General features: G+C 67.8%; 50 protein-coding genes and 2 pseudogenes (1 of these 52 running past the window's edge). 19 read left to right on the forward strand and 33 right to left on the reverse strand.

The features are described from left to right. The 5 genes and pseudogenes from AC3WLY_RS00005 to AC3WLY_RS00025 all read left to right on the forward strand — a co-directional run. Positions 1 to 260 (forward strand): annotated as a pseudogene (locus AC3WLY_RS00005) (LysR family transcriptional regulator); the annotation flags it as partial. 40 nt (positions 261 to 300) lie between these two features. Next, complete coding sequence (locus AC3WLY_RS00010; protein WP_425131832.1) at positions 301 to 1224, forward strand: DMT family transporter; 924 nt, start codon at positions 301 to 303, stop codon at positions 1222 to 1224. 67 nt (positions 1225 to 1291) lie between these two features. Next, a complete protein-coding gene (locus AC3WLY_RS00015; protein WP_310131897.1) occupies positions 1292 to 2071 on the forward strand; it encodes a sensor histidine kinase in 780 nt (259 codons plus the stop codon). A 76-nt stretch (positions 2072 to 2147) separates the two neighbouring features. Then, entirely contained in the window at positions 2148 to 3491 is a 1344-nt protein-coding gene (locus AC3WLY_RS00020) for a hemolysin family protein (protein ID WP_492308474.1), read from the forward strand. A gap of 28 nt (positions 3492 to 3519) precedes the next feature. Further along, positions 3520 to 4104, forward strand: coding sequence for a thiamine phosphate synthase (locus AC3WLY_RS00025; protein WP_492308473.1), 585 nt, complete (start codon positions 3520 to 3522; stop codon positions 4102 to 4104). 83 nt (positions 4105 to 4187) lie between these two features. Here the strand turns inward: AC3WLY_RS00025 and AC3WLY_RS00030 are convergent, their stop codons facing one another. Further along, positions 4188 to 5840 carry a DUF3459 domain-containing protein gene (locus AC3WLY_RS00030; RefSeq protein ID WP_175959188.1) on the reverse strand — a complete coding sequence of 551 codons (1653 nt, stop codon included), beginning with the start codon at positions 5838 to 5840 and terminating at the stop codon, positions 4188 to 4190. A 304-nt stretch (positions 5841 to 6144) separates the two neighbouring features. Here AC3WLY_RS00030 and AC3WLY_RS00035 point away from each other — a divergent pair, with 304 nt between their 5' ends. Further along, a complete protein-coding gene (locus AC3WLY_RS00035) occupies positions 6145 to 6813 on the forward strand; it encodes a class I SAM-dependent methyltransferase (RefSeq protein ID WP_492308472.1) in 669 nt (222 codons plus the stop codon). 105 nt (positions 6814 to 6918) lie between these two features. Then, positions 6919 to 7587 carry a glutathione S-transferase gene (locus AC3WLY_RS00040; protein WP_492308524.1) on the forward strand — a complete coding sequence of 223 codons (669 nt, stop codon included), beginning with the start codon at positions 6919 to 6921 and terminating at the stop codon, positions 7585 to 7587. 6 nt (positions 7588 to 7593) lie between these two features. Here AC3WLY_RS00040 and AC3WLY_RS00045 read toward each other — a convergent pair whose 3' ends face one another. Next, positions 7594 to 8247 (reverse strand): DUF1345 domain-containing protein, encoded by a 654-nt coding sequence (locus AC3WLY_RS00045; RefSeq protein ID WP_034185170.1) that lies wholly within the window; start codon positions 8245 to 8247, stop codon positions 7594 to 7596. A gap of 139 nt (positions 8248 to 8386) precedes the next feature. Here AC3WLY_RS00045 and AC3WLY_RS00050 point away from each other — a divergent pair, with 139 nt between their 5' ends. Continuing rightward, positions 8387 to 9118: a metallophosphoesterase gene (locus tag AC3WLY_RS00050; RefSeq protein WP_175958648.1), complete on the forward strand. Its 732-nt coding sequence runs from the start codon at positions 8387 to 8389 to the stop codon at positions 9116 to 9118. A gap of 34 nt (positions 9119 to 9152) precedes the next feature. On the opposite strand, the gene AC3WLY_RS00055 is transcribed toward AC3WLY_RS00050, so the two are convergent. Beyond that, on the reverse strand, positions 9153 to 9848 hold the full coding sequence (locus AC3WLY_RS00055) for an RES family NAD+ phosphorylase (RefSeq protein WP_175959186.1): 696 nt from the start codon (positions 9846 to 9848) through the stop codon (positions 9153 to 9155). A 2-nt stretch (positions 9849 to 9850) separates the two neighbouring features. Continuing rightward, a complete protein-coding gene (locus AC3WLY_RS00060) occupies positions 9851 to 10270 on the reverse strand; it encodes an MbcA/ParS/Xre antitoxin family protein (RefSeq protein ID WP_034185167.1) in 420 nt (139 codons plus the stop codon). A 233-nt stretch (positions 10271 to 10503) separates the two neighbouring features. On the opposite strand from AC3WLY_RS00060, the gene AC3WLY_RS00065 reads away from it, so the two are divergent. Continuing rightward, a complete protein-coding gene (locus AC3WLY_RS00065) occupies positions 10504 to 11286 on the forward strand; it encodes an ABC transporter substrate-binding protein (RefSeq protein WP_034185166.1) in 783 nt (260 codons plus the stop codon). 976 nt (positions 11287 to 12262) lie between these two features. Continuing rightward, positions 12263 to 12404, forward strand: a pseudogene (locus AC3WLY_RS00070) (GtrA family protein); the annotation flags it as partial. A 39-nt stretch (positions 12405 to 12443) separates the two neighbouring features. On the opposite strand, the gene AC3WLY_RS00075 reads toward AC3WLY_RS00070, so the two are convergent. Then, positions 12444 to 13907 carry a sigma-54 dependent transcriptional regulator gene (locus AC3WLY_RS00075; protein WP_204422535.1) on the reverse strand — a complete coding sequence of 488 codons (1464 nt, stop codon included), beginning with the start codon at positions 13905 to 13907 and terminating at the stop codon, positions 12444 to 12446. A 470-nt stretch (positions 13908 to 14377) separates the two neighbouring features. Further along, positions 14378 to 15295, reverse strand: coding sequence for a metal-dependent hydrolase (locus AC3WLY_RS00080; protein ID WP_492308471.1), 918 nt, complete (start codon positions 15293 to 15295; stop codon positions 14378 to 14380). A gap of 572 nt (positions 15296 to 15867) precedes the next feature. On the opposite strand from AC3WLY_RS00080, the gene AC3WLY_RS00085 reads away from it, so the two are divergent. Beyond that, positions 15868 to 16209 (forward strand): FKBP-type peptidyl-prolyl cis-trans isomerase, encoded by a 342-nt coding sequence (locus AC3WLY_RS00085; RefSeq protein WP_006479474.1) that lies wholly within the window; start codon positions 15868 to 15870, stop codon positions 16207 to 16209. 25 nt (positions 16210 to 16234) lie between these two features. Further along, positions 16235 to 17008 (forward strand): helix-turn-helix transcriptional regulator, encoded by a 774-nt coding sequence (locus tag AC3WLY_RS00090; RefSeq protein ID WP_492308470.1) that lies wholly within the window; start codon positions 16235 to 16237, stop codon positions 17006 to 17008. Between the two features lie 137 nt (positions 17009 to 17145). On the opposite strand, the gene AC3WLY_RS00095 is transcribed toward AC3WLY_RS00090, so the two are convergent. After that, entirely contained in the window at positions 17146 to 17616 is a 471-nt protein-coding gene (locus AC3WLY_RS00095; RefSeq protein WP_072439364.1) for a winged helix-turn-helix transcriptional regulator, read from the reverse strand. Positions 17617 to 17769: 153 nt separating this feature from the next. On the opposite strand from AC3WLY_RS00095, the gene AC3WLY_RS00100 reads away from it, so the two are divergent. Further along, positions 17770 to 19011, forward strand: coding sequence for an MFS transporter (locus tag AC3WLY_RS00100; protein ID WP_492308469.1), 1242 nt, complete (start codon positions 17770 to 17772; stop codon positions 19009 to 19011). 130 nt (positions 19012 to 19141) lie between these two features. Here AC3WLY_RS00100 and AC3WLY_RS00105 read toward each other — a convergent pair whose 3' ends face one another. The 10 genes from AC3WLY_RS00105 to AC3WLY_RS00150 form a co-directional block, all read right to left on the reverse strand. Further along, the gene (locus tag AC3WLY_RS00105; RefSeq protein WP_175958641.1) at positions 19142 to 20308 is read right to left on the reverse strand and encodes a glycosyltransferase family 4 protein; all 1167 of its coding nucleotides are present in this window, start codon (positions 20306 to 20308) and stop codon (positions 19142 to 19144) included. Next, entirely contained in the window at positions 20308 to 21492 is a 1185-nt protein-coding gene (locus AC3WLY_RS00110) for a glycosyltransferase family 4 protein (protein WP_072439358.1), read from the reverse strand. Before AC3WLY_RS00110 ends, AC3WLY_RS00105 begins: the two co-directional genes overlap by 1 nt. Continuing rightward, a complete protein-coding gene (locus AC3WLY_RS00115; RefSeq protein WP_204422532.1) occupies positions 21489 to 22955 on the reverse strand; it encodes an O-antigen ligase family protein in 1467 nt (488 codons plus the stop codon). The genes AC3WLY_RS00110 and AC3WLY_RS00115 overlap by 4 nt, the downstream gene beginning before the upstream one ends. A gap of 10 nt (positions 22956 to 22965) precedes the next feature. Beyond that, a complete protein-coding gene (locus tag AC3WLY_RS00120) occupies positions 22966 to 24102 on the reverse strand; it encodes a glycosyltransferase family 4 protein (RefSeq protein ID WP_175958639.1) in 1137 nt (378 codons plus the stop codon). A 127-nt stretch (positions 24103 to 24229) separates the two neighbouring features. Beyond that, positions 24230 to 25189 carry a glycosyltransferase family 2 protein gene (locus AC3WLY_RS00125; protein ID WP_072439351.1) on the reverse strand — a complete coding sequence of 320 codons (960 nt, stop codon included), beginning with the start codon at positions 25187 to 25189 and terminating at the stop codon, positions 24230 to 24232. A gap of 62 nt (positions 25190 to 25251) precedes the next feature. After that, the gene (locus AC3WLY_RS00130; RefSeq protein ID WP_175958637.1) at positions 25252 to 27477 is read right to left on the reverse strand and encodes a polysaccharide biosynthesis tyrosine autokinase; all 2226 of its coding nucleotides are present in this window, start codon (positions 27475 to 27477) and stop codon (positions 25252 to 25254) included. Positions 27478 to 27527: 50 nt separating this feature from the next. Continuing rightward, positions 27528 to 28706, reverse strand: a complete 1179-nt coding sequence (locus tag AC3WLY_RS00135) for a polysaccharide biosynthesis/export family protein (RefSeq protein WP_175959185.1) — start codon at positions 28704 to 28706, stop codon at positions 27528 to 27530. Next, positions 28700 to 29143 carry a low molecular weight protein-tyrosine-phosphatase gene (locus AC3WLY_RS00140; protein WP_072439345.1) on the reverse strand — a complete coding sequence of 148 codons (444 nt, stop codon included), beginning with the start codon at positions 29141 to 29143 and terminating at the stop codon, positions 28700 to 28702. The genes AC3WLY_RS00135 and AC3WLY_RS00140 overlap by 7 nt, the downstream gene beginning before the upstream one ends. A 31-nt stretch (positions 29144 to 29174) precedes the next feature. Next, entirely contained in the window at positions 29175 to 30587 is a 1413-nt protein-coding gene (locus AC3WLY_RS00145) for a UDP-glucose dehydrogenase family protein (RefSeq protein WP_034185153.1), read from the reverse strand. 64 nt (positions 30588 to 30651) lie between these two features. Next, positions 30652 to 32025 (reverse strand): undecaprenyl-phosphate glucose phosphotransferase, encoded by a 1374-nt coding sequence (locus tag AC3WLY_RS00150; RefSeq protein ID WP_175958636.1) that lies wholly within the window; start codon positions 32023 to 32025, stop codon positions 30652 to 30654. A 428-nt stretch (positions 32026 to 32453) separates the two neighbouring features. Here AC3WLY_RS00150 and AC3WLY_RS00155 point away from each other — a divergent pair, with 428 nt between their 5' ends. Beyond that, positions 32454 to 33980 (forward strand): mannose-1-phosphate guanylyltransferase/mannose-6-phosphate isomerase, encoded by a 1527-nt coding sequence (locus tag AC3WLY_RS00155; RefSeq protein ID WP_310131835.1) that lies wholly within the window; start codon positions 32454 to 32456, stop codon positions 33978 to 33980. 123 nt (positions 33981 to 34103) lie between these two features. Here AC3WLY_RS00155 and AC3WLY_RS00160 read toward each other — a convergent pair whose 3' ends face one another. The 10 genes from AC3WLY_RS00160 to AC3WLY_RS00205 all read right to left on the reverse strand — a co-directional run bounded on the left by AC3WLY_RS00160 (position 34104) and on the right by AC3WLY_RS00205 (position 46307). Then, a complete protein-coding gene (locus AC3WLY_RS00160) occupies positions 34104 to 35045 on the reverse strand; it encodes a DUF6566 family protein (protein ID WP_072439341.1) in 942 nt (313 codons plus the stop codon). Positions 35046 to 35767: 722 nt separating this feature from the next. Beyond that, positions 35768 to 36349 (reverse strand): DUF3501 family protein, encoded by a 582-nt coding sequence (locus tag AC3WLY_RS00165; protein ID WP_072439339.1) that lies wholly within the window; start codon positions 36347 to 36349, stop codon positions 35768 to 35770. A gap of 31 nt (positions 36350 to 36380) precedes the next feature. Then, positions 36381 to 37718, reverse strand: a complete 1338-nt coding sequence (locus AC3WLY_RS00170; protein WP_175958633.1) for a heterodisulfide reductase-related iron-sulfur binding cluster — start codon at positions 37716 to 37718, stop codon at positions 36381 to 36383. Positions 37719 to 37843: 125 nt separating this feature from the next. Further along, a complete protein-coding gene (locus AC3WLY_RS00175) occupies positions 37844 to 38266 on the reverse strand; it encodes a rubrerythrin family protein (RefSeq protein WP_034185149.1) in 423 nt (140 codons plus the stop codon). A 344-nt stretch (positions 38267 to 38610) separates the two neighbouring features. Beyond that, a complete protein-coding gene (locus tag AC3WLY_RS00180) occupies positions 38611 to 41313 on the reverse strand; it encodes a two-partner secretion domain-containing protein (RefSeq protein WP_492332632.1) in 2703 nt (900 codons plus the stop codon). 151 nt (positions 41314 to 41464) lie between these two features. Next, positions 41465 to 43246, reverse strand: a complete 1782-nt coding sequence (locus tag AC3WLY_RS00185) for a ShlB/FhaC/HecB family hemolysin secretion/activation protein (RefSeq protein WP_492308467.1) — start codon at positions 43244 to 43246, stop codon at positions 41465 to 41467. A gap of 438 nt (positions 43247 to 43684) precedes the next feature. After that, the gene (locus tag AC3WLY_RS00190; protein WP_072439337.1) at positions 43685 to 44953 is read right to left on the reverse strand and encodes an RNA polymerase sigma factor; all 1269 of its coding nucleotides are present in this window, start codon (positions 44951 to 44953) and stop codon (positions 43685 to 43687) included. Next, on the reverse strand, positions 44950 to 45366 hold the full coding sequence (locus AC3WLY_RS00195; RefSeq protein ID WP_492308466.1) for a VOC family protein: 417 nt from the start codon (positions 45364 to 45366) through the stop codon (positions 44950 to 44952). The genes AC3WLY_RS00190 and AC3WLY_RS00195 overlap by 4 nt, the downstream gene beginning before the upstream one ends. Positions 45367 to 45408: 42 nt before the next feature. After that, entirely contained in the window at positions 45409 to 45828 is a 420-nt protein-coding gene (locus AC3WLY_RS00200) for a YciI family protein (protein ID WP_174949126.1), read from the reverse strand. Positions 45829 to 45953: 125 nt separating this feature from the next. Beyond that, positions 45954 to 46307, reverse strand: coding sequence for a YciI family protein (locus tag AC3WLY_RS00205; protein ID WP_034185206.1), 354 nt, complete (start codon positions 46305 to 46307; stop codon positions 45954 to 45956). A 207-nt stretch (positions 46308 to 46514) separates the two neighbouring features. Between AC3WLY_RS00205 and AC3WLY_RS00210 the strand changes: the two genes are divergently transcribed. The 4 genes from AC3WLY_RS00210 (at position 46515) to AC3WLY_RS00225 (ending at position 50970) form a co-directional block, all read left to right on the forward strand. Beyond that, entirely contained in the window at positions 46515 to 48362 is a 1848-nt protein-coding gene (locus AC3WLY_RS00210) for an ExeM/NucH family extracellular endonuclease (protein WP_492308465.1), read from the forward strand. Between the two features lie 284 nt (positions 48363 to 48646). Continuing rightward, positions 48647 to 49033: an ElaB/YgaM/YqjD family protein gene (locus AC3WLY_RS00215; protein WP_072439328.1), complete on the forward strand. Its 387-nt coding sequence runs from the start codon at positions 48647 to 48649 to the stop codon at positions 49031 to 49033. A gap of 64 nt (positions 49034 to 49097) precedes the next feature. Further along, on the forward strand, positions 49098 to 49682 hold the full coding sequence (locus AC3WLY_RS00220) for a BPSL1445 family SYLF domain-containing lipoprotein (protein ID WP_072439326.1): 585 nt from the start codon (positions 49098 to 49100) through the stop codon (positions 49680 to 49682). 235 nt (positions 49683 to 49917) lie between these two features. Continuing rightward, complete coding sequence (locus tag AC3WLY_RS00225; protein ID WP_175958627.1) at positions 49918 to 50970, forward strand: AI-2E family transporter; 1053 nt, start codon at positions 49918 to 49920, stop codon at positions 50968 to 50970. 66 nt (positions 50971 to 51036) lie between these two features. Here the strand turns inward: AC3WLY_RS00225 and AC3WLY_RS00230 are convergent, their stop codons facing one another. From AC3WLY_RS00230 to AC3WLY_RS00255, 6 genes are all read right to left on the reverse strand, one after another. Further along, positions 51037 to 51552, reverse strand: a complete 516-nt coding sequence (locus AC3WLY_RS00230; protein WP_492308464.1) for a thioesterase — start codon at positions 51550 to 51552, stop codon at positions 51037 to 51039. Positions 51553 to 51760: 208 nt separating this feature from the next. Continuing rightward, complete coding sequence (locus tag AC3WLY_RS00235) at positions 51761 to 52777, reverse strand: NADP-dependent oxidoreductase (RefSeq protein ID WP_175958625.1); 1017 nt, start codon at positions 52775 to 52777, stop codon at positions 51761 to 51763. A gap of 44 nt (positions 52778 to 52821) precedes the next feature. Then, entirely contained in the window at positions 52822 to 53610 is a 789-nt protein-coding gene (locus AC3WLY_RS00240; protein ID WP_492308463.1) for an SDR family oxidoreductase, read from the reverse strand. A 459-nt stretch (positions 53611 to 54069) separates the two neighbouring features. Beyond that, complete coding sequence (locus AC3WLY_RS00245) at positions 54070 to 54660, reverse strand: phosphatase PAP2 family protein (RefSeq protein ID WP_034185138.1); 591 nt, start codon at positions 54658 to 54660, stop codon at positions 54070 to 54072. An 81-nt stretch (positions 54661 to 54741) separates the two neighbouring features. Continuing rightward, positions 54742 to 56058, reverse strand: coding sequence for an Nramp family divalent metal transporter (locus tag AC3WLY_RS00250; RefSeq protein ID WP_175958623.1), 1317 nt, complete (start codon positions 56056 to 56058; stop codon positions 54742 to 54744). Next, on the reverse strand, positions 56007 to 57071 hold the full coding sequence (locus AC3WLY_RS00255) for a helix-turn-helix domain-containing protein (RefSeq protein WP_492308462.1): 1065 nt from the start codon (positions 57069 to 57071) through the stop codon (positions 56007 to 56009). Before AC3WLY_RS00255 ends, AC3WLY_RS00250 begins: the two co-directional genes overlap by 52 nt. Positions 57072 to 57568: 497 nt before the next feature. Between AC3WLY_RS00255 and AC3WLY_RS00260 the strand changes: the two genes are divergently transcribed. Next, on the forward strand, positions 57569 to 57671 hold the 5' portion of the coding sequence (locus AC3WLY_RS00260; RefSeq protein WP_175958622.1) for a LysR family transcriptional regulator. 821 nt of this gene lie beyond the right edge of the window; 103 of the gene's 924 nt are visible here — the first part of the coding sequence; it begins with the start codon at positions 57569 to 57571; its stop codon lies off the right edge, out of view.

The raw sequence follows: 57671 nt of genomic DNA on the forward strand, positions 1-57671 counted from the left end.
CGCTCGACCATGCGGGGCGGCCGTGGCGGGAGCGCTTCACGGGCGGCGGTGTCGCGGCGGTCACGGCGGCCGCGGCGGCAGGGCTCGCCGTCTGCCCGCTCGCGCGGCGGGTCGCGCCGCGCACGCTGGTCGACGTCGGCGCGAAATTCGGGCTGCCGCCGCTGCCGCAGTCGCAGGTCGTGCTGTATTCGCGCGTGCGCGACGCACGTGCGGCCGCCGCGCTGCGCAGGTTTGCCGACAGCCTTGCAATCTCGGCGTAAGCTGTGAGGTTTCGCCGCCCGCAATCTTCAGAAGAATCCGATGAAGCCCGAAGCCCGCAAGCACCTCCGCGCCAACCTGCTGATGCTCGCCGCCGCCGCGATCTGGGGCTCGGCGTTCGTCGCGCAGCGACTGAGCCTCGACGTGATCGGGCCGTTCCTGTTCACGGGGCTGCGCTTCCTGCTCGGCGCACTCGTGCTGGTTCCGCTGCTGATGCTGAACGCGGCGTCGCGCGCGCAGCTCGCGGCGATCCGCCGCGAGCCGGCACTGCTGCTGCCGGGCCTCGCGCTCGGCGGGCTGCTCGCGGTGTCGATCTCGCTGCAGCAGTTCGGCCTGCAGTACACGCGAGTCGCGAACGCGGGTTTCATCAGCTCGCTGTACGTCGTGATCGTGCCGCTGATGGGTGTGTTCGCACGCCACAGGATCGGCGCAGGCACGTGGTTCGGCGCGCTGCTCGCGGCGATCGGCCTGTATTTCCTCAGCATCGACGAGCACTTCTCGGTGCTCTACGGCGACTGGTTCCAGCTCGCGGGCGCCGTCATCATCGCCGCGCACGTGATGGCGGTCGGCCATCTCGCGAAGCGTCACGATCCGCTCGTGCTCGCGTTCCTGCAGTTCGTCGTCTGCGGCGTGGCGTGCCTCGCGGTCGGCCTGGCCGTCGAGCCGGTCAGCGTCGCGATGCTGCGCGGCGCGCTGCCGACGCTGCTGTACGGCGGGCTGCTGTCGGTCGGCGTCGGCTATACGCTGCAGGTCGTCGCGCAGCGCGACGCTGCGCCCGCGCACGCGGCCGTGATCTTCAGCATGGAAGGCGTGTTCGCGGCGGTCGCCGGCTGGGCCGCGCTCAACGAAACGCTGACGCTGCGCGCGCTCGTCGGCTGCGCGTTGATGCTGGCCGGCCTGCTCGCGTGCCAGTTGCTGCCGAACGGCGACGCGCGGAAAAAGGACGAAGACGCGCTGCCGGCGTGACACGCACCGTCCCTATAATGACGGTTCGCGTGACTTCCACGCCAACCGCTTCCGACAGGCCTGCTCCGTGACGTCCACTTCCGTCGATCCCGCCGCCGACCTGCTGCGCGAACGCGCAGCGCACTACGCCACCCAGGCGGCGCTGTTCCTGCGCGACCAGGCGCTCTCCACCGCGTCGCACGACCTGCGCAGCCCGCTGAACGCGATGCATAGCTGGGCGTACGTGCTCGAGCGCCAGCTCGCCAATGCCGATCCGAACCTGCAGCGCGCACTCGCGGGCATCCGCACGGGCATCGACCAGCAGGTGACGCTGATCGACGACGTGCTCGATGCGCCGCGCGCGGAAACGCGCACGCTCGCGATCGCGCCGCGGCCGTTCGCGCTGCGCGCGCTGCTCGACGACACGCTCGCGCTCGTCCGTTTTGCGCTCGCCGACGCACGGCAGGTCGCGCTCGACGCGACGCTGCCGGACGACGAACCGTCGCTGTCGGCCGACCGCGAACGCATCGCGCAGGCGCTCTGGACGATGCTGACGGCGGCCGTCGAGGCCAGCGCCGCCGGCAGCCGCGTGACGTTCGCCTGCACGCGCGACGGCGCGCAGTTCGTCGCGCGCACCACTTGCACCGTGAGCGCCGGCGCACTCGCCGATCCTGCACAGCCGCATGCGTTCGAATCGTTCGCGCGACGCGAAATGCTACGCGAGCGCGACGCGAAGCGAATCGCATGGGCGCTCGCGCTGTGCCAGCGCGTCGCGCTCGCGCACGGCGGCACGTTCGCGCATACCGCGTTCGCCGACGGCGCGACCGCCACCATGACGCTCGCCATCCCCCGCGAGGCGCCGGTGTAAGCAATCGGTCGTCCCAAACATTACAAATTCCTTTCCGGCTCTATACTGATGGGCCTGTCATAACCGGAGCGATTCTTTGTTACAGATCTTCGCGCTCATCGGCGCGTTGTTCCTGGTGGCCCTGAACGGGTTCTTCGTTGCGGCCGAATTCGGCCTCGTCAAACTGCGCGCGACGCGCGTCAAGACCCTTGCCCGCAAGCACGGCCTGCGCGGGCGCATCCTCGGCATCGTGCACGGCCGGCTCGATGCGTATCTTTCCGCGTGCCAACTCGGCATCACGCTCGCGTCGCTCGGCCTCGGCTGGGTCGGCGAGCCGGCCTTCGCGGAACTGATCGGCCCGCTGCTCGACCTGATCGGCGTGCACTCCGAACGCGTCGTGCACCTGATCTCGCTCGTGTTCGCGTTCTCGCTGATCTCGTTCCTGCACATCGTCGTCGGCGAGCTTGCGCCGAAATCGATGGCGATCCGCCAGCCCGAGAAGATCGGCCTGTGGGTCGCGCTGCCGCTCTATGCGTTCTACTGGGCGATGTATCCGGCGATCTGGGTGCTCAACAACAGCGCCAACGCGGTGCTGCGGCTCGCGGGGCTGTCGGCCGACCACGGCGGCGACGCACACTACTCGACCGACGAGCTGAAGCTGATCCTGCGCAGCCGCCGCAGCACGGCCGGCAACGCGGCGCAGCCGGCGCGCGGCACGTACAGCAACGACGAGTGGAACACGCTCGCTCATTCGCTCGATTTTTCGTCGATGACCGTGTCGGACCTGATGCGGCCGGCCCATGAAATGATCGGCCTGCGGCGCGACCTGCCGCTGCCCGACAACATGGAGATCGTCGCGCGGCACCGCTTCAGCCGCTATCCGCTGTTCGAGGATGCGTCGCGCGAACAGGTGAGCGGGCTGATCCACCTGAAGGACCTGCTGCTCGCGCGTCACGCGGGCGCGGCGCTCGAAGACCTGTCCGACTACGTGCGCCCCGTGCAGTACGTGAAGCCCGACACCCCGGCGCTCGAACTGTTCCGCCGCTTCCGCAAGGGCGCGCCGCACTTCGCGCTGGTCGGCAACAAGGGCGAGAAGCCGATCGGCTTCCTGACGCTCGACAACCTGCTCGGCGCGCTGGTCGGCCAGATCCACGACGAGTTCCGCCAGGGCGATGCCGACTGGAGCCGCCTCGACGACGGCACGCTGATGGGCAAGGGCAGCCTGCCCGTCGTGTCGCTCGAGCAGGCGCTCGGCATCGATATCGACGAAGGCCGTGCGGAATCGGTCGGCGGCCTCGTGATCCAGGCGCTCAGCGACCTGCCGACCGAAGGGCAGCGCGTGTCGTTCGACCGCTTCGACGTCGTCGTGAAGAAGATGAACGGGCCGCGCATCGTGCTCGTGCGCGTCTATCCGAAGATCGCGAAGGAGGCCGACGAATGACGGCCTCTCGTTGTCGTCGCGACGCGCGATGAACGCAACGCTGCCGAGCTGCTGCGTGATCACGCCGGAACCGGCGTCCGCGTCGGCGGCCGATTGCGATGCGTTCCTCGACCGGCTGTCGGCCGTGCTCGCGCGCGGCGAGACGCTCGTGCAACTGCGCGTGAAATCGCTCGATACGGCCGCGTTCGCGCGGCTCGCCGCCGCGGCGCTCGCGCGCTGCGATGCAGCCGGCGCGCACCTGATGCTGAACGGCCCGATCGATGCGGCCGGCGTGATGCGGCTCGACGGCGCCGGCTGGCATCTCGACGGCGCCGCGTTGCGCGCCGCCGCGCAGCGGCCGTTGCCGGCCGGACGATGGGTGTCCGCCGCCTGCCACACGCACGACGACCTGCGGCTGGCCGCACGCGCCGGCGCGGATTTCGTCACGCTATCGCCCGTGTTGCCGACGCTCAGCCACCCCGGTGCGCCGGCGCTCGGCTGGAGCCGATTCGACGCGCTGGCCGCGCAGGCCGCGATGCCCGTCTACGCGCTCGGCGGGATGACGCGCGCGCATCTCGACAACGCGCGCCGTCACGGCGCGTACGGCATCGCGGGTATTCGCGGGTTCTGGTAACTCGGGGAGCCGGCAGTGCAGCCGCCGGGCGCGGATGCGCCCGGCCGTTCGGACAACCACCTGCTCGCGCACGCAGGCGCGCTTCAGGCGTTCAGGTTCGGTCGCGCTCCACGCCACGAGCCGTCATCGATGCGACGCACGTCGTGCGTGAGCGCGTACCGGTTGACGTCGCCCGTCAGCCACGCAACGAGCGAATACGGCGGCAATTCCCCCTCATCGATCCGGTCGCGCGCGCGCGCCGGCGTCTCGAACACGACCTGCCCTCTCGGCGCATCGAACGGCACCGCATCGGGCGACAGGTTCAGTGCGATCGTCAGCGTCTCGTCGTCGGCAAGACGCCATGACGCGAGCAGCGCGTCGGCATCCCCGTCGCCGTCCGCCTTCAGCGCATGCGCGTCCTGCGGCCGGCAATCGGACAGCCGCGGCGCGATCAGCTTCGCGCGCACCGCGAGCGCAGACTGCACGAAATGCGCGCGATCGGCGTCGCGCGCGGTTTCGTCGAAGATCAGCGGGATCTGCGGCGTGAGCAGCGACAGCGCGAGCCCGGCCAGGCCGGCCTCTTGCCCTCGCTCGCCCTGACCGCAGTCGCGCCACGCGCCATCGGACAGCACCAGCGACGTCAACGACAGCCCGGGTTCGGCGGCCATGCCTTCTGCCGGCGCGGCCGGCTGAAACGCCGCGCCGGCCGCGGTCAGCGCGCGGGCGAGCGTGTGGATCGACTGGTGTGTGGAAATGCCTTCGTGGGCCGACGCGTCGCGCCCCGTCAGCCGGTGTAGCGCGCGTTCGCCGCAACCATTCCACTGCGCATCGAAATGGGTATCGGCGAGATGCGCCGGATGCCGCTCGCTGCCGAGCACGAGATGGATGAACCGGTCGGCCGGCACGGCCGCGCGCACGCGGTCCGCGATCTCGCGCAGCCAAGACACGCCGATCCGGTCGGCCTCGCGCAGGCGCAGCCCGTCGCAACGGTATTCGTCGATCCAGTACAGCGCGTTGTCGCAGAAGAAATCGCAGACGTCCGGATGATCGAGCGCCAGCGGCGGCGCCTGCAGCGGATCGTCGCGCATATGGAAGAACGGCTCCGCGAAGTGGCGCAGCGCGTCGGTGCCGCTGCCGAAGCGCGCGTAGTCGAGTTCCAGCAGCACCGCGAAGCCGTAGCCGTGCGCGTCGTCGATCAGCGCCTTCAGCGCATCGGGGCCGCCTTCGGCCGCAAGCGGCGCGAACGGCAGGCTGTCGTGCGGCGATGCGAGCAGTTCCAGCGCGGTCACGCCCAGGCGCGCGAGCTGCGGCAGGCGGCGACGCACGCCGGCGAAGCCGCCCACCGCGTGCGGGCGAATCGCGTAGAGCGCCATGTCTTCCCACGCGCGCCCGCGCCAGAACGTGTTGCGCCACGTGAACGCGCGCGGATCGACAACCTCGCTCGGGCCGTTGAGCCCTTCGGGTTGCGAACGCGACGCGGGATCGGGAATCGACACGGCATCGTCGAGGCGATAGCGGTAACGCGCACCCGCGCCGCAATCGGCGAACACTTCGAACCAGTTCGGGCCGGCGGCCTTCATCGGGACGAGCGTCGGGCCGTAGCCGGTATCGAGTTCGAGCTGGACCTGCGTACTGCCCGGCGCCCACACGCGAAAATGCGTGCGCGGTGTCGTGCCGAGCGCGCCACAGGGCTGCGCGCCAAACGGCAAACAATGAATATAGTGCTGCGCGTACGGATCGTGCGGACAATCGGACATCATGCGCTCCTCGTGCGTGCCGAGCGGCATGGCCGCGCCACTGGCGCGGCGCATCGGGGCCCGGCATGCGACGGCCAGGCGGGGGGAGAGAATCGAGTATGCGCCGGATTCGCCACCGCGATGCATCATGGTCAGACATTTTTAAATGCGAATCGACCCCCGGAAAATCGGCAGCCCGACGCTTGCCGAATCGGGTAGTCGGCATACCGGAATGACCGCTCGCCTTGTTGCGTCGGCCACGCACGCTTACGCTCTGCGCCATGCTCGCGGACACGTCGTCCGCGCCCGACCCGAGGAACCCGCCATGTCGCTTCCCGCCAGCGCCGCGAAATTCGATCCGGCACGCGCACACGAATACGCCGAGCAATCGCGCATCGCGCTCGCCGGCTACGATGCCTGCCACGAACTCGCCGCGTGCATGCTCGCGTCGGCGATCGGCGTGCCCGATGCGCGGATACTCGTCGCGGGCGCGGGCGGCACGGGGCAGGAAATCTGCGTGGCGGCCGCGCTCGAGCCGGGCTGGCAATTCACGGCCGTCGACCCGTCCGCGCCGATGCTCGCGCTCGCGCGCACGAACGTCGAAACCGCCGGCTTCGGTGCGCGCACGGCGTTCGTCGAGGACGATGTCGATGCGCTGCCCGACGCCCCCGAGTTCGACGGCGCAATGCTGATCGGCGTGCTGCACGCGATCGCGCGACGCCTGACGCCCGGCGCGCCGCTCGTGCTCGCCGGCAATCATCGCCGCTACGCGGACCACCCTCGCCTGCTCGACGCGTGGCAGCAGCGCTGGCGCATGAAGGGCGCCACGCCCGACGCCGTGCGCGCGCAACTCGCGAAGATCCTGCAAGGCGCCGATCCGCCCGCATCCGAGGAAGCCGTGTTCAGCCTGCTGCGCGATGCGGGCTTCGATGCACCGCTGCGCTTTTTCGCGAGCCTGTTCTGGGGTGCGTGGATCGCGGTGCGGCGCGCATAACGGATCGAAGCGGTTCGAAGCAGTTCGAAACGGCCGGCGGCGCGATTCGCGTACACGCCGCGCGCGCTGGGTATGATGTCGTTCCCGCCCCCTTCCGGCCTCGACATGCTCACCGTCCATCACCTGAACAACTCGCGCTCGCAGCGCGTGCTCTGGCTGCTCGAAGAACTGGATGTGCCGTACGAGATCGTGCGCTACGAGCGCGATCCGAAAACGATGCTCGCGCCGCCCGCGCTGCGCGCGATCCATCCGCTCGGCAAGTCGCCCGTCGTCACCGACGAAGGCCGCACGTTCGCCGAATCGGGCGCGATCATCGAGTACCTGGTCGAACGCTACGGCAACGGGCGCCTCGCGCCGCCGCCCGGCACGCCCGAGCGGCACGACTTCACGTACTGGCTCCACTACGCGGAAGGGTCGGTGATGCCGCCGCTGCTGCTCAAGCTCGTCGCGCTGCGGATCGCGCATGCGCCGATGCCGTTCTTCGCGCGGCCGATCGCGCGCAAGATCGCCGCCACGCTGCAGTCGGGCTTCGTCGATCCGCAGATCGCGCTGCATCTCGGCCATATCGACGGCGCGCTGAATCGCACCGGCTGGTTCGTCGGCGACGGCTTCAGCGCGGCCGACATCCAGATGAGTTTCCCGCTCGAAGCCGCGACCGCGCGCGGCGGCGGCAGCCAGTATCCCGCGATCGCGCGCTTTCTCGACACGATCCACGCGCGGCCGGCGTACCGGCGGGCACTGGAACGCGGCGGTCCGTACGACCTGCTCAAGTAGCCGGCGTCAACTCAGCAACCCCGCCGCGACGTTGATCGACAGCCCGAGCACGGCCATGTTGAAGTAGAACGACAGGATCGACTGCGCGAGCACCGCGCGCCGCGCGGAGCGGTTTGCCAGCGATATGTCGGCGGTCTGCGATGCGACCGCGAGCGTGAACGCGAAATACAGGAAATCCCAGTAATCGGGTTCGGGGTTCCGGTCCGGGAAACGCAGCGCGCGGTCGCTGCTCGGCGAGCCGTAATAGAGCCGCGCATAGTGCAGCGTGAAGATCGTCGGAATCAGGAACCACGCGCCGAACAGCGTCGCGCCCGTGATCGCGTAATGGCTGAGCCCCGCGCGGAAGCCGACGCTCTTGGCGGTCGCGAGCTCGATCGCGATCGCGGCCACGCTCGCGACGGTCGCGAGGCATACGACGGTCAGCACGGTCGTCGCGTTTTCGTCCTCGCGGATCGCGACTTCGCGCACCTTGTGATGATGCGCGGTGACCATGCGCACCCACATCAGCACGAGATACAGCCAGACCGCGCAATCCCAGCCGATCAGCGTACGCGCGGTCAGACGCAGCGGAAACGGCAGCAGCACCGCGCACAGCAAGCCCGCGACGAACGCCGCGACCATGCGCGGCCGGTTGCGTAATACCTGCGGATAAAACGTCATCGTGTGATTCCGAAAGCGGATGGAAAGGGTTCGAACGGTACGCGGGGCGGCCGGCTGCGCCGCGCCGGCGGGTACCGCGCCCCGATTATCGCCATTCCATCGCGACGTGGCGACGGGCACGAGCGCCTAAGATAGTGGGATGACTGCCACCGCCTCCCTCTGCCGCCACCCCGCGAACACGGCCGGCCGCGACTTCGTCGTCGGCGACCTGCACGGCTGCGTGGACGTGCTGCGCGCGCTGCTGCACGACATCCGCTTCGATCCGGCCCGCGACCGCCTGTTCTCGGTCGGCGATCTCGTCGACCGCGGCCCCGCGTCCGAAACCGCGCTCGACCTGCTCGACCGCCCGTGGTGCCACGTCGTGCGCGGCAATCACGAGGAAGTGCTGAGCCTCGTGTCGCGCGGCAAGCTGTCGCCCGACGCGTGGCGCGGGATCGGCGGCGACTGGGGCGCCGACCTGCCGCCGGAGCGGCTGCACGCGCATGCGGCACGCGTCGACGCGCTGCCGCTGGTGCGCGTGATCGGCGACGGCCCCGAGCGCTTCAACGTGCTGCATGCGGAATTTTTCGGGTCGGACGCCGACCTCGATACGGGCAGCTATTCGCACGACGTGCGCGAGCGACTGATCTGGGGCCGCGATCTGGTCCAGGGGCTCGCCGATCCGGCGCGGCAGGCCGGACTGTCGCTGACCTGCACCGGGCACACGCCCGTGCGCGCACCGCAGCGGATCGGCGCGCAGTGGTTCATCGACACCGGCGCGTTCGCGCCGTCCGGGCGGCTCACGCTCGCCGAGCCGCGCACCGGCAGCACGTGGTCGATGACGCAGGCCGAGGCGCGCGAACGCCACGCGGGCGACTGGCCGCTGCCGTGATGCCGTCGCGCCCGCATCGGCCCGCGAGCGAGCCCTAGCCAACCTGGTTCAGTTCGAACACCGCGTCGACGGCCGAGCCGTTCCAGTTGTATTCGAGGTAGGCCGCGTGATGGCAGTCGCGCAGCAGCGCGGTGCGGAATGCAGCCAGACACTCGCCGCCCGGGTCGCGCACCGACGGATAGACGATCCCCGCGCCGCCCGCGTTGCGCACCGCGCGGCCGAGCGCCTGCCCCGCGCTGTAATCGAGCGGATGCAGCAATGCGGGATCGCGCTGCGGCCACGTGCGCACGTCGACCACGTCGCCCTGCGCGAACACCGTGTAGAGCCGCATTTGCTGCCGCATCGGCGGCTCCTTCGTCGCGGCCAGGAACAGCGCGCCGTGATAGCGCGTTTCGGCGATCGCGGTGTCGCGCGAGCGGGCGCAGTAGAACACGCCGTAGCTGCCGTCGGAAAAGCGGCTGCCCTGCGGATTCAGGTGCGTGAACGCGGCCATGATCGGCCCCCAGCCCAGCCCGTAGCGGCGCTCGGCGGGCGGCACGAGGTCGAGCGTGCCGACTTCGTTGCGGATGCGGTCGTTGGTCAGCGATTCGAGCGCGTACAGCGCGTTGAAATCGTCCGCCGACGCGACGCGGTCGAACAGGTTGATCGCTGGAAAACGGGTGGGGATCACACGATAGGCAGGCGCCCAGTCGACGGCGGTCGTGGGCCATTGTTTTGCTTCGATCGGCATCGTCACGCCCAGCCACCTCGCATCGCGTCGAGATATTGCCGGACGGCGACCAGATCGCCGACATTGCCGGCCAGCATCCGGTCGAGTGCGCGCTTGCCGCCGAACGGCGCCGCATCGTTGGGCCGCTTGACCCATGCGTCGGCCGCGGCCGGCTGCGGCAGCAGGATCTGCAGCGCCTTGTAGATGCCGAGCAGCAGCGATAGCCGCTCGAGCGTATCGCGCGGCAGCCGCGCCGACTCCGGCGCCGCCTTCCACTTGAAGAACGTCGAACGGCCGGGCGACCCGAGCAGCACGATCTGCTCGTCGATCGTCAGTTCCCAGTCGCGCGCGATGTTGAAAAACGCACGCAGGCCGGCCGCCGACATCTGCGCAAACGAAGCCTGCGGCGGGGCGGAATGCGAATCGTAGGCAGGCTGTGACATGATCGTTAGTCTCGAAATGAATTCACTAACAAGACTAGTCCATTTTCGTATTTTTGCAAGGGTCGACACCCGGCGATCGGCCATTTCTTCCGGCAAAACGATATTTTTTGTCCATTCTGGACTCAAATTTTATTTTCTGCGTTAATGGCCATGCGGACACCGCGTGCAGACGCGGTTCGTGTCCGCGGAACCGTGTCGCACAGAACCGGAAGCACCCCGCCAAGGAACGCACCATGAAGAGACTGATTGCCGCTGTTTCGATCGCCCTGCTCGCGGTATCCGCAGGCCCCGCCGCCGCGAAGGACTGGACCACGATCCGCTTCGGCACCGACGCCAGCTACGCGCCGTTCGAGTCGAAGGCGCCCGACGGCAAGCTCGTCGGCTTCGACATCGACCTCGGCAACGAGATCTGCGCGCGCCTGAAGGCGAAGTGCGTGTGGCTCGAGAACGATTTCGACGGGATGATTCCGGCGCTGAAGGCGAAGAAGTTCGACGCGGTGCTGTCGTCGATGTCGATCACGCCGCAGCGCGCGGAGCAGATCGGCTTCACGACGAAGATCTACAACCAGCCGACGCGGCTCGTCGTGAAGAAGGGCTCGCCGCTGCTGCCGACGGCCGAATCGCTGAAGGGCAAGTCGATCGGCGTCGAGCAGGGCACGACGCAGGAAAGCTATGCGAAAGCGTACTGGGGCAAGCAAGGCGCGAACGTCGTGTCGTACCAGAACCAGGACGGCGTGTATGCGGACCTGACCTCGGGCCGCCTCGACGCGGCGCTCCAGGATGAAGTGCAGGCCGCGATCGGATTCCTGAAATCTCCGCGCGGCGCGAACTACCAGTTCGTCGGGCCCGAACTCGTCGACGAGAAGGTGCTCGGCATCGGCGCCGGCATCGGGCTGCGCAAGGAAGACACCGACCTGAAGGCGAAGATCGACCGCGCGATCGTCGACATGGTCAAGGACGGCACCTACAAGCGGCTCGCGTCGAAGTACTTCGACTTCGACATCTACGGCGGCTGAAACGGCGTCGCGCGCGTACGGGCGACACTCCCGTCGCGCGCGTCCGACCGCCCCTCCCCTCACCACCGGGCGGCGACGACATTGCGCCGTTCGCCGCCGCATCGAGTTCATCCTCCGTCGCGTGCACTGCTCAACGTATCGAACCTGATTCGGATTGCAGATCAATTGCACCGGTTCGCGCGAACGATGGGTAACGCGACCGGATATCGTGCGAATTCAGTAGCCGAAGATCGGGCGTCGCGATACCGGCGCCCGTGTGCACATGCCCTTTCGAATCGGGTCTGGGTGCAGGAAAGTGCCGACCCGGCGCGGATGACCGGCAATCAGCCGGATCCGCCTCGCACCGGGCGCGGAGAGATGGCCTGTCGATGCATGCCGGCCGGCTGCGAGAACGACTCTCGACCGGCGATGCCCCGCATCACTGCGATCGCGGCCTGCGAGCCGCGGCGTGTGGCGATCGATCATTTTTCTACCCCGTTTTCAGTCTGATGCTTGTTCCGGCAACCGGACGATGCCGGTGCCCCGACGATCAGGCGACAACGTTCCATGCTCGCCGGAACGCGGCTGCTGCGCCGCGCTCCGCCGCCGCATCCCCGCGGACTGCGTCCTGGCCGGTACTGACAGGATTCGCTGCAGAACCGGCCGGACCTCGCGTCGTCGACTTTCGTACGTTCATATCCGCAAGGAGCGGGCCAGCTTCGCGCGAGCCCATCCGCACAAGGGGTTCGGCGCGCGGGACGACGGCCGGAACGGGCGCGGAATGCCGGAAGTTGCGAATCTGAAACATGCGGCGCGCGGCATGTGCCGGCGCGTGGCGGTCGAGCCTTGCGGGATAAGGCTGAACAATCGACATGGAATTTTTACCGGCCGGCACCGTTCCGATCGGCCCGATTCGCCGCGGAAATTCGCCCGGTTGCCGACGCGAAACGTTTCATGCGCTTTACATGCCGTCGGCGGCATCGGAGCCGCCGGTCGTGCGCGGGCCGGCCTCGTCGTCACGATGCTGCTCGCGCACGGCACCGCGATGCTCGGGCTTGCGCGCATGGAGCGTCGTCGCGGTCGTGCTGTGCGTGCCGCCCGTCACGTTCGTGCTGCATCGGCTCCGGACGTATCGCTGAACCCCGACACCGAACCGGTTCACGCGCTTGACGCGCCGCTCACCCGACGCGCTGATGCCCCGCGTCGCCGGACGGCGCGCCGTCGTGCCCGCCGTTGTTGTCGTGATCGTTCAGCCCGTGCTCGATCATCATCCGGTAGAGCGTCACGCGCGAAATGCCGAGTTCGGCGGCAGCCTTGTTGATCCGGTGATCGTTGCGCAGCAGCGCATTCTCGATCGCGGTGCGCTCGGCGAGCGCCCTCGCCTGTTCGAGCGTCACGGGTTCGGTTTCGCCCGGCGTCTCGAGCCCGAGATCGTGCGGCGTCAGCAGACGGCTCTCGGCCATCACGATCGCGCGCCGCACGCGGTTGATCAACTCGCGCACATTGCCGGGCCACTCGTAGCGGCGCATCGCGTCGAGCGCGGCCGACGTGAAGCCGCTGATCTTGCGGCCGCTGTCGGCCTTGAACTTCTGCAGCACGTAATGCGCGAGGATGTCGATGTCCTTGCCGCGCGCGCGCAGCGGCGGTTCGTGAATGCGCAGCACGCACAGGCGGTGATAGAGATCCGCGCGGAAGCGCCCGGTCTCGACCGCGCCGTCGAGATCCACGTGCGTCGCCGAGATGATCCGCACGTCGACCGCGATCGATTCCTGTCCGCCGAGCCGCTCGATCTTCCCTCCCTGCAGGAAGCGCAGCAGGCTCGCCTGGCTCTCGACCGGCATGTCGCCGATCTCGTCGAGAAACAGCGTGCCGCCGTTCGCCGATTCGATCCGGCCCACGCGCCGCTGGTTCGCGCCGGTGAACGCGCCGCGCTCATAGCCGAACAGCTCCGACTGCAGCAGGTGATGCGGAATCGCCCCGCAGTTGATCGCGACGAATGGCCCCTTGCCGCGGCCGGAGCGCTCGTGAATCGCGAGCGCCGTCAGCTCCTTGCCGGTGCCCGACTCGCCGGAGATGAATACGCTCGCGTCGGTCTTCGCGACCTTGCGGATCGTGCTGAACAGCTGCTGCATCGCCTCGCAGTTGCCGATCATGCCGTGCTCGCCGATCGACGCCGCATAGGCTGCGCCGTCGACGCGGTCGAGCGCGGCCATCCCGCGCGCATGGCCGAGCACATGCGAAATCCATTCGTAGGGCAGCGGCAGCGTCACGTAATCGAAACAATAGCTGCGGATCAGTTCGCGCACGGCGGGACCGATCGTGATGCCGGCCTGCGCGATCGAAATCCAGCCGATCGCAGGCTGGCTCAGACACGCTTTCAGCGCCGGATAGTCGCGCGACGTGAACCCGGTGAAATCGACCAGCCCGGCGGCGACGATTACGCCGGACGTCATGTTCTGCGCAGCGCCGGCTGTCTTCGCGACCGTGATCTCCCAGCCGAGCCCCCGCAGTTGCGCAAGCAGCGGCTCGTCGGGCGTACGCATGATCACGAACAGCTTGCGGCCGGCCTCTGGAGCGGTGACGGACACGGGCGTCGTCTCGGGCGCCGCATTCCCGTTTGCGTCGGGTGACCTTGCAACCATCGTTGTTCCCCGCTTGGCGTTGGTATCGTGCGCCGGCTCGCCGACGCATACGACGGACCACGATCGAACTGACATATTGGCCGCATTTCCGTCCGAATAAAATCCCCCTGCGCATGAATCGTGCATGAGATTGAGGTTGTCATGAACGGTATATCGACGCGGCCGGCCTGCGGCTAGATGGGTGTTATCCCGGTGGCGGGCGCGGCGCGAACCCGGAACGGGCAGGCGCGCTGTGCGCAAAGCCGCGCCGGTGCTGGCGCGCGGCGTTAGGGTGCGATGCGGCGCACGCAGAATCGGTACGCCGGCGGGGGTGTGCGCGGCCGGTCGGCCGGACAGCCGGATGCCCGCGCAACCGGTTCCGGTTGATTTCGGTCAATCGTCGGAGGAAGCCGGCATGATGCAGGAACGCAACATGCGCGGCCCGACGCCGTCCATGGCAGCGCGACGGCTCGTGTCAGAAACGGATTGTGTCAGCGGCCCGATGCGACCGGCGCCAGCGCGTTCGCGCGGCCGCGGCCGACCGGCGTACCGCCGTGTTCGCCGTAGGTGGCAACGAGCGCGTCGACCCGCGCGAGATGGTGATGGTTGTCGTGATCCCATGGATGGAAGCCCGGCCGGAAAAAGCTCAGCCATTCACCCGCGATGCGCGGGAACAGCCCGCGGCGCGGCCCGTACAGGAACGCGATCGTCCGCAGCATCCCGCGCACCTGATGTCCGGCGCCGCGATCGCGCCACAACAGCGTCGCGTGCATCAGGCACACGGCCGGCCAGAACGTCAGCGTCGTCAGCAGATACACGCCGATGCGGATCAGGTAACGCCGCAGTCCCGGCTTCATCACGGCATTCCACACGTCGAACGACACGGCCTTGTGCTCGGTTTCCTCGAGCGCGTGCCATATCCACATCTGCCGGTAGCCTTCGACCGAGCCTTCGAGGCGCGTCGGGTCGCGCAGCAGCCATTCGGCGAGCATCGCCGTATAGTGCTCCGCCGCGACCGTCTGCGCGAGCTGCACCGAATGCGGCAGCTTGCGCTTCATGTAGCCGAGCACCGCCCACACGCGCTTGTCGAGCTTGCGCGCGGGCAAACGGTTCGCCTGCATCAGCTCGTTGTATTCGACGTGCTCGCGCGTATGCATCGCTTCCTGGCCGATGAAGCCGAGCACCTGCTGCTTCAGCACGGGATCGTCGATCCGGTCACGGTAATGGCGCACCGAGTCCATGAAGAAGCGCTCGCCGGCCGGAAACAGCAGCGACAGCGCGTTGAAGAAATGGGTCACGTGCGACCCGAGGCCATGCCAGTCCTTCGCGCGTTCGACCGGCAGATCGAAGCGCAGGTCGCGGCGCACCGGCATGATCCCGGCTGCGGTAGCGGAAGCGGCTGACTTCATGTTCATCGTTCTCCTGTTCCGGAGCGGCCCGGCGCGTCGTCCGACGCGGCCGGCGCAGGCCCCGGCGGCGCATCGCGCACCGCCAAAATCTTGACATCGACAAATGTAAAGATAGGCCGCCCGCGCCGACGCGCGCAAGCCGCGCGGTAGATGCGCGCTTCCAAACAGGCCACGGTCGGAAAGGCGGGAAAAACGACGTTCGAACAACGCCCGGGCGGGCCGCGATTCGAACGGCCTGCAAGCGACGCGAGGCGCTCGGCGCTGCGACTCGCCATCTGCCCGAACGCCCCGCGCGACGGGCATTTCGACGAATCCGGCGGCGGCGCGCGGCATATGGCATACCGCCCCGGCAGCACCGATTCATACGCGCGGCGCACTCGCACGGTGCAACCTCGGTCGCGCGGCACGAGAAAAATTCAAACACGCGTTCCATTTGCATTTTCGGCGATCGCGGGCGCGGCGCCTCGCAGCCGTCCGCGACACGCGTACCGGCGGGTGAAAGCCACGTGCGACGGCCCGCTGCGGGCTCGCCTACAATAGCGGTCTTACGCAACCCTCTTTCAGGAGTAGTCATGTCTGTCATCACGACCGAATCGGGCCTCAAATACGAAGACCTGACCGAAGGCACCGGCGCGGAAGCGCAAGCCGGCAAGACCGTCAGCGTCCACTACACGGGCTGGCTGACCGACGGTCAGAAATTCGATTCGAGCAAGGACCGCAACGACCCGTTCGCGTTCGTGCTCGGCGGCGGCATGGTCATCAAGGGCTGGGACGAAGGCGTGCAGGGCATGAAGGTCGGCGGCGTGCGCCGCCTGACGATCCCGCCGCAACTCGGCTACGGCCCGCGCGGCGCAGGCGGCGTGATTCCGCCGAATGCGACGCTCGTGTTCGAAGTCGAACTGCTCGACGTCTGACGACGCACCCGGCCGTCTCCTTCCGATGGAACGCATCGCCTCCCCCGCCATCGCGCTGCGCCGCTACGACACGTGCGAAGCGTCGGACGTGCACGACTTCCACCAGGTCGTGCTCGGCGTCGATGGCGCGATGGTGATGGCGGTGGACGGGATCGGCCAGCGCATCGACCGGCACGCGGCGTGGCTGATTCCGGCCGGCGCGCGCCACGACTATGCGGGCCTCGGCGACAATCGCCAGCTCGTGATCGACCTGCCCGCGGCATCGCTCGCGGTGCCGCAGCGGTTGTTCGACCGCGCACGCGCCGTGTCGATCGATCCGGCCCTGACGGCGCTCGTCGCGCAGGTCGCGGCCGCGACCGCGCAACTCGATGCGCCGGTCGGCGACGCACGGCAGGCAGCCGCGCACCGTTTCCAGTGGCAGGCCGCAGCACGCCTGTGCGGCGCGCTCATCGACGATGCCGGCATCGCCGCGCCCGCGTCGGGCCTCGATTTCGCGCGCATCGACCGCTGGCTGCGCGCGCGGCTCGCCGAGCCGCTGCGCATCGCCGATCTCGCCGCGCACTGCGGCTACGGGATGCGCCGGTTTCATCAACTGTTCGTCGACGCGTTCGGCGAAACGCCGCATCGTTATTTGCAGCGGCTGCGGCTCGACGCGGCGGTCGTACTGCTCGCAGATGGCCGGCATCCGCTCGTCGACATCGCGGGCATGGTCGGCTTTGCGGATCAAAGCACGTTCACGCATGCGTTCACGAAGCGCTTCGGCGTTGCGCCGGGACGCTGGCGCGGCGAGCGGCATTGAGCGCGAATCCGTCGCCCTGAACACGCGTCAATCCACGTAGCCGCACGGTTCGGCAAACCGCGTTCGAGCCGGTCCGGCCGCAACCTTCGTCGCCCCGCTTCGTTTCCGCTCGCAATCCGCGCCATAGCGCGTCGTGCTCACCGCCGCGTCGCGCCCGCTTCGTCGCCGACCTTCCTCACGACCGTCTCGGCCGCCTTCACGGGCCGGCCATCGTCGTGCCGCAGCGCGAGCTTGCGGATCGCGCGCCCCGTATTGCGGTCGACCAGCACCGAATGCGGCTCGCCGCGCGCGAACAGGTTCGCCTCGCCCCACTGCCGCAGCATCACGATGACCGGAAACAGCCCCTCGCCCTTTTTGGTCAGCGCGTACTCCTGATACGCGGTACCGTCCGACGCCGGCACGACGTCGAACACGCCGGCGTCCACCAGCATCCTGAGCCGGTCGGACAGGATGTTGCTCGCGACGCCGAGGCTCGCGCGGAAATCGCCGAAGCGGCGCACGCCGTCGAACGCATCGCGCACGATCAGCAGCGCCCAGCGATCACCGACGATATCGGTCGCCCGCGCCACCGGGCACGGCGAATCCGCAAGACTTTTCTGCCTGGCCATGTTCCTCTCCGCAGTCTAGCCGGCCGCCCTCGCGGCAGCGCCGGCCGTCCGTGCGCGGGCCCGTCGCCCGCCGCACAACAGGTTGCATTTTAAAACTACTTTCCCTACACTCACACCAGTTTCAAATTGCAACTACTTTGCGTGAGGAAACCGATGGCGCCTTCCTGTCATTCAAGCACCGCTGCGTCGAATGCAGCGAATGCATCGCACACGGCGCATCCGGCCGGCGACGACCGCCTGTCCGCGGCCCGCGTCTCGCTGCTGGCCGTCTGCTGCGCGGCGAGCGTCGCGAACGTCTACTACGCGCAGCCGCTGCTCGATTCGATCGCGCGGGATTTCGACGTGTCGCAAGCCGCGGTCGGCGGCGTCATCACCGCCACGCAGCTCGGCTGCGCGCTCGCGTTGCTGTTCGTCGTGCCGCTCGGCGATCTGCTGAACCGCAAACGCCTGATCGCCGTGCAGCTTCTGCTGCTGATGGCGGCCTGCATCGGCGTGGCGGCGGCATCGACGCGCATCGCGCTGCTGGCGGGGATGGTCGCGGTCGGGCTGCTCGGCACCGCGATGACGCAAGGGCTGATCGCGTGCTCGGCCGCGCTCGCGGGCGCCGGCGAACGCGGGCGCGTGGTGGGCGCCGCGCAGGGCGGCGTCGTGATCGGGCTGCTGGCCGCGCGCTCGGTGGCCGGCGTCGTCACCGATATTGCCGGCTGGCGCGCGGTCTATCTCTTCTCGGGTGCGCTCGCGATCGCGATGCTCGCCGTGCTGTCGCGGCTGTTGCCCGACACGAACGGGCCGCGCGAACGCATCGGTTACGCGGCGCTGCTGCGATCGATGGTGTCGCTGCTGCGTGACGACCGCGTGCTGCGCGTGCGCGGCGCGATCGCGTTGCTGATGTTCGCGGCGTTCAGCATCTTCTGGAGCGCGCTGGTGCTGCCGCTGAGCACACCGCCGCATTCGATGTCGCATACGCAGATCGGTGCGTTCGGCCTCGTCGGCGCACTGGGCGCGGCGGCGGCCACGCGCGCGGGCCGGCTTGCCGATCGCGGGCGCGGCGAAGCGACGACCGGCGCCGCGCTCGCGCTGCTCGCGTGCTCATGGCTGCCGCTCGCGTTCGGCAATACGTCGATTGCACTGCTGATCGTCGGCATCGTGCTGCTCGACGTCGGCGGGCAGGCCGTCCACGTCGTCAACCAGAGCATGATTCTCGGCACGCGGCCCGACGCGCATGCACGGCTCGTCGGCTGCTACATGCTGTTCTACTCGGCCGGCAGCGGGCTCGGCGCGATTGCGTCGACGATGATGTATGCGCGCGCCGGATGGCCGGGCGTCTGCGCGCTCGGCGCGGTCGTGAGCGTGGCCGCGCTCGGCGTGTGGGCCGCGACGCTCAGGCGCGCGTGACGCGTGCCGGCGATGCGGATCGGGAGGGGAAAGCCGGCGCGCCCATAGCGGGCGGCCGGTGCGCGAACCGGCCGCGCACGCGCACCGGTTCGACCTTCGGTACGGCACGCACGGTGCGCGCCGCGGGCGCTCAACCTGCCGCCTGGATCGCCTCTTCGTACACGCCGGCGACGCGCCGCGCGATCACCGCGTTGTCGAAATGATCGCGCGCATAACGCTTGCACGCGGCCTCGTCGGGCAGCGCGATCGCACCCGACAGCGCGCCGCCGAGCCCTTCCGCGATCGCGTCCGCGCCGGTCGACGGCAGCACGAGATCGTTGGACAGCCCGGCCACCGCCTCCGGCAGCCCGCCGACCGGCGTGACCAGCACGGGCGTGCCGGACGCGAGCGATTCGACGGTGATCAGCCCGAAGCCTTCGAGCGCGACCGTCGGCACGACACTGACCGTCGCCGCGCGGTACAGCGCCGCGAGATGATGGTCGGGCACGAAGCCGAGCAGCTTCACGTTGTCCTGCAGCCCCGCCGCGTCGATACGCTGCTGCAATTCCTCGCCGATCTTGCCCTTGCCGGCGATCAGCAGCAACACGTCCGGGTGACGGTGCTTGACGAGGCCGATCGCGTCGATCAGGTCCTCCAGCCCCATGCGCCGCACGAGCCGGCGCACGGCCAGCACGATCGGCCGATCCTGCGGCAGTTGCAGCTTGTGCCGCGCCTCGGCGGGCGTGAGCGGCGTGTCGAACTGCGCGGTATCGACGCAGCCGGGAATCACGCGCACGCGCGACGGCTCGATCCCGTAGCGGTTCGTCAGGATCTGGCCGAATGCCTGCGACAGCACGATCAGCCGCGACGAGCGCGTATAGACGGCCTGCTCGAGATAGCGCTTCGCGCGCTGCCCGAGCGACGCGGCGCCCTCGACCTGGCTTTCGTCGGCCCACGGCCCCTGGAAGTGCGACACCTGCGGAATCCCGCGCGTCACGTCGAGGCCCGGGAACGTGTACAGCGCGAAGTGCGAAGAAATCACGTCCGGCCGCTCGCTGCGGATCTCCTCGCGCAGCGCGCGGCGCGCGGCGAGCATCCGGCGCGCGAGCGTCTGCGACGCGGGACCGAAGCCCTGGATCGCGCCGCCCGTGTCGTCGGCGACCTTCGGCGAGCCTGCGACGAGCCCGCGCACCTCCACGCCCGCGCCCGGCAGCGCGCCGACGAGCGAGTAGTACATCCGGTCGAGGCCGCCCGCACGTTCGGGGAACCAGTGCATACCGATCTGCAACGATTTGATCGGCCGGGAAGATTGGGACATCACGATTGCTCCTGCGTGACTGCATGCTCGACCCGCTCGAACGCGGACGGCTGCGTGGGTTGGCCGATGCGCCGGTAGAGCGCGACGTACTGGGCACCCATGTGCGCCCAGCCGAAACGGGTCATCAGTTCGCGAGCCGCGCCGCCCATCGCGCGGCAGGTGTCGCGCGACGCCGCGAGCGAACCGATCGCCTGCGCGAGCGCGGCGGGATCGTCCGGATCCTCCAGCACGATCCCGCATTCGCGCGTGATGATTTCCGCGCCGCCCGCGGTGCGCGCGGTGACGACCGGCAGTCCGGCCGCCATCGCCTCGAGCAGCGACAGGCTCATCGCTTCGTAGCGCGACGGGAATACATATGCATCGACCGAGCGCATCAGCGTCGGCATGTTTTTCACGAGGCCGAGGAAATGCACGCGCGAATCGATGCCGAGCGCGCGCGCCTCGTCCGGATACGGGCTGCCGGGCAGATAGCCTGCCACCGCCAGATGGACGTTCGCCGGCAGCTTCGTCAGCGCCTTCAGTACGGTGCCGAGGTTCTTGCGCGGCGTGCGCAGGTCGCCGACGAACAGCAGCAGGAACGCGTCGTCCGGCAGCTTGAACGCCGCGCGGTCGGCCTGCGCACCCGCGAACGCACTGCCGTCGACGCCGTTGTAGATCACGCTGATCTTGCGGCTGTCGATGCCGAGCGCGGCGATCTCGTCGGCCACCTTCTGCGACACCGCGGTGATCGCACGCGAACGCCGGTATGCCCAGCGCTCGAGCGCGGTGTTCACGCGCGTATAGACGTACTGGTAAGCCGACCACATCCCCTTCGTGAGCCCGAACGGATAGTACGGGCTCCTGAACCAGCCGCCGTGCACGAAGTGCGCGGTGTTCACGTCGGCCTTGATCCACGAGATGAAGCCGTTCACGTGCAGCACGTCGTACTCGCCGCGATGCGCGCGCAGCCACCACGCGCTCTTCAGCGCGAACACCTGCTGCTTGACGAGATTCGACGGCCAGAAGCGCCCGACCTTCACCGGCACCCAGCGCACGCGCGGGTCGGCCAGCAGCTCGGGCGCGACGTGCGATGCGACCAGCGTGACTTCGTAGTTCTCGGCCAGCGCCGCGCGCGCGATTTCGTAATTGACGCGGCCCTGCCCGTCGTTATGTCGCACGACATGCGTGACGATCGCGATTCTCAAAGGTCGCCTCCCCGTGAACGCGCGGCGGCCAGCAGGCGTTGCGCCTTCTGCCAGTGCGCCGCGGAAAGTATCGAAAAAATGGCTGTAAACATCAGCAGGCCACCCGTGCCGATCAGCGAGTTCGTGAACACGAGCATCGCGAACGTCGACAGGCACAGGCTCAGGCACGCGCCGACGAACTTGTCCTTGCGCAGCTTGAACGCTGCGCGCAGCGTGCGGCCGAAAAGCATCACGACGCCGGCGAGATACAGCAGCGTGCCGGGCCAGCCGAGCACGAACGGCACGTTCATCACGCCGCTGTCGAAGCTGCCGTACTTGCCGAGCTCGCCGCTGTCGCTCGACAGCTTCGTCGATGCGCCCGTCGCGCCCATCCCCTCACCGGCGACGTCGGTAAACGCCGTCTGCGCGAAGGTTGCGTAGAACTTGTTGCGGTCGTCGTAGCTGCGGTCGTCCTTCAGGTTCACGATCGACTGGAGACGCTGGCCGAGACGATCGGCCACCGGCCCGACGGTCAGCAGCGGCACGCATAACCCGACCAGCACGACGCCGCTGATGAGGATCCGCATCCGCACGCGGTTGTTCGACTGCGCGAGCTGGATCGCGAGCGCGATCACCCAGCCGCCCCACGTCGAACGCACGAGACACAGCGCGAACGACACGAACCCGGCCGCGCCCGCGAACCAGCGGATCTTCTGCGGCGCCGCGAGCACGAACACCAGCGCGCCCATCATCGCGAATGCGAACGGCCCCGACGAGTTCATCGTGCTGAATACCCGCACGCCGTACGGCACGGGCTCGCCCTGCGAACCCATGTCCGAACCGATCATCCACAACACGTCCCACTGCGGCATCACGAAGTACTGCACGACGCCGTACACGCCCATCACGAGCATGCCCCACATGAACGTGGACAGCAGCACGTCGCGGTACTCGGGATAGTCGCGCGCGTTGACCATGATGTGAAAGCCGATCAGCACCGGGTACACCCAGTTCGCGAGGTCGTAGGTCGCGGCCATCACGCCGCTCGACACGATCCCGACGAGATAGGCGTACGCAAGCCCGAACAGCATCAGCAGCACCGGAATCCCGCGCCGCTGCGCGAGCACGCGGTAATGCCGGATCAGCCCGAAGCCGGCGATCATCGTCACCGCGAGCGGCGCGACCTGGATCAGGCTGGTCGGCGTGAACGCGCCCTTCGACCAGTCGGCGAGACGCCGCACTTCCGGGCTCAGGAACCACACCCACCACATGAAGCCGACATAGCGCGCCGGGCTCTTGAAATACAGCCAGATGCCCACCGCGATCGCCAGCACCGGAAACGCGAGCGTCAGCACCTTGCCCTGGTGCGCGGCGATCAGCACGGCGGTGAACGACCACAGCCCGGCCTGCCCGGCCCAGTGCTTCGGTTCGGCAAACCAGCTGCGGTTGCGCGACGGTGCGCGTTCGGCGGCAATCGTACTCATCGATCCGCTCTCACCGCGACGACGGACGCGAATCCGCAAGCGGCATCGCCAGGCCCGCGGCGGCCGGCGTGCGGCGCCGTCGCAGCAGGTCGCGCGTGATCCGCACGTGCTGCTCGGCGAACGCCTGCGTGGTCAGGTCGCGCTCGCGCAGGCACGCGGCGGCGGCCCGCGCGCAGCCGAGCGCCGCGACCGGATCGGCGACGAAGCGATCGGCGGCCTGGCGCATCGCCTGCGCGTCGAACGCCGGCACATAGGCGGCCGTATCGTGCGGGAAGTAGTCGCTGAGGCCGCCGACGTCGGACACGATCATCGGCTTGCCGACGGCCGCCGCCTCGAGCATCACGGTGATGCCCGACGCGTGGAAGTTCGGCCGCAGCGGCACGACGATCACATCGGCCCACGCGTACAGCTCGTGCTGCTTCGCGAGCCCCGACGCCGAGCCGATCTTCACGTTCGGCGCATGCCACTCGCGCGGCACGCGGCGCCGCGTCGCGAGCCGTACGTCGTAGCGTTCGTCGCCGCCGAACGCGGCGAGGAACGTGCGCCAGTCGCGGTCGCGGTCGTTGCCGATCGCCGCGATCCGCAGCGGCCGGTTCGGTTGCCACTGCTGCGGCTCGGTAAGCGGGAAATCCTGCGTGTTCAGCCCGTAATAGACGAACTCGGCATCGCGCCCGAGGTAGCGGCGGCACAGCTCGGCGTTGTCGCGGGCGAGCGTGGTCAGCGCGTCGGCGCGCGCGAGCAGCTTGCGGTACAGCCAGCGGCGCGCGCCGCCGAAACTGCCCCACTTGTCGAACAGCCACACGCTCTGCGCGAGCAGCAGCGGGCGCTTGCCCTGCGCGCCGGCGAGCTTCAGGATCAGCGCAGCGGCGAGATGCTCCTGCTCGGTATGCGTCCAGATCACGTCGGTGTTCAGCAGCGCGGCGCGGTTGCGCCATGCATGCACGACGTCGAAGCCGAGCGCCGCCTTCAGCGCGCGGCGCGCGAGGCTGGCGACCCGGCTCTCGCCGCCGTCCTGCGAATAGGTCAGCCGGAATTCGTCGGATTCGGCATGGTGATAGCCGTACAGGCAGCCGATGTTCTCGCCTTTCCGGTAGGTACGCGGATCGGCGCCGTAAAACAGGTGGACGTGGACTTTCGTTGTGGTCATGTCAGCCTCCGCCGGGCCGCCCCAAGGAGGCAGACCGCCCCCTCGGGGGGCAGCGCGCAAAGCGCGCGTGGGGGTTGTTTCATTTCGAGCCCTCCGGGGGTGGCCGCGCGCGATGCGCGCAGCCCGTTCAAGACGTCACCGGCGGCATCGCCGCACGGTGGGGGGCAAGGTTCGCGCGGCGTGCGTCGCGCGCGCCGCGGCGCACCGCGCGCCAGTGCTCGCGGATCCGGCTGCGCTGCGCCGTATGCAGCGACAGCAGCACGTGCGCGAAACCCGGATAGACGCGCGTACCGACCAGCGTCCACCACCACCACGCGATCTCGCGCCGGACCGGCGGCAGATGCTCGCGCAGGATCAGATGCAGGTTGTACGCGCCGTTGCTGATCGCATTCAGCGAAGCGGCGTCGCGCCGGTCGTCGTCGAAGCGCTCGGCCGGGAAATGATCGACCGCGATCGCCGGGTCGTAGACGAGCTTCCAGCCGTCGCGCTGCACGCGCATGCTGAACGCCATGTCGTTGTGCACCTGCGCACCCGCGCCGCGCAGCCGCGTATCGAAACGCAGCCGTTCGATCGCGGCGCGGCGGTAGCTCATGTTCGCGCCTTTCAGCATGTCGACTTCGCGCGCGCCGCCGACGCCGAGGTGATGATTGCCGACGATCTTGCCGGACAGCGTGAGCTGGCCGACGAGTTCGCGCGATTCGTCGAGCACGCGGCCTTTCTCGTGCACCCAGTCGCGCCCGCCGACCGCGCCCACGCGCGGATCGGCCTGGAATGCCGACTCGACGCGCGCCAGCCAGTCGGGGTGCGGCGCCGCATCGTCGTCGGTGATCGCGACGATGTCGCCGTTCGCCGAGTCGAGCCCCTTGTTCAGCGCGGCGACCTGCCCCGGCACGTCGACCGGCACGATGCGCAGCGGCAGCGCGCCGCCGACCGCCGGATCGGCGAGCCGTTCGTGCGTGGCGTCGTCCTCCGGGCGCGCGACGACGATCACCTCGTCGGGCAACCGCTGCTGCCGCTGCAGCGCCAGCAGGCAGCGCGCGAGGTCGGCCGGGCGCCGGTAGGTCGGGACGAGCACGGAAATTTTCATCGATGGTTCTCCAGTCGGCCGGGCTGGCGCGCTGCGCGCCGGCCCGGTTTCGCACACTGCACTCAGGCGCTCAGGTATTCGTGCACGGCCGCGTAGCCGCGGCCGTAGCCGCGCGCCTTCGGCGGCACGCCGTTGAAGATCCCGCCTTCCAGATCGACGCCCGCGGTGCGCAGGCGCTTGATCGCGTCGGCGATCTCGCCTTCGGTGTGCATGCCCGAGCGCAGCACGAGGAACGTCGAGCCGGCCATGCGGCCGATGATGGTCGCGTCGGTCACCGCCAGCACCGGCGGCGAATCGATCAGCACGACGTCGTAGCGCTTGCTGAGCCCTTCGAGGTATTGCGGCAGACGCGTCGACATCAGCAGTTCCGACGGGTTCGGCGGACGCGTGCCGGCCGCGATGAACGACAGGCCCTGCACCGGCGTTTCGCGCACGGCATCCTCGAGCGGCGACTGGTCGCTCAGCAGTTCCGACAAGCCCGGCTGCGCGGTGAGGCCGAAGTAGCGGTCGAGCAGGCCGCGACGCATGTCGGCGTCGATCAGCAGCACGCGCTTGCCCGAATGCGCGAGCAGCACCGCGAGGTTGACCGTCAGGAAACTCTTGCCGATGCCGGGCGTCGGGCCCGTCAGCACGATCACGCGGTTCTTCGCGTCCATCATCGCGAACTGCATCGCGGTGCGCAGGCTGCGCAGGCTCTCGACGCTGAGATCCTTCGGACGCAGGCTCGCGAGGATCGGCCGCGCGCGGCCGCCGCCCTTCTCGGCCGCGGCGTCGAGCTTCACCTGCTCGGCGCTTTGCGGCACCAGCCCGTACAGCGGCAGGTTGAACGCGCGCTCGATGCGGTCGGGATCCTCGATGCCCTGGAACAGGTTGCGGCGCAGGAACACGACGCCCGTGCCGAGGATCAGCCCCAGGAACACGGCAGCCGACAGGATCAGCACCTTCTTCGGCTTGACCGGATCGCCCGGGCGCAGCGCCGAATCGACGAGGTGGATGTTGCCGCCCGTGCCGGCCTTCTGCACCGACAGCTCCTGCACGCGGTTCAGCAGCAGCACGTAGATGTCCTCGGCGACCTTCGCGTCGCGCTGGAGCTGGACGGCCTTCACTTCGGTCGCCGGCAGGCTGCGGAAGCGGTTGCTGAACTTGTCCTTCTCGCCCTGCAGCTCCGAGAGCTGCTGCTTCGCGGCGATCACCATCGGGTGCGAATCGGTGAAGCGCTGCGCGAGCGACGCGAGCTGCAGGCGCTGCGCGGCGATCTGCTGCTCGTACTGCACGCTGCCCTCGAGGTAGACCTTCGCCTCTTCGCTCGCGTTGATCGAGCCCGACGTGCGCTGGTACTGCGTCAGCGCGGCTTCCGCGCGTTCGAGGTCGGCCTTCAGGCGCGGTTCCTCGCCCTTCAGGAAGTCGAGCATCTTGGTCGCTTCGGCCTGCTTCGCGACCACGTGCTGGTTCAGGTACGACTGCGCGAGCGCGTTCGCGATCGCGGCGGTCTGATCCGGGTCCTTGCCTTCGAGCGAGATCTGCACGACGCCCGTCTGCTTGCCCTGCTCGCTCACCTGGATGCCCGCCTGGAAGCCGCCGATCGCGTCGAGATCGTTGTAGCGGACCACCGTGAACTGCGTGCCGGGGCGCGCGACGAGCTTCTTCACGAGCAGCGTCACGCCGCCGCCCTGCGCCGATTCGCCGACCTGGCCCGACAGCAGCCGGGTGCCGTTCTGGTCGACGAGCGAATAGGTGTCGTTCGGACCGGCCGTCAGCGTCAGCTTCTTGCCTTCGAGCGCGGGCACGACGCTGATCGAATCGACGTCGGCGACTTCACCGCCCCACGCGTACGACTTCAGGCCGAGCCACGGCCGCGCCGGCGTGCCCGGCGTCGCGACGCGCGCGGCGAGGCTGCCGATCACGGGCAGCGTCTTCGGCACGACCGAGAAGTTCAGCTTGAACTGCTCGACGACCGGCGCGACGACGCCGCGGCTCTTGATGATCTCGATTTCCGCATCGGTCTGCGCCTGCTGCGGACCGGTGTTGATCGTCGCGCCGGTCTGCGTCTGCGTGAGCGCCTGCGACGTGTTGTCGTTGCTCTCGACCCGCACGTGCACGTCGGCCTGATACACCGGCTTCGCGACGTAGCAGTAGAGGCCGGCGAGCGCGACGACCGTCACCGCGATGCCGAGCAGCAGCCAGATGTCGTCCATGATTACCTGGAGCAACTGGCCGAGGACGACGTCCTCTTCCTCGGTTTTCACGGACAGATCCGCGTAGGAGTGTTTCGCTTGCGTGTTCACCATTCGTTCCCGCTTGAGTGGTGCCGGGGGGCAGGCGCCGCCCCGGCGGGCTATCAGCGCGTGATTTGCCGCATGTAGAAGATCGTCTGGATCGTCGGCAGCACCTGCTGCAGCACCCGGTTGAACTGCACCGAGCTGGCCGTGCTGACGTAGACCACGTCGAGCGGCTGAAGCGGGAAGCGGCTCGACAGCATCAACGCATCGGGCTGCGTCATGTCGAGGCGGAACACTTCAGGCTTCGTCGGGTTGTCGCGCATGCCGCGCATCACGTAGATCTTGCGCGGGTTCGCATCGGTGTCGAGGATGCCGCCGCCCGCCGTCAGCGCGTCGGCGATGGTCAGCCTGCCCTTGAGCATCGGCACCGTGACCGGCGTCTTGACCTCGCCCATGATGAACACGCGGCTGTCGCTGCGATCCGGCACGTTGACGATGTCGCCCTGCTGCAGCATCACGTTCTGCCGCACTTCGCCGCGATCGAGCACGCCGTTCGCGTCGAGCGTATACAGCTTGCCGTCGCGCGTCAGGCGCACGCGCTGCAGGTCGGCCTCGTTGGTCGAGCCGCCCGAGCGCGAGATCGCGTCGACCAGCGTCAGCGGCACGTCGCTCATCGCGAGCGGGCCCGGCGTCTTCACCTCGCCCGTCACCTGCACCTTCTGGCTGCGGAACGACAGCACGCGCACGTCGAGCTGCGGGTTCTTCACATAGCGCGCGAGACGCGTGGCCAGCTCGTCGCGGGTCTGCGCGATCGTCTTGCCCGCCACGTGGATGCGGCCGACGAACGGGAAGAAGATCGTGCCGTCGGCGGCCACCGTCTGGCCGTAAGGATCGGCCTGGCCCGGCAGCGACGACGAATAGGGCTGCTGCAGCGCGCCCGCGATCGTCTGCGTCGTGTTGCCGCCGCTGGAGAACGACTGGCCCTGCGGCGTCGTCAGTTCGGGGTGGTCCCAGACGGTGACGCCGAGGATGTCCTGCGGGCCGATGCGGTACACGTACTGCGACGGATCGGTATAACGTCCCGGCGGCAGCGGATGGTCGACCTGCTGCTTCTGCAACTGGTCCATCACCACTTTGGCGTCGATGTAATGAACCGGATAGGTCTCGGCCGCTTGCTGGCGGCCGTCGTCCTTCAGGTTCGACGAGTCGAGGTAGTTGCCGGGCGCGGTTGCACAGGCTGACAGGAAAGTCGTCAGCGCGACGGCAAGCGCCACCGGGCGCATCGGGCGTTTCAGCATAGTTTCTGTAGCCATCCTTGAACCAGACGTTCGATCTGCGAGTAGCTCTCGCGGTATTCGGCCTCGGGGCCGCCGTGCGGATCGGCAATCTCGGCCCCTTCCCACTTGCCGAGCAGGTGGACCTTGCCGCGCGCGAACGGATCGACCGATTCGACGGCCGCGATCTGTCCGCGCTCGCTGACGAGAATCAGGTCGGCGTCGCGCACGATCCGGCGCGACAGCCGCCGCGAGCGGTGGGTCGTCGCATCGACGCCGCGCTCCGCGAGCAACTGCCGCATCACCGGATCGATGCCGTCGCCGTCGTTCGCATGAACGCCGGCCGAATGAAACGTCGCCCGCGGGCCGCCGCGCGACGCGGCGTGCGACTTGAACAGCATTTCCGCCGCCGGGCTGCGGCAGACGTTCGCGTGGCAGACGATCAGGATGTTCCGGAACATGGCGTCTCGTAGCGGGTGACGGGAAACAGGGTTACGCGCTCGCGCGCGCGGCGCCCGGCACGCGCGCGGCGACGGCCTGGCGCGAGCCCGGCCGGCCGATCGGGTGGTATTCGATGCCCTGCTCGCTCATCGTCTCCGGCTCGTACAGGTTGCGGCCGTCGAAGATCACCGGCGTCTTCCACAGGCGGCCGAGCGCGACGAAGTCGGGGCTCTTGAACGCCTTCCATTCGGTGACGATCACGAGCGCATCGGCGTCGCGCGCGGCCTGCGCTTCGTCGTCGACGAAGCTCAGGCGCTCGAGCCAGCTCGGGTGATCGGCGAGATCGAGCGCGATCACGCGGCGCGCCTCCTGCTGCGCGACCGGGTCGTACGCGGCGATGCGCGCGCCGCGCGACAGCAGCTCGGCGATCAGCTCGCGGCTCGGCGCCTCGCGCATGTCGTCGGTGTTCGGCTTGAATGCCAGGCCCCAGATCGCGAACGTACGGCCCGTCAGGTCCTCGCCGAAGCGCGCGACGATCTTGTCGGCAAGCACGCGCTTTTGCGTCGCGTTGACCGACGACACGGCCTTCAGGATCTGCAGCGATTGCCCGTGCTCGTCGGCCGTGCGGATCAGCGCCTCGACGTCCTTCGGGAAGCACGAGCCGCCGTAGCCGCAGCCGGCGTACAGGAAGTGATAGCCGATGCGCGGATCGGAGCCGATCCCGCGGCGCACGGCCTCGATGTCCGCGCCGAAGCGGTCGGCGAGGTTCGCCAGCTCGTTCATGAACGAGATGCGCGTCGCGAGCATCGCGTTCGCCGCGTATTTCGTGAACTCGGCCGAGCGCACGTCCATGTACAGCGTGCGTTCGTGGTTGCGGTTGAACGGCGCGTACAGCTTCTTCATCAGCTCGCGGGCGCGCTCGCCCGGCACGTCGTCGTCGCAGCCGATCACGATGCGGTCCGGCCGCGTGAAATCGTCGACCGCCGCGCCCTCCTTCAGGAATTCCGGATTCGACACGACCGAGAACATCTGGTCGCCGCCGCGCTTCGCGAGCTCCTCGGCGACCGCCGCGCGCACGCGCTCGGCCGTGCCGACCGGCACCGTCGACTTGTCGACGATCACCTTGAAGCCCGTCATGTAGCGGCCGATGTTGCGCGCCGCCGCGAGCACGTATTGCAGGTCGGCCGAGCCGTCCTCGTCGGGCGGCGTGCCGACCGCGATGAACTGCACGTCGCCGTGCGCGACCGCGGCCTCGATGTCGGTCGAGAAACGCAGGCGGCCGGCCGAGCGGTTGCGCGCGATGACTTCCTTCAGGCCCGGCTCGTGGATCGGCACGCCGCCGTTGTTCAGGATGTCGATCTTCGCCTGGTCGACGTCGAGACAGAACACGTCGTGCCCGATGTCGGCGAGGCATGCGCCGGTGACAAGACCTACGTAACCGCTGCCGATGATAGTCAGATTCATGATGTGTCGACCTCTTGACCAATGATTCGAAATTCGTAAAACCGGAATGCCCGCGGGCACTGTGTCAGTACGCGTTGCTGCCGGTGAAGCCTTTCCACAGCGTCAGCGCGACGATCTTGATGTCGAGCCAGAACGACCAGTTCTGCATGTAGTACAGATCGAGCTTCACGCGTCCCATCATCTTCTCGATCTGGTCGGTCTCGCCGCGAAAGCCGTTGATCTGCGCCCACCCGGTGATGCCGGGCTTGATCCGGTAGCGGAACATGTAGCCCTTGACCAGATCCTTGTAGATGTCGTCGTGCGCGAGCGCATGCGGGCGCGGGCCGACGACCGACATCTCGCCCTTCAGCACGTTGATGAACTGCGGCAGCTCGTCGAGGCTGGTGCGGCGCAGGAACCGGCCGACCGGCGTCACGCGCGTGTCGTTCTTGGTCGCCTGCGTCACCGTGCCCGCCGCTTCCTGGTGCACCTTCATCGAGCGGAACTTGTAGATCTCGAACTCGTGCCCGTCGATGCCCTTGCGTTTCTGGCGGAAGAACACCGGCCCGCGCGACGTCAGCTTGATCAGGCCCGCGATCAGCAGCATCACCGGCGCGAGCGCCGTGAGCGCCGCCAGCGCGAACAGCCGGTCGAACACGAACTTCGGCAGGATCCGCACGTCGGTGATCGGCGACGCCGCGAGGTTGATCGCCGGCACGCCGAGCACCTCGACCACTTCCTGGTTGAAGAACGACAACGTGCGCACGTCCGGAATGAAACGGATGTTCACGAAATCGTGGCGGAACACCGTCACGATCTGGTGAATCCTCGGTTCCTCCGAGATCGGCAGCGTGAGCCACAGCTCGCGGATCGCGCGGCTGCGCACGAGCCACACCAGCGATTCGAACTGCCGCTCGATGCGCACGTCGTCGAGTGCGACATCGCCCGGCGCTTCGCTTTCGTCGTACACGCATACCGGGTTGAAGCCCGCTTCCGGCCGCGCCCGCATCTGCGCGATCAGCCGCCGCGCCGCCGGCGTACCGCCGACGATCGCGACCGCCTTCAGGTTGTAGCCGCCGCGGCGCAGTTGCCGCAGCACGACGTGCACGCAGGCCTTCGAGCCGGCGAGCAGCGCCATCGTCACGAGCGCCCAGTAACCAAGCCACAGCCGCGACAGGTCGCCCGACTGGTGAAAACTGAAGCTCATCAGGATGCCCGCGAGCTCGACCACGAGCCACGCGAACGCGACGCGCCCCATCAGCCCGACGAGACGCTTGCCTCGCCACGACTGGTAGATGCCGATGGCCGGAAAGAACACCACGACCAGCAGGCAGTCGAACAGCACCGTCGTGCGCTGCAGGTCGTTGAGCCAGATGCTGCCGTCGTGCAGCGCAGCGGCGATCAGCGCCCCTGCCACGACCATCGCGATATCGATGACTCTCGCCAGCACGCTCAACATGTCTGCTTCCTCTTTGAACAGGCGTTTGCCGAACAGCTCCTCGTGCAGCCCGTGCTGCACATTCGATTCAAACGTTGCATGACGCTATTGAAGCGACAAGAAAATCGCCCCTCAAGCGCACAAGTATTTCGAAAAATAATCGGAAATTCTTGCCGTGAAGTTTTTGATTTAATTCGGCAGGTTTTCCCGAATCGATCGGGAATCGAGAAATTTTCGGAAATTTTCCCTTCGCCGCGAGCCCTTTTCCGGCGCGGGATGACCAACAATGCCCGGAATTATTTTTTATTTTTTTATTTGCATCCGATGCGATCGCGGAAAATTTTTCCAGATGCATGCGTGGCGAATATCAGTCAATGGTCCCGGTTTTATTGTCGATTTACTTCATGCTACAACGACAGGCACTGACTTCAACCGTGGAGAGTGTCACCATGAATGCTCCGGCAGTGGCAGCCGAAACGCGCCAATCCTCTTCCGCCGCTCCCGCCGCCGGCACGCGCCTCGCGGTGCAGCCGGTGATTCTTGCCGGCGGTTCCGGCACGCGCCTGTGGCCGATGTCGCGCGAACGCTTTCCCAAACAGCTGATCGGCCTGCTCGGCGATCATTCGCTGCTGCAGTCGACCGCGCTGCGCCTCGACGGCCTGGCGGCCGACCACCCGCTGAACGACGACGTGCTGATCGTGTGCGGCGAGGATCACCGCTTCACGACCGCCGAACAACTGCGTCTGACGGCCAAGCCCGCGACGATCATGCTCGAGCCGCTCGGCCGCGACACCGCGCCCGCGCTGACGCTCGCCGCGCTGCGGCTCGTCGCCGACGGCAACGATGCGGTGATGACCGTGATGCCGGCCGACCATGCGGTCGCCGACCTGCCGCGCTTTCACGCAGCCGTCGCGGCCGGCGTGCACTGCGCGGCGCAAGGCAGGATCGCGACGATGGGCATCGTGCCCACGCACGCGGAAACCGGCTACGGCTACATCCGCGTCGGCGCGCCGCTCGGCGACGCCGCGACGGGCGACCTCGACGTGCGCCGCCTCGACCGTTTCGTCGAGAAGCCACACCTCGAACTCGCTCAGCAGTACGTCGCATCCGGCGAGTACTGGTGGAACAGCGGGATCTTCATCGTTCGCGCGTCGGTGTGGCTGAAGGCGATCCGCCAGCTCGAACCGGCGATCTACGCGGCCTGCGAACAGGCTGTCGCGCAGGGCAAGGCCGATGGCGACTTCTTCCGCGTCGATCGCGACGCGTTCGCCGCATCGCCGTCGAACTCGATCGACTACGCGGTGATGGAGCCGCTCGCGAGCCTGCCGCAACTGTGCGAGAGCGTCGTCGTGCCGCTCGACGCGGGCTGGTCGGACGTCGGCTCGTGGGACGCGATCTGGCAGATCTCGCAGAAGGACGAGGCCGGGAACGTCGGCCGCGGCAACGTGCTGTTCGAAGGCGCCGAATCGACCTTCGCGCATTCGGAAAGCCGGCTCGTCGCGTGCGTCGGCACGCAGAACCTCGTCGTCGTCGAAACGCCCGACGCCGTGCTCGTCGCGGACAAGTCGCGCGTGCAGGACGTGAAGAAGATCGTCGGCCGCATCAAGGCGCAACAAGGCGCGGAAGCCACCGATCACCGCAAGGTGCATCGCCCGTGGGGCCACTACGACTCGATCGACATGGGCGAGCGCTTCCAGGTGAAACGCATCGTCGTGAAACCGGGTGCGCGACTGTCGCTGCAGATGCACCACCATCGCGCCGAACACTGGATCGTCGTGCGCGGCACCGCGCGCATCACGCGCGGCGACGAAACGTTCCTGCTGTCCGAAAACGAATCGACGTACATCCCGCTCGGCGTATCGCACCGCCTGGAGAACCCGGGCATGATGCCGCTCGAACTGATCGAAGTGCAGTCGGGCGCGTATCTCGGCGAGGACGACATCGTCCGCTTCGACGATACCTACGGCCGGCAGTGACGCAGCAAGCGCCGGGGGCTCCGCTTCGACAGCGGAGCCCCCGGCGTGGCAAGCATGGAAAGACGAGGCTTCCGCGCGGGCGTCGTGGCACACGACGGCCCGCGCGTTGCATTGGAACGGCGCTCAACCTACTCGGTACGCGTATTCGCGGCGCTCCGACTGCACGGGATCGTTGCGGCTTTCCGACAGCGCACCCGCGTGACGCTCGGCGATGAAGCGCTTGATGTCCGACTCCGCGCGCGCCAGCGCGGACAAACCGGCCAGCACCTCGCTTTGCGGCGCGCGCGCCGGCTCGTGGCTCGCACCGTGGCGATCGATCCACTGGCGCGCCCAGTCGAGCGCGAACTGCTCGGCTTCCTCGGCATCGGTGAAACGCGGACCGATGAGGCCCGAGCGCTCGACGCGCCGGTCGTCCTGCGAGATCTCGGCCCACGCGCGATACATCAGGTTCTGCACGGGCTGCGCGATGCCGCAGATCGTATAGCCGCGATACTCGTCGACTTGCGGTTCGGCCGCGGCGAAGCTCGCCGACGACGCACGCGCATGGCGCAGTTCCGCCGCCGGCGTACCGGGCACCACGAACGACGTGCGGGCCGGATCGGCCACTGCGTCGTCCGGCATCGCGCTCAGCGACGCGCCTTCGCCCTCCCAAACGTTTGCCTGCGCGACCGGCAATTGCCACGACTCGGGGTTTTGCCAGAACACGCCGCGCAAGCGATCGTTGTCGGGCGCGGGCTCCGCGCGACGCGCAGGCACGACCGGCACCGGCGGCGGCGGAATATACGCGAACGTGCGCCCGCTGAACTGGGTCAGCACGTCGATCATCTGCAGCAACGTGCCGCTCGCGAGCCACTCCTCGTAGCGACGACGGCACGTCGGCCCGGACGGATAACGACCGGGCAGCTTGGACCAGGCTTCACCGGTCGTCAGGATCCAGAGCACCGCGTTGGCAACGACGCGCGGTTCGGCTCGTGGACGCCCACGACGATTCAGCCGGATGGGTTCATCGGCGATCAGCGTTGAAAGACGAAACCACTCTTCATCGTTAAGCTCATCGAAGAACATAGTAGATCTCTCCACGCAGCCAGGCCGGGCTGCGATTGGCGGCGCCGTCGCGACACATCGCGTCGCGGGGCGGCCAGGTTGCACATTATGCTTATCGGTGTTGTGCACGCCGGCCGACACCGCACTTTCACGGTGCCGGAATTCCCGGCAATGGCGCACAAATCACGGTCTCACTCCAATGTGGGAATTTTTGTGCACGAAGCATACCATCATCAGGGTTTATCTCAATATGACAATGACTTAATGTTACGCACTGAAACAACCTGCCACGGATACGCAATCCATTTACGCTTGAATTTTTTTGCGAGATCTTTATGCCCGGCGCTGCAAAGGCCCGTCTGGCGGGGCGCTTCAGGGTATGAAGAATGGCCGAAAATGGGCCTTTCCGGGCTGTTCTGACCCTTGCCTGCAACAATCCCCGGAATTGCCGACTAAAATCGGTAAATCAGGGAAAATTTCGTAACAAGATATTCACGAATCGGTAAATCATTCAATTCCCGTTCAAATGAATTATCTCCGTGCACAATCTCGTTATTGTTTCTCTGCGAGTGATGAAAGCACGGTGACGCGGAATGCACATTGTTTCTCCGCACGCAAGCGCGGGACGCCTGTTACATTTGCGCGGCGACAGGCGATCGCTCGCGCCGCGCTACTCGCGGAAAGCCTGCTTCGGGTCGGAACGGAAAAGCGGAATACACCGCGCAGGACGCGCGGCAGTCATGTCAGCGCAGGTCGCCGGCCAGCGACGCGGTCACGTCCGGATCCACGCGCTGAGGCGGCATCGTGTAGGCCGGGTGATCGCAGCCGATCGACAGCGCCGCCCCGTCCTTGAGCGCCGCGCGCATCGGCACGTCGAGTTCGAAACGCACGAAATGCACGGCCGACGTCTTCTCGTCGTTGTCGCGCTCGAGATCCTCGTCGGCGATCGCGTAGACGCGCGCGTGCCCGTCGACCTGCAGGTACACGCGATCCTCGATACCGATCAGCCGCGCGAGCGCCGCGCGCCGCTCGATCTCGTGCTCGTATTCGATCTGCATCGTCGCCTTCAGGTTGGTGCCGTCGGGCACGAGCGGCAGATACGCGTCCAGTTCGCCGTCGATGCCCGCCTCGTCGAAGATCTTCTCGATGTGCAGCATCTCCTGGATCTGATAGCGGATCGTCGTCTCGTCCTCGAACAAAAAGCGCAGGTGGTTGCCGAGTGCGACCGCCCGGCGGCGCTTGTACGCGACGAGCCGCGCGTGTTCGGTCCTGCGGATCTTCGCGTACGCTTCGAGCGTCAGCAGGGAGTCGCGGGTCAGCGTCATGGGATGTCCTCGTGAGTCGGCCGGCAGCGGCTCAGATGCCGTATGCGCGGCGCAGCAGCGTGAGCGGATGCGCGAGCGGCGCGGACGGCAGCCCCTTCTCGTCGATGCCCTGCACGATGTGATGGCCGGCCAGCGCGCAGTCCGACGACACGAAATCCGGCTGCGGCTCGGCCATCGCCTTGAACACGGGCGCGCCGATCCGCATCGCGTCCGCATGGAATTCCTTCTTCACGCCGAACGTGCCCGCATGGCCCGAGCAGCGCTCGACGACGTTCACGCGCGTATCGGGCACGAGCGACAGCACGTCGGCCGTCTTGCGGCCGATGTTCTGCACGCGCGCATGGCACGGCACGTGATACGACACGGTGCCGAGGCCGGTCTTGAAATCGGTCTTCAGCAGCCCGTCGCGATGCCGCGCGATCACGTATTCGAACGGATCCCAGAATGCGTCGGCCACCGCGCGCACCGCTTCGTCGCCGGGGAACATCAGCGGCAGCTCGCTCTTGTACATCAGCACGCAGCTCGGGATCGCGCCGATCAGCGCATAGCCTTCGCGCGCATAGCGTTCGAGCACGGGCAGGTTCACCGCCTTCTTCGCGGCGACACCGGCAAGGTTGCCCTGCTCGAGCAGCGGCATTCCGCAGCATGCTTCGCGCGTGACGAGCTCGTACGGAATGTCGTTGTGCGCGAGGATCGCGAGCAGGTCGTGGCCGATGCCCGGCTCGTTGAAATTCACGTAGCACGTCGCGTAGATCGCGACCTTGCCGGGCGTGCGTTCGCCGTCGCGCGCGGGCGGGTTGTCCGAGCGCTTCGCGGCGCGCCGGAACTTGCGCGGCGCGAACTCCGGCAGCCACGCGTTGCGATCGACGCCGAGCGCCGCTTCGAGCGCATGGCGCGCGGGCGGCGTGCGGTTCACCGCGTTCACCGTCTGCGTGACGATCGGAATGCCCGCGAAATGGCCGAGCGCATCGGTGTTCGACAGCACCTTGTCGCGCAGCGTCGCTTCGCCGCGCTTGTAGCGCGCCGCCTTGCCGCGCAGCATCAGGTGCGGGAAGTCGACGTTCCATGCATGCGGCGGCACGTACGGGCATTTCGTCATGTAGCAGAGGTCGCACAGATAGCACTGGTCGACCACCTTGCCGAACGCGGCCTTCGGCACTTCGTCGATATCGCCCGTCGGCGTGTCGTCGACCAGATCGAACAGCGCGGGAAACGCGCCGCACAGCGACACGCAGCGCCGGCAGCCGGCGCAGATGTCGAACACGCGCGTCATTTCCGCATCGATCGCGGCCTGGTCGTAGAACGCATCGGACTGCCAGTCGAGCGGATGCCGGGTCGGGGCTTCGAGACTGCCTTCCTTGTGGGGCATGAGGCGCTCCAGCGTGGCGCGCATGCGCGCAAGCGCGCCGCCCGCGCGCTGCGGGCAGCGATGAATGAGCGGCGGCCGGCCGCTTGCGGGTCGCCCGGCCGGGCCGCGCGGCCTGCGGCGGCCCGTCAGTCGACGAGACTGTCCAGCGCCTTCGTATAGCGGTTCGCGTGGCTGCGTTCGGCCTTCGCGAGCGTCTCGAACCAGTTCGCGATTTCGTCGAAGCCTTCGTCGCGCGCCGTCTTCGCCATGCCCGGATACATGTCGGTGTATTCGTGCGTTTCGCCGGCGATCGCCGATTCGAGATTCAGCCGCGACGAGCCGAACGGCAAGCCCGTTGCCGGATCGCCGACGGCTTCCAGGTATTCGAGGTGGCCGTGCGCATGGCCGGTTTCGCCTTCGGCGGTCGAGCGGAACAGCGCGGCGAGGTCGTTCTGGCCTTCGACGTCAGCCTTCGAAGCGAAATACAGATAGCGTCGATTCGCCTGCGATTCGCCCGCGAATGCAGCCTTCAGGTTCTCTTCGGTTTTGCTGCCCTTGAGGTGAGCCATGTGCGCCTCCGTGCATTGTGCCGACGCAGCGATGCGTCGGACCGGATGACCGATTGTGGGGAACGATGCGCGCAGCGCGGCACCTGCCGCCGGCATCGTGTTGCGTAATCTAGGCGCTCGGAGGGACATCCCCCCAATTGGCTTTTTCAATGCAGTCGATAGCGATCGCCCGGTGCCGGGCGAACGATCGTGCGAATGTGCGCACGACACGATGCGCAACCGATAACGCAATCGCGCCGGGGCAATGACATCATGCCCCGGCGCGATGCGTGTTGCACGAGGCGTCGCCGACTGCGCGACGCCCCGCTCGCCCGGCCCGGTGCGTGCGACCGGGCAAAGGACGTTTACCGAACGTCGCCGGCAGACGACGGACGCACCATGTAGCTGACGATGCGCCCCGGACCGGACACGCGCCCCGCGCCGAACACGTTGCCGTAGCTGCTCGTGACGCCGGACAACCCGTTGTACAGGCGGCCCATCACGGAGACCGAATCGTCGCCGTGCAACGTGCCGTTGTTGGTCACGTTGCCCATGACCTTGACGGCGCCGGCCTCGATCGCGCCGCTGTTGGTCAGGTTGCCCATCGCGGAAAGCAACGTCTTCGCGCGCAGCGTGCCGTTGTTGGTCGTATTGCCCATGACCTTGACGTCGCCGGCCTCGAGCGTGCCGCTGTTGGTCAGCTTGCCCATGACCCGCACGTCGCGCCCGCTGACGACGCCGCCGTTGGTCAGTCGGCCGTTGATCTCGAGCGCGCCGTCGCTGTGGAGCGTGCCGGCATTGGTCGCATCGCCTGCAATCCTGACGCTGCGCCCGCGCACGGAACCGTCGTTGTCGAGGCGGCCGGACACGTCGACGGTATCGGCGCTGACCGCGCCGTGATTGTCGAGTGCGCTCAGAACCGACACCGTCTGCGCTTGCAGCCGCCCGCTCGACGCGATCGTCGCCTTGCCGCTCGATGCAAGCGTCACACGGCCGGCCGACGCGTCGACCGTGCCGGCGATCCGGACGCCGGTTTTCGCGGACGCGCCGATCAACGCGATCTCGTCCGCCCGCAGGCTGCCCGATTCGGACACGTCGATCGCCGCGGCCGGCGCCTTGCCGCTTGCCGGACCGGAGAGCGTCTGCCGGTTCGCTTGCTCGATCGCGGCCGTGCCTTGATGCGCGACCGCGACCAGCGTCTTCGCGCGCACCGCCGCATCGACCTTCAGACCGCGCGACACGAGATCGAGCCGGTCCGCATTACGCGCGTCGAGCCCGGCGCCTTCGATCGCGATGCGTCCGTTCTCGGTCCGGAATCGTGCGATACGGCCGTCCTCGTCGAATTCCGTCGTGCCTGCGACGAGCGACACGCGGTTCGCATTGATGAAGCTCGCGCCGTTCACGCTGATCCCGTTCGGGTTCGCGACGATCACGCGCGCCTGCTGCCCCGCGACTTCGGTCGCCCCGGCCAGCACCGACGCGTTGCCGCCCGTCACCTGGTTCAGGATGATCTGCGCCGAACGGCCGCCGAGTTGCGCATTGCCGTCGATGCTGCCCGCCAGTTGCGTATTCGTACGGTTCACGCTGTTGTTCAGCACGAGCCCCTTCGGGCCGACGTTGTAGTCGAGGAAGCGGTTCGAGGAAATGCCGGTGGCGTCCGGCGCGTTGATGTCGACGATCGGCGTGCCGTTCGGCGCGGCGCCGAGAACGGGGCGGTTGGCCGCGTTTGGATCGACGACGAGTTTCGGGTTCGTTTCGGCGATAGGCGGTGCAGGATCGACCGGCGGCTTCGTTTCTGCGACCGGCGGCTCAGGGTTCACCGGCGGTTTCGTTTCCGCTACCGGCGGCTCTGGGTTCACCGGAGGTTTCGTTTCCGCTACCGGCGGCTCCGGATTGACCGGCGGCTTCGTCTCCGCTACCGGCGGCTCCGGGTTCACCGGTGGTTTCGTCTCCGCTACCGGCGGCTCAGGGTTCACCGGCGGTTTCGTCTCCGCTACCGGCGGCTCCGGGTTCACCGGCGGTTTCGTTTCCGCGACCGGCGGCTCAGGATTCACCGGCGGCTTCGTCGGTTCGTCATCGCCCCCCCACTCCCCGCCGTACTCCAGGCCGCCCGGCACCTTGAGTTTGTTCGCGTTCAAAAGACCGCCCTCCGAGACTCGGACCGTGCCATCCGACAGCAACTTGATCGTGCCGGTCAACGCCTCAACCTTGCCCGAGATATTGATGCCGACGCCCGCCGAATTGCCGACCATGACGATCGAATTATCTCCATGCACGCTGCCGAGTCGCGACACGTCGATCGCAACGCGCGGCAATTCGCCGCGATTCGACGCACTGTACGAGATTCCCCCCTGAGGATTCTCGATGGCCGCCGTCCCTTGCTGCGCGACCGCGACGAGCTTCTTCGCGTGCAACGCGGCATTCACCTTCAGGGTGCGCGACACGAGATCGAGCTGATCCATATTGCGCGCGTCGAGACCGGCGCCGTCGATCGCGATACGGCCGTTCTCGGTCCGGAATCGCGCGACGTTGCCCTGCTCGTCGAACTCCGTCGTGCCCGCGACGAGCGACACGCGGCTCGCGTTGATGAAGCTGGCGCCGTTCACGCTGATCCCGTTCGGGTTCGCGACGATCACGCGCGCCTGCTGCCCCGCGACTTCGGTCGCGCCGGCCAGCACCGACGCATTGCCGCCGGTCACTTGGTTCAGGATGATCGACGCTGCGTGGCCGCCGAGCTGCGCGTTGCCGTCGATGGCGCCCGCCAGTTGCGTGTTCGCGCCGTTCACGCTGTTGTTCAGCACGAGCCCTGCCGGCCCGACGTTGTATTCGGTAAAGCGGTTGGCCGAAATGCCGGCGGCATCCGGTGCGTTGATACCGACGATCGGCGTGCCGTTCGGCCCGTTCGTGATACCGGGACGGTTGGCCGCGTTCGGATCGACGACGAGCGCCGATTGCGCAAACGCGGGCTGCGCCGCGAGGATCGGCATCGCGAGCGTCAGCGCCGCGGCGAGCGCGGTGCGCGCGAACGGCATCGCCGCGCGCGGGCGATGGTGTTGTTGATGTTTCATGGTCTTCTCGGTTTCCTGAAGATGAAAGGACGGGCGTGGCAGGCACCACGCCGAACCGGGCCGGTCCGTCGATCGGCCGATGGACGAGCGTGCGTACTTACATGGCGATTCCCTCCGTGACGTTCGGCGGGCGCGGACTCGCCCGCCGCGATCAGAAACGGCTCGTGAGCGACACATCGAACGTGGGTTGCGCGGTTCGCAGCGCCCCGGGCTTGCGAAGCGGCATGCCGAGCGCGACGTCGTAGCCGAGCATCCGGTAGCCGCCGCGCACGCCGAGCGCGGCGCCGATCAGCGTGCGCCGTTCCCGGCCCGCGCCTTCGCGCGAGCCCGCGCCCGTAACCAGGCCGGCGTCGAGCGCGACATAGGCCTCGTGCGCGCCGAACCACGGTGTGGCCAGTTCGTTGCGCCAGAACCAGCCGCTGTCGCCGGCGAGCGTCTGGTTGCCGTCGAAGCCGCGCACCGTGTAGCGGCCGCCGATCTGCAGGTATTCGGTCGACGGCAACGCGCCGGGCGCGTACTGGAACTGGAGGAATCCGCGATAGCCGAACGGCCGCGCGCCGATCCGGAACGGCGCGTCGGCGCCGAGCGCCGCGGTATACACGCGATAGCGGCCGTCCCATGCGGTCTGCCCGTTGACGCGCCCGGGGAAGGCGCTCAGCCCGGCGAGGCTTGCGCGCATGCCGACGCTCGCGTCGACGGTTGCACGCGCGAACTTCTCGCGATGCGCCGCGCTCACTTCGTAGCTGACGATGTCATGACGGAACACATCGAGCTCGATCGGACCGAACCACGAGCGGTCCTCGCGGCGGGCGAGCTTGAAGCGCAGCGTGGTCTTGCCGTGACCGGAGCGATACGGCACGTAGCCGAAGCCGGCTTCGTAGCGACGGGTCCGCTGGCCGAACGGCGGCACGAGCATGCCGGGCAGGTCGGCCACCAGCGTCTGCCGGCTCGACCACTCGCTGACGCCGAGCGAAAACGACGCATAACCGATCGGCACGTTCCATGCGGCGCTTTTCGCCTGCGAGCCGAGCGACTTGTTGCGCAGTGCGGCGTCGGTGTTGTAAGTGACGATCAGTTGATCGTAGAGCCGCAGCGGCGAATCGATCGAGACGATCGCGCCGAGCTGGTTGCGGCCGGTCGCGTCGAGCCCGCCGTTGTCGGCCGTCGCGACGAAGCGAATGCGGCGCGCATCGTCCGGATGCCGGACGACGATGTCGGTGTCGCCCAGCGACGCGCCCGGAACCAGATCGAACGCGGTGGCCGCCTGGCCGGGCAGGCGGCGCACGTTCTCGAGTGCCTGATCGAGATCGCGCACGTTCAGCAAAGCATGCGCGCCGCGCGGAAACACGATCGGCGTCCAGCCGATCCGGCCGCGCGCATCGTCGATCGCGCCGATGCGGCCGGGCAGCACCTCGACGATCAGGCGTCCGGTCGACAGATCTTGCGGAGGAATGCTGACGAGCGACGTAATGTAGCCGCGCGCGATGAGACGCCGCCCGATCCATCCGCGCAGCAGGCTCAACCCGTTCCGGCCGATGCACGCACGTTCGATCGGGACGGCGTCACGCAGCCACGGGAAAGCATCGGCACCCCGCCACTCGATCGCGTGAATATCGAAACACGGCGTTTCCGCCGGGAAATGCAGCGTATCGGCTTCGCTCGGCGGCTTCGCGGACAGCACGTCCGGCCGGTCGAGCATCTGCTGCCTGAGCTCGTCGAGCTGTTGCGCCTGGTGGCGCTGCGCACTCAGCGGCTGCGTGCCGGACTCGGGCGTCTGCGCCGCGGCCGCAACGGCAAACGCCAGCAGACTCGCGGCACACAGCGCGCGACGGGAGAAGGCGGCTATGCGCTGTACATCGGCGGACCGGATTCGATCGCCGTCGTTTTTGTTAACTATCCTTAACACTCGCATTCCGCCAATCTCGCGATACATCAATCAAGCGCGGATTATGCGGAAGCGAATTATCGGATTTCAATTCAAAACAACGTCTTGAAATTAAATTCGTACTTGTCCCATTATTTTTAACCGAATGAATAGGACATTTAATTTATCTCATTAAAATATTGACCGATCCCGTCAAGTCGACTCGACTCGTGCACATCGGCTCGTCGCGTAGCGCCCAGCTCGCGCAGCGTGGCAAGTTGCCGGTCCGCCGTCACGGAACAACGCGCGAGCTTGACCGAATGGCAAGACACACCGGGCAATGCGATGAATTGCGCGAATGACGGAATACGTTCGAATGGCCGATCCTTGCCGATTTCACGCTGCCTGTCGGGTGCGGAATGCGAGCCGTGATCGTCGTCGCACCCGAATCAATCGGATTTGAAAGTATTTTTCCAACTGGCGAGACGCGACGGCGCAAGCTTCCGCTCACGCATCCATCGCACGCTTGAGCAGCAATTCGCGCTCGCGCTCGTTGCGCGTCAGTTCCGCCGCGCGGCGGAACTCGAGCTTCGCCTCGTCGGCACGCCCGAGCTTCGCCAGCAGGTCGCCGCGCACGCTCGGCAGCCAGTGATAGCGCGCGAGCGCGGGATCGTCGCGCAGCACGTCGACGAGTTCGAGCGCCGCCGCCGGCCCGAACGCCATCCCCACCGCCACCGCGCGATTCAACTCGACGACCGGCGACGGTGCGACTTCGGCGAGCGCGTCGTACAGCGCGACGATCTGCGCCCAGTCCGTTTCCGACGCGTGCCGCGCACGCGCGTGGCAGGCGGCCAGCGCGGCCTGCAACGCATACGGCCCGCGCACGCCGCCGAGCTTCGTCGCCCGTTCGAGCGCCGCGAGGCCGCGCCGGATCAGCAGTTGATCCCAGCGGCTGCGATCCTGGTCGAGCAGCAGCACCGGCCGGCCCTGCGCATCGGTGCGCGCATGCATGCGCGACGCCTGCAACTCCATCAGCGCGACGAGGCCGAGCACTTCGCTCTCGTCCGGCGCCAGCCCCGCGAGCACGCGGCCGAGCCGCAGCGCTTCGTCGCACAACGCGGGGCGCATCCAGTCGTCGCCCGCGGTCGCCGCATGGCCTTCGTTGAACACCAGGTAGATCACCTCGAGCACCGACGCGAGCCGCGCGGGCCGCGCATCGGCGGCCGGCACCTCGAACGGCACGTGCGCCGCCGCGAGCGTGCGCTTCGCGCGTACGATCCGCTGCGCGATCGTCGGCTCGGGCGTCAGGAACGCACGTGCGATCTCGCCCGTCGTCAGCCCGCCGAGCAGCCGCAGCGTCAGCGCGACGCGCGCGTCGGTCGACAGCACCGGGTGGCACGACGTGAAGATCAACCGCAGCAGGTCGTCGCCGATGTCGTCGTCGCTCGCGTCGGCGAGCGCATCGGCGATGTCGGGGACGACATGCGCTTCGAGCGCGTCCATCTCGTGGCCGAGCTGGTCGCGCTTCGCCGCATGAAGCGACTCCTGCCGGACGCGGTCGAGCGCGCGACGCTTCACGGCCGTCATCAGCCAGGCGGCCGGATTGTCGGGCACGCCGTCGACGGGCCAGTGCTCGAGCGCCGCGACGAGCGTGTCCTGCGCCAGTTCCTCGGCGACACCGACGTCGCGCACCACGCGCGCGGCGCGCGCGATGATCTTCGGCGCCTCGATCCGCCAGACCGCCTCGATCGCACGATGCGTCGCTTCATGCGTCACGACGCCTGCCCCTCGGCGGACGCGTCCAGCGGCATGGCCATCAGTTCCCATGCATGGCCGTCCGGATCGTCGAACCCGTGGCCGTACATGTTCGGGTACTCGCGCGGCGCTTGCGGCGCGGACCCGCCGGCCGCCAGCGCCTTTGCGACGATCGCGTCGACTTCGGCGCGGCTTTCGCACGACAGGCACGACAGGACCTGCACATGCGTTGCCGGATCGATGATGGTTTTGCCGGTGAACGTCTGGAAAAACGGACGCACGAGCAGCATCGCGAAGATCGTGTCGCTGATCTTGATGCAGGCGGCCTGGTCGTTGGTATAGGCCGGCACGACTTCGAAGCCGAGCGCCTGGTAGAACGCCTTCGAGCGCGGCAGGTCGGCCACGGGCAGGTTGATGAAGACCATCTTGTGCATGTCGGGTGCTCCCGGTGAGGTTGGATTCAGGTGGGCAGTCAATCAGGCGCTGGTACGGCCGACGTGGAGTTCGCGAAACCGCTCGACCGCGTCGCTCGGCGTGAGGTCGTCGAGCTCGAACAGCGGCCGCACCTCGATCTCGCAATCCATCTCGGCGCCGAACGGCGCGGGGAACCGGCGCGTCCATTCGAGCGCCTCGTCGCGCGAACGCACCTGGATCAGCGTATAGCCGGCGATCAATTCCTTCGTTTCCGCGAACGGGCCGTCGACCACCGTGCCCTTGCCGCCCGTATAGCGCACGCGCCAGCCGCGCGCGCTCGGCCGCAGGCCGTTCGCGTCGAGCAGCACGCCGGCCTTGGCCAGTTCCTCGTGATACACGGTCATGGCCTCGACCAGCCGGTTGTCCGGCAACGCGTCGGATTCGCTGACGGCGTTCGCCCGGATCATGATCATGAATCGCATCGTTCACTCCTTGTCGTCGGTGAAAGGAGACGCCCGTTCATCGGCGCCTTATCCGGACGACGGGCGGAACACGGCCGGATCGACACGCGCCACGATAAATCAGGGTAAATACCGAGTCACGGCCTTCACAGGAAGCACGGGCCGACCGCGCGTACCTCGACCGTGCACCATTGCGCGGCCGGGCACTGGCGTGCGATCTCGATCGCCTCCTCGCGCGTGTCGACGTCGACGAGGAAGAAGCCGCCGACCATCTCCTTCGCCTCCGCGAACGGGCCGTCGAGCAGGCGCGTCTCGCCGTCGCGCACCTGCACGCGCGTGCCGCGCTCGGAGCGCTCCAGCGACTCGACGCCGCGCAGCACGCCGCGCGCCTTCAGCGTCTCGGCGAAATCGACCATCCGCGCGTAAAGCGCCTGGCCTTCGTCGAGCGTGCGTTCCGCGCGCTGGTCGGTCGGTTCGACGATCAACAGCATGTAAGACATGGACTTCTCCTATAGGGACGGGGTGCGGCGGCGTTCGCTGCGCGATCGGCGTGCGACACCCGATGCGAAAGCGTAACAGCCGCGGCAGGGTCTGCCTGCATCGTTAGCCAACCGGCACTGGCCGGACGGCCAATTCGGCCGCTTCCTGGCATTTTGCCGTCAAGATGCGCTCCCGAACTGTCGGATTTTCTTCCAGTGGACCGTCCCATGTCACGCTTGCTTCCGCCGCTTGCCGTCGCGCTATCGCTCGCCCTCTCCGTCCGGCCTGCCCCCGCCGCGCTACCGGTCAGCGCCGGCTGCGGCGGCGCGACCTCGGCGATTGCCGACCTCCGCAGCGCTGGCGGCCCGTCGCCGCTGGCCGGGCAAACGACCTCGATCGAAGCCGTCGTCACCGCGGCGTTCGGCGGCGCCGACGGCTTCGGCGGCTTCTTCGTCCAGCAGGCCGACGCGCAGCGGCGGCACCGGCCGGGCGTCCCGGAAGGCCTGTTCGTGTACGCACCGAACGCACGCGCGCGCCCCGGCGATCTCGTGCATCTCACGGGCCGGGTCGACGATAAATACGGCCGCACACAGTTCGTGCTGTCGGGCGGCATCGCCGTCTGCGCACGCGGGCAGTCGGTCACGCCGGCGACGCTCACGCTGCCGGTCGCCGCGCCGGCCGTGCTGGCCGCGCACGAAGGCATGCGGGTGCGCCTGCCGCAAACGCTGACGGTCAGCGATACGCACGAACTCGGCCGCTACGGCAGCGTCGTGCTCAGCAACGGCCGGCTGCGCATCCCGACCCACGTCGCGCCGCCGGCCGAAGCCGCCGCGCTCGCGGCGGCCAACGCGCGCAACCGCATCGTGCTCGACGACGGCTCGAGCCGCCGCGATCCCGCAACCGTCCGCTATCCGCCGCCCGCGCTGAGCGCCGCCAATACGCTGCGCGCAGGCTACACGGTGCGCGGCGTCGAAGGCGTGCTCGAACTGCGCTACGGCACGTGGCGGCTGCAACCGACAGCCGGCGCGGCGCCGGTGTTCGACGCCGCCGCGAATCCGCGTACCGATGCGCCGGACCGGCACCCCGGTGCAGACGTGCGCATCGCGTCGTTCAACGTATTCAACTATTTCAACGGCGACGGCCATGGCGGCGGATTCGACGCGCCGGCCAACCGTGGCGCAAAAACGCACGCCGTCTTCGTGCGGCAGGAGGCGAAGATCGTCGCGGCGTTGCGCGCGCTGCGCGCCGACGTGATCGGTCTGATGGAAATCGCGAACAACGGCCACGGCGACGCGAGCGCGGTGCGGCGTCTCGCTGCGCAACTTGGCGACGGCTGGCGCGCTGTCGCCCCCGGCACCGTGCGGCTCGGCCGCGACGTGATCGCGGTCGCGCTGCTGTACGACAGCCGCACGGTCGAGCCGGTCGGGCGCGCCGCGACCGTCGCGCTCTGCGGCCGGCACCGCCCGCCGCTTGCGCAGACCTTCCGGCGCATCGGCGGCACGCGCGCGTTCACTGTCGCGGTCAATCACCTGAAGTCGAAGAACTGCCCGAACGCGACCGGCGCCGACCTCGACCAGTCCGACGGCCAGGGCTGCTGGAATGCGGCGCGCACGCGAGCGGCCACGCGCATCGCCGACTGGCTCGCCGCTTCGCCGACGGGCGCCGCGGCCGACGGCGTGCTGCTGATCGGCGACCTGAACAGCTATGCGAAGGAAGATCCGGTCCGCGCGCTCGAATCGCGCGGCTATGCGAACCTGGTTGCCCGCTTCGTCGGCGATGCTGCGTACAGCTACGTATTTCGCGGCGAAGCCGGTTACCTCGACCACGCGCTGGCCACGTCGACACTCGCCGCACGCGTGAAGGCCGTGCACATATGGCACATCAACGCCGACGAACCGGTCGCCCTGCAACCCGTGCCCGATTACAAAACGCGTGTGCATCGGTCGTCTTATTACGCACCCGACGCATACCGCTCGTCGGACCACGATCCCGTCATCATCGATGTCGCGCTTGGCGACAGCGGCGCCGTGCCGGCCTCGGGCACGAACCGTGCTCCCCGACACAGCGTGGACTAGTGCATTTGCATCAACACAAGGCCTGCAACGGCACTATTTACCTGACGCCCCTGGCGACGCCATATTTACCGGACATTCGCTTCGTACCGCTGCTCCACACGCCGATTCGCCCGATTGCGAAATTTTTTCAACCGTCGCCCCGCCCCGCGCGACGGGGCTTCGCGGCGATCCTGCCAACGAATTGAAAATTTGTCTCGAAACTCAATTGGGGCAAGTGAATCACATCAATTGCTGGGATTCGTCTTATCTTCAAATTGGCCTGGAATCGAAGGAGGATAAACACCATGGCGCTCACCGACTCGATCGAACACAAACTGGACCGCGGCCTGGCCGACATCCGTCGCACCGGCCGGCGCGTGGGACGCACGACGCGCTCCGCCGCCCGCGATCTGCATGCCGACGTGACCGACGATCTGCGCGGGCTGGTCGACGAACTCGAAGACCTGTTGAAAAACGATGGCGACGGCGATATCGCCGCGCTGCGCAAGCGCGTGCAGTCGAGGCTCGACGAAGCGCGCAGCGCGCTCGACTACGCGTCGGGCAGCGCGGCCGCCCGGCTGCGCGATTCGGCCGAACGCGTGTCGCAGGTCGTGCACGACAACCCGTGGCAGACCGCCGGCGTCGTCGCGGGCCTCGCGTTCGTTGCGGGCCTGCTCCTTGCCCGCCGTTGAACGGGGCTGCCCGCACCGCTGCCCGCACCGTCCGTCCTCAATCAGACAACGAAGGAGAACCGCCATGCAGAAGTCCCTCGCCATGAAAGCCGCCGCCGCCGTGATGCTCGGCAGCCTTGCACTCGCCGGCTGCACGACCACGCCCGACAAACCCGAAACCGCATCGGCCAGCGCGTCGAAGCGCCAGTCGATCGACGCGAGCGTAAACGCGACGCTGTCGCGCCTCTATTCGACGGTGCCGGGTTCGCGTGAACTCGTCGCGAAATCGCGCGGCGTACTCGTGTTCCCGAACGTGCTGCAAGCCGGTCTCATCATCGGCGGCCAGTCCGGCAACGGCGCGCTGCGCGTCGGCGGCAGCACCGTCGGCTACTACAACACGTCGTCGCTGTCGGTCGGCCTGCAGGCCGGCGCGCAGTCGAAGGCGATCGTGTTCCTGTTCATGACGCAGGATGCGCTTGACTCGTTCCGCAAGTCGGACGGCTGGGCTGCCGGCGCCGACGCATCGGTCGCGGTCGTGAAGGTCGGCGCGAACGGCGCGGTCGACACCACCACGGCCACCGCGCCTGTCGAGGTGCTGGTCCTGACCAACGCAGGCCTGATGGGCGACCTGTCGGTGAACGGCACCAAGGTCACGAAGCTCAATATCTGACGGTACCGCACGCGGCCTTGCGCCGCGTTCGCTTCCCGGCAGCGCCGCGGCCCCGGCCGCGGCGTTTTCGCATGGGTCGCGCGCAGCGGTTATGATGGCGGCACCTTTGCGGGCATACTCCCGATGGGCCGCCCCGCCGCGTGTTCCGCAGCGAACCCGTGACGTTCGCGAGCCGATCGCGCCCGGGGCAACGAGATTCAATCAAACCAAGCATCAATCTGCGCGAATGCCACCCATGGATAGCGGACACGATCACCAAAAATTCTTCTATTTCCTGCTGTTCGCGGTCACCGTCGGCATGTGCGGGATTCTCGCGCCGTTCTCCGGGGCCGTGTTCTGGGGCACCATTCTCGCGATCCTGTTCCAGCCGGTGCAGCGCTGGCTCGCCGCGCGCTTCGGCAAGCGGCGCAACCTGGCCGCGCTCGTGACGATGACGCTGATCATCCTGATCGTGATCCTGCCGCTCGTATTCGTCGCCGGCACGCTCGTACAGGAAATCGCCTACGTCTATCAGGAAATCAAGACCGCGCAGCCGAACTATTCGCAGTACTTCCAGGAGATCATCCACGCGCTGCCGACGTCGATCCAGCGCCTGCTCGCGAAATACGGGCTGACCAACATCCCCGGCATTCAGAAAAAGCTGACCGACGGCGCCGCGCAGATCAGCCAGTTCGCCGCGGCCCAGGCGTTCAGCATCGGCCAGAACACGTTCCAGTTCATCGTCAGCTTCGGCGTGATGCTGTACATGGTGTTCTTCCTGCTGCGTGACGGCGGCGAGATCGGCCGCCGCGTGCGCCGCGCGCTACCGCTCGACGAGGAGCACAAGAACCTGCTGCTCGCGAAGTTCACGACGGTCGTGCGCGCGACCGTGAAAGGCAACGTCGCGGTCGCGCTCGTGCAGGGCGCGCTCGGCGGGCTGATCTTCTGGATCCTCGGCATCCAGGGCGTCGTGCTGTGGGGCGCGCTGATGGCGTTCCTGTCGCTGCTGCCCGCGATCGGCGCGAGCCTCGTGTGGATACCGGCCGCGCTCTACTTCCTGGCGATCGGCGAGATCTGGAAATGCGTGATCCTCGTCGCATTCTGCGTCGGCGTGATCGGTCTCGTCGACAACCTGCTGCGCCCGATCCTCGTCGGCAAGGACACGAAGATGCCCGACTGGGTCGTGCTGATCTCGACGCTCGGCGGGATGGCGCTGTTCGGCATCAACGGCTTCGTGATCGGGCCGCTCGTCGCCGCGCTGTTCATGGCGAGCTGGGACATCTACGCGCGCGCCGAACAGGGCGAATGACGCGGCGCGTGGCCGCGTGCCATACGCCCGGCCGCCACCGCTCCATCCGCACGCACAAGCCCTCCGTCACGGATGGCGAATCCTGATCACGACGGGCGCCACGGCGCCCGTCGCTTCATCCGCCGCGACGGTCATCACGCCGCCATACGGGCCCACACGATGAACGCGGCCCGACACCAGCGGCACGCTTCGATCGTCGCGCGCATCGCGCCACGTTGCGCGCACGCCGGAATCGGCATCCAGCGCGAACGGCGCACCGTCGGGCCCGACCAGTGCCACATGAGCACCCGGCAAACGCCGGCCATGCGCATCGAACCGGAGCGTCGCCGCGGCCCCGCTGCCCGCCGCCTCCCGTCCTTCGACAATCGCGCCCGACGGCGCGTCGAACGTCACGTCGTAGAGATCGACGAGCGCGCCGGTAAACCGCACGATGCCGTCCGACGCGGCCTGCCCCGCCGCATTCGACATCGCCAGCACGACGCCCAGCCCGATCGCCATCATCCGCACGGCGCCGACGCACCGCACCGTTCGATTGCGCATCGCTGCCGCTGCCGATGCCACCCGCTTCGCGTTGTTCCGCATGTTCCCTCTCCTCTGCCGCGTGACCAGAAAAAAAGGCGGCGTGACGCGTCGGTCACGCCGCCTGTTCACTGGCGATCACTTTAGGGAGAGAGGCCGGGACAATATATGGGACAAGTCCGAAACTGAGAGCCGTTTGATCGAACTCATCGCGCTCGACAACACCTGACGGCAACGCGCGGCCGATATCGCGCGCCGCGCCGCAAGCCGGTCACGCGTCCGGATCGACACGCAGCACGAGCTTGCCTCGATGGTCGCCGTCGAACAGGCGATTCAGCACGTCGGGCGCGTTTTCGAGACCGTCGGCAACCGTTTCCTCGGCCTTGAGCCGGCCGTCGCGCAGCCAGCCCGCGAGCGTCTGCACGGCTTCGCGGCTCTTGCGGTAGTCGAGGATCAGGAAGCCGCGCATCGTCAGCCGCTTCGAGATCAGCACGCCGACGTCGTCGGCCGCGCGGCCGCTGTTGTAGTTCGAGATCACGCCGCACAGCGCGACGCGCCCGCCGATCACCATCCGCGACAACACCGCGCGCATCACCTCGCCGCCGACGTTCTCGAAGTTCACATGCACGCCGTCCGGCGTCGCCGCCTTCAGTTGCTGACGGAAATCGCCGGCCTTGTAGTCGACGGCCGCGTCGAAGCCGAGCGTCTCGGTCAGGTAGCGGCACTTGTCCGCGCCGCCCGCAATGCCGACCACACGCGCGCCGTGGATCTTGCCGATCTGCCCGGCGATCGAGCCGACCGACCCGGCCGCCGCCGACACGACGAGCGTCTCGCCGGGCTGCACCGGCGCGATGTCGGTCAGCCCGTAATACGCGGTCAGCCCGCTCATCCCGCACGCGCCGAGCAGCGTCGGCAGCGGCAGGCCCGACTGCGCGGGCAGCTTCACGAGCTGCGCGGCCTGGTCGGCCGGCACGACCGCATAGTCCTGCCAGCCGACGAGCCCCTGCACGAGATCGCCTTCCGCGAAACCGGCATGGCGCGACGCGACCACGCGCCCGATGCCGAGCGCGCGCATCACCTCGCCGATCGCGACGGGCGGCAGGTACTGCGGCACGTCGCTCATCCACACGCGGTTGGTCGGGTCCATCGACAGGTACAGCACGCGCACGAGCACCTCGCCGTCCGCGAGCGCCGGCACCGGCGTCTCGACGAGCGAGAAGTGTTCGCGGCCGACCCGCCCTTCCGGGCGCGTCTTCAGCAGCAGTTGGCGGTTCACGGGTGTCGACACGATGTTCTCCTCCGGTGGTTGCGGTACGGGATGCGGGATGCGCGTCAGACCGCGCACATGCCGCCGTCGATCACGAGTTCGGCGGCCGTCACGAAGCGGCTTTCGTCGGATGCGAGATACACGGCCGCATGCGCGACGTCGTCCGGCTCGCCGAGCCGGCGCAGCGGAATGCCGCGCGCGAGCTTGCGCGTCGCATCGCGTTCGCCGAGCGTCTGGAACAGCGGCTCGACGATCCCCGTGCGGATGAACGCCGGGTGAATCGAGTTGCAGCGCACGTCGAGCTCACGGCGTGCGCAATCGATCGCGGCCGATTTCGTCAGCGACGCGACCGCCGCCTTCGACGCGTTGTACGCGGTGAAATCCGGCTCGACCTTGAACGCGGCGACCGACGAGATGTTGATGATCGATGCGGGATGGCTCGCGCCCAGGTACGACAGCGCATGCTTGCAGCCGAGCACGATGCTCTCGACGTTGATCGCCATCACGCGCCGCCATTCGTCCAGTTCGATTTGCGCGGGCGAGCCGATCGAGCCGACGCCCGCATTGTTGACGAGCACCGACAGCCCGCCCATCGCATCGTTCGCCTGCGCGAGCAGCGCCTGCCAGCGCGCTTCGTCGCGCACGTCCTGCGTCGCGGCGAACGCGACCGGCGTCGCGTGGCCCGCGTTGAGTTCCTGCGCGAACGCGTCGAGCACCGCCGCTTCGGCGATGTCGGTCAAGAACACGCGCGCGCCCTGCTCGACCATCCGGCGCGCAATCGCGCGGCCGAGGCCGCCCGCGGCGCCCGTGATGTATGCGCACTTGCCGGCGAGGCGCGAAGAAACGACTGTCATGTGAGCTGCTCCTGTCGTGAATCGTCGTCGCGGCATGCTGCCGCGACGGGTTTTCCGTGCGTGTCGCGGCCGACGCATGCCGGTCGACGGCGCGTCGGCTTCATAAGATGCCGCACGGTTTCCGCGAGTATATCGAGACGAGCGTGACGCGCGCCGGGCAGCCGGCCGCGGTCGAACGACAGCCAGCGTACGCGAATGACGCCAATCGATGAAATGAATAATCGTTATGCCCGGTCATAGATTCCGCTCATGACCGTCGTGCGGCTGCGCCAATGCGCAAAGCGGCACGGCCGATCCCGTGGACCGGCCGGTTCGTTGATTCCGGGAATGACGGACGATGCGTACCGCGACAGACAGGGAACGATCAGGAAGAGGAATCGCGCAATCACCGGGCGATCGCCGGCGGCAACCTGGCGGCACCGGAACACCGAAACACCGGGCCGCCGCAACCGGCAACCGTCAGAATCCGTCGCCCGACGGCGCGCGCACGAACGCGCAGAGTTGCGGCGAATGCGTATCGATCATCTGCTGGAACGGCGCACGGTTCCCGTAAGCGATGCCCGACACGAGCAGCAGGCAGACGGCCGCGATGCGCGGCGAGAACGCGCGCTGCCGCGCGCCGTCGTAGCCGCGCAGGAACATCAGCGCGACCAGCGCGCCGAGCATCCAGCCGACGACGACTTCCGGAATCGTGTGCGAGTGATCAAACACGCGTGCGACGGCCGTAACCGCGCCGACGGCCAGCCCGGCCGCGATGCCGGGCGCCTTGCCCGGCCGGAACGCCTGCCACAGCATCGACAGCGCGACCGTCCACACCGACGTCGACAGCATCGTATGGCCGCTGATCACGCGAAAATCGAATTGGGGAATCTCGATGCCGCACCCGGCATACAGGATCTTGGTTGCGCCGACGAGGCCCATGCCGGCGGCCAGCAACACGACCCAGCGCACGGCGACGCGCCAGTCGGTCAGCGCCAGCCACGCCGCGCAGGTCAGCGCGATCGGCAAGGTCAGCGCGGCATCGCCGATGTTGCTGATTTCACTCCACATAACGGACTTCGGACGACGATCGAAAGGCCGCAGTTTACCGCATGCGCGCAGCGCGTCTGTGTCAGCCTGTGACAGGCTGTATCAGCCCGCGACACCGGTGATCAGCAGCAGGTTCGTGCCGGTGATGACGACGAACAGCGCCCACGCGGCGGCCTGCATCCCGCGGCCGATCGTGTGCTCGCCCATCACGTTGCGATCGCTGACCGACCGGATCAGCGGCCACATCGCGAACGGCAGCTGCAGGCTCAGCAGCACCTGGCTCCAGACGAGCAGTTGCCCGACCGACCCGTCGCCGAGCCACAGCACGCCGATCAGCGCCGGCACGAGCGCGAGCCCGCGCGTGATCAGCCGGCGCTGGTAGCACGGGATCTTCGTATGCAGGAAGCCGTCCATGATCACCTGGCCGGCGATCGTGCCGGTCAGCGTCGAGCTTTGCCCCGACGCGAGCAGCGCGATGCCGAACAGCAGTGCGGCAGCGCCGCCCGCGATCGGCGTAATCAGCTTGTAGGCCTGCTCGATGTCGGTCACGTTGTGCTGGCCCGTCGCATGGAATGCCGCGCCCGCGACGATCAGGATCGCCGCATTGACGAGCATCGCGACGAACAGCGACACGCAGGTATCGATGCGCACCAGCGCGAGCGTGTCGCGGACCACGCCGCGCGCGCCGCCGACGACATGCCGCGTCTGCACGACCGACGAATGCAGATACAGGTTGTGCGGCATGATCGTCGCGCCGACGATGCCGAGCGCGAGCACGATCGCGTCCTTGCGGTCGTGGCCCGGATCGCCGGGCACGAGCCCGCCGACCACCGCGTGCCAGTCGGGCGGCGTGATCGCGACCTGCGCGACGAAGCAGAACGCCATCGTCGCGATCAGCCCGAGCACGATCGCCTCGATCTGCCGGAACCCCTTGCCCTGCAGGCCGAGCACGATCATCGTGTCGAGCGCGGTCAGCACGATCCCCCACGCGAGCGGCACGCCGAGCAGCAGCTTGAACGCAAGCGCGCAGCCGAGGACTTCCGCGATGTCGCACGCGATGATCGACACCTCGGCGGTGACCCACTGCACGATGCGGCCGAACCGGCCGTAACGATCGTAGCTGGCCTGCGCGAGATCCCTGCCCGCGACGAGGCCGAGCCGCGCCGCGAGCATCTGCAGGAAGATCGCCGCGAGGCTCGAGAACGCGACGACCCACAGCAGCGAATAGCCGAACTGCGAGCCGGCCTGGATGTCGGTCGCCCAGTTGCCGGGATCCATGTAGCCGATCGCGACGAGCAGGCCGGGGCCGAAAAAGCGCTTGAGCTTCTGCCAGCGCGGCGCGCCGGCGTCGATCGTGATGCTGCCCTTTACTTCCGACGGGCAGAAAGGGGCGGTGGCGGTAGTGGGGAGGAAGGGCATGTAAACCGGGAATCGAGATCGCGACAGGACGATTCTACGGGTATCCGTCCCGTTTTCTCCTGCACGCCGGCATACGCGGCGCAACTCGCCCCTCCGCCCTCGCACAACGCGGCTGCAGGTCGGTCGTCCGCATCGCACGACGCGGCATCGTGGCCAAGGATCTTTTCCCGCTCGGCGACGCGAAATTCGGTCGGCGACATCAGCAGGCGCTGGCGAAACAGCTTCGCGAGCCGCTCGCCGCTGCCGAACCCCGTGCGGCGCGCGACCTTGTCGGCCGGCAGCGTCGTATGGATCAGCATGTGGCACGCGCGCTCGAGCCGCACATGCTGGACGAACGCGGTCGGCGTCACGCCGATCTCCTTCTTGAAGCGCCGCAGGAAATTGCGCTCGCTCATCGCGGCGGCCTGTGCGGCGTTCGCGATCGATATGCGGTTCACGCTCAACGCGCGCAGCCGCTGCGCCGACATCCGGATCGACGGGCTCGCGCTCAGTTCGCGAAACGCCCACATCGACTGTGCATAGCGCTGCTCGACCGGCCGCAGCATGTTGCTGGCGATCTCCTGCGCGGCGCTGTCGCCGAGATCGGCGCGGAACATGTCGAGCGCGGCCGCGAACACGTCGGTCTCGCCTGCCTGCAGTTCGACCGTCGCGTCGGCACGGCGCCCGGCTTTGCTGGGCGACACGTGGATCGCCGCCGACTGCCGCTGCGTGGCCGCGAGCCCGGGCAGGTCCATCGCATCGACGATCCAGCGCGCGTGCCGGCGAATGTCGGTCAGGCGCCGCTGCAACGCATCGTTCCAGTTGACGGCCGCGCGGTCGCCGTGAAGATGAAAGAACGCGAGCGCACGGCGGCCGTGCTCGTCGCCGAGCGGATCGGCCGCGATGCTCACGCCGGACGACGACTGCAACAGTCCCCCGCTTTCGGATACGTACTTCAACTGGTAATCCGCACTGAGCGCATGCAGGCGATTCGCCAGGTTGAAAGCCTCGCCGAGACGCGCGGCCTGGGCCAACGAAAACCCCGTACTCAAATAGATAACGACCCACCTCTGATCTGCTGCATTCACTGGCCAAGCCCCCGACTTGTTTCGACTTCTTCTAATACCGTCGAACTGTCAGGCTTATATTTGGTTTGAATGCGTGCGACAGGACGGCTATCCCGAAATATGAAGCGACGGCATCTTAGCCGAACGGGTAGCGCCTTTGGCACGAAATGGCCGACGTGGACAGCATGATGGCGGATTACTACAGGCTGTTGCGAATCGATGGTATGCCCGCACGGAATCGCACCTGTCGATACAGCCGATCGGTGCGGTCGTCGTGCGTCACGATGTGCGCATTTCGTTTCGTTGTGTTGCGTTGCGCATCGGACGAAGCTGCGGTCGCGTACCGGTCCGAACGGCCCCGACATGCATCGAACGCCGTCGATCGCCGCGCATGAAAGCCCGCGCATCCGTTGCCTGCTCATCCTTTAGAATCGATCCACCGTTCATCACGCCGCCCGCGCCCCGTGCCCGCCGATCACCGTCTCGACCTGAACCTGTTTCGCGTGCTCGACGCCGTCTACGTGCACGGCGGTATCGGCGCAGCCGCCCGCGCGCTGCATCTCACGC

Source organism: Burkholderia sp. FW306-1C-G01B (assembly GCF_058781685.1).

Bases quoted from the DNA above. Each gene is read 5' to 3' on its own strand.
- AC3WLY_RS00010 (WP_425131832.1), top strand. From the start codon at position 301: ATGAAGCCCGAAGCCCGCAAGCACCTCCGCGCCAACCTGCTGATGCTC.
- AC3WLY_RS00025 (WP_492308473.1), top strand. From the start codon at position 3,520: ATGAACGCAACGCTGCCGAGCTGCTGCGTGATCACGCCGGAACCGGCG.
- AC3WLY_RS00030 (WP_175959188.1), bottom strand. From the start codon at position 5,840: ATGTCCGATTGTCCGCACGATCCGTACGCGCAGCACTATATTCATTGT.
- AC3WLY_RS00035 (WP_492308472.1), top strand. From the start codon at position 6,145: ATGTCGCTTCCCGCCAGCGCCGCGAAATTCGATCCGGCACGCGCACAC.
- AC3WLY_RS00040 (WP_492308524.1), top strand. From the start codon at position 6,919: ATGCTCACCGTCCATCACCTGAACAACTCGCGCTCGCAGCGCGTGCTC.
- AC3WLY_RS00045 (WP_034185170.1), bottom strand. From the start codon at position 8,247: ATGACGTTTTATCCGCAGGTATTACGCAACCGGCCGCGCATGGTCGCG.
- AC3WLY_RS00050 (WP_175958648.1), top strand. From the start codon at position 8,387: ATGACTGCCACCGCCTCCCTCTGCCGCCACCCCGCGAACACGGCCGGC.
- AC3WLY_RS00055 (WP_175959186.1), bottom strand. From the start codon at position 9,848: ATGCCGATCGAAGCAAAACAATGGCCCACGACCGCCGTCGACTGGGCG.
- AC3WLY_RS00060 (WP_034185167.1), bottom strand. From the start codon at position 10,270: ATGTCACAGCCTGCCTACGATTCGCATTCCGCCCCGCCGCAGGCTTCG.
- AC3WLY_RS00065 (WP_034185166.1), top strand. From the start codon at position 10,504: ATGAAGAGACTGATTGCCGCTGTTTCGATCGCCCTGCTCGCGGTATCC.
- AC3WLY_RS00075 (WP_204422535.1), bottom strand. From the start codon at position 13,907: ATGGTTGCAAGGTCACCCGACGCAAACGGGAATGCGGCGCCCGAGACG.
- AC3WLY_RS00080 (WP_492308471.1), bottom strand. From the start codon at position 15,295: ATGAAGTCAGCCGCTTCCGCTACCGCAGCCGGGATCATGCCGGTGCGC.
- AC3WLY_RS00085 (WP_006479474.1), top strand. From the start codon at position 15,868: ATGTCTGTCATCACGACCGAATCGGGCCTCAAATACGAAGACCTGACC.
- AC3WLY_RS00090 (WP_492308470.1), top strand. From the start codon at position 16,235: ATGGAACGCATCGCCTCCCCCGCCATCGCGCTGCGCCGCTACGACACG.
- AC3WLY_RS00095 (WP_072439364.1), bottom strand. From the start codon at position 17,616: ATGGCCAGGCAGAAAAGTCTTGCGGATTCGCCGTGCCCGGTGGCGCGG.
- AC3WLY_RS00100 (WP_492308469.1), top strand. From the start codon at position 17,770: ATGGCGCCTTCCTGTCATTCAAGCACCGCTGCGTCGAATGCAGCGAAT.
- AC3WLY_RS00105 (WP_175958641.1), bottom strand. From the start codon at position 20,308: ATGTCCCAATCTTCCCGGCCGATCAAATCGTTGCAGATCGGTATGCAC.
- AC3WLY_RS00115 (WP_204422532.1), bottom strand. From the start codon at position 22,955: ATGAGTACGATTGCCGCCGAACGCGCACCGTCGCGCAACCGCAGCTGG.
- AC3WLY_RS00120 (WP_175958639.1), bottom strand. From the start codon at position 24,102: ATGACCACAACGAAAGTCCACGTCCACCTGTTTTACGGCGCCGATCCG.
- AC3WLY_RS00125 (WP_072439351.1), bottom strand. From the start codon at position 25,189: ATGAAAATTTCCGTGCTCGTCCCGACCTACCGGCGCCCGGCCGACCTC.
- AC3WLY_RS00130 (WP_175958637.1), bottom strand. From the start codon at position 27,477: ATGGTGAACACGCAAGCGAAACACTCCTACGCGGATCTGTCCGTGAAA.
- AC3WLY_RS00135 (WP_175959185.1), bottom strand. From the start codon at position 28,706: ATGCTGAAACGCCCGATGCGCCCGGTGGCGCTTGCCGTCGCGCTGACG.
- AC3WLY_RS00140 (WP_072439345.1), bottom strand. From the start codon at position 29,143: ATGTTCCGGAACATCCTGATCGTCTGCCACGCGAACGTCTGCCGCAGC.
- AC3WLY_RS00145 (WP_034185153.1), bottom strand. From the start codon at position 30,587: ATGAATCTGACTATCATCGGCAGCGGTTACGTAGGTCTTGTCACCGGC.
- AC3WLY_RS00150 (WP_175958636.1), bottom strand. From the start codon at position 32,025: ATGTTGAGCGTGCTGGCGAGAGTCATCGATATCGCGATGGTCGTGGCA.
- AC3WLY_RS00155 (WP_310131835.1), top strand. From the start codon at position 32,454: ATGAATGCTCCGGCAGTGGCAGCCGAAACGCGCCAATCCTCTTCCGCC.
- AC3WLY_RS00160 (WP_072439341.1), bottom strand. From the start codon at position 35,045: ATGTTCTTCGATGAGCTTAACGATGAAGAGTGGTTTCGTCTTTCAACG.
- AC3WLY_RS00165 (WP_072439339.1), bottom strand. From the start codon at position 36,349: ATGACGCTGACCCGCGACTCCCTGCTGACGCTCGAAGCGTACGCGAAG.
- AC3WLY_RS00170 (WP_175958633.1), bottom strand. From the start codon at position 37,718: ATGCCCCACAAGGAAGGCAGTCTCGAAGCCCCGACCCGGCATCCGCTC.
- AC3WLY_RS00175 (WP_034185149.1), bottom strand. From the start codon at position 38,266: ATGGCTCACCTCAAGGGCAGCAAAACCGAAGAGAACCTGAAGGCTGCA.
- AC3WLY_RS00180 (WP_492332632.1), bottom strand. From the start codon at position 41,313: ATGAAACATCAACAACACCATCGCCCGCGCGCGGCGATGCCGTTCGCG.
- AC3WLY_RS00185 (WP_492308467.1), bottom strand. From the start codon at position 43,246: ATGTATCGCGAGATTGGCGGAATGCGAGTGTTAAGGATAGTTAACAAA.
- AC3WLY_RS00195 (WP_492308466.1), bottom strand. From the start codon at position 45,366: ATGCACAAGATGGTCTTCATCAACCTGCCCGTGGCCGACCTGCCGCGC.
- AC3WLY_RS00200 (WP_174949126.1), bottom strand. From the start codon at position 45,828: ATGCGATTCATGATCATGATCCGGGCGAACGCCGTCAGCGAATCCGAC.
- AC3WLY_RS00205 (WP_034185206.1), bottom strand. From the start codon at position 46,307: ATGTCTTACATGCTGTTGATCGTCGAACCGACCGACCAGCGCGCGGAA.
- AC3WLY_RS00210 (WP_492308465.1), top strand. From the start codon at position 46,515: ATGTCACGCTTGCTTCCGCCGCTTGCCGTCGCGCTATCGCTCGCCCTC.
- AC3WLY_RS00215 (WP_072439328.1), top strand. From the start codon at position 48,647: ATGGCGCTCACCGACTCGATCGAACACAAACTGGACCGCGGCCTGGCC.
- AC3WLY_RS00220 (WP_072439326.1), top strand. From the start codon at position 49,098: ATGCAGAAGTCCCTCGCCATGAAAGCCGCCGCCGCCGTGATGCTCGGC.
- AC3WLY_RS00225 (WP_175958627.1), top strand. From the start codon at position 49,918: ATGGATAGCGGACACGATCACCAAAAATTCTTCTATTTCCTGCTGTTC.
- AC3WLY_RS00230 (WP_492308464.1), bottom strand. From the start codon at position 51,552: ATGCGGAACAACGCGAAGCGGGTGGCATCGGCAGCGGCAGCGATGCGC.
- AC3WLY_RS00240 (WP_492308463.1), bottom strand. From the start codon at position 53,610: ATGACAGTCGTTTCTTCGCGCCTCGCCGGCAAGTGCGCATACATCACG.
- AC3WLY_RS00245 (WP_034185138.1), bottom strand. From the start codon at position 54,660: ATGTGGAGTGAAATCAGCAACATCGGCGATGCCGCGCTGACCTTGCCG.
- AC3WLY_RS00250 (WP_175958623.1), bottom strand. From the start codon at position 56,058: ATGCCCTTCCTCCCCACTACCGCCACCGCCCCTTTCTGCCCGTCGGAA.